Genomic DNA, 55,628 nt, shown 5'->3' with positions numbered 1-55,628 from the left:
TGCGTGACGGCCGGGTGACGGCGGTGGACGCGACGGTCAACTACCCGGAGGGCACGGTCTCCGGACTGGTCGAGACGGACGTGTGCGCGGAGCCCGGGGACAGCGGCGGTCCGATGTTCTCCGAGGGGATCGCGCTCGGCGTCACCTCGGGCGGCAGCGGTGACTGCGCGAAGGGCGGTACGACGTTCTTCCAGCCGGTGCGGGAGGCGCTGGCCGCGCTCGGCGTGCGGCTGATCGGGCCGGCGCCGGCGGAGGTCGGGCAGCGGGGCGGGCAGGACGGCGCCGCGTCCGCGGGGTCGGGGCAGGGTGCGGTGCCGTCGGGAGCCGCCGCCTCGCCGGGGGCGCCGGCACCGGTGCCGGGAGCGGACGCCTCGGCCCTCCTGGCCCGCCTCGCCGACCGCCGCAACCTCGGTCCCGGCCTGCTGGTCGTGGCCGGCAGTCTGGTCGCGCTGGCCGGCTCCCGCTGGATCCGCGCGGAGAGCGGGCGCAAGGCCTACCGGCGGCAGTACTCGGCCACCTGGAACTGACCCTCCCGCGGACGGGACGGGACGGGAAAGGTCGGGCGGGGCGCGGTGGCCCCGGGGTGCCCCGCCGGTACGGCGGGGTCACGCCCGGGACGACCCAGGGTGCCGGGGAGGAGAAGATCGTGCCGTGGGGGGAGCCGTGCCGCGCCGAGGAGGTTCAGGCGCTGGTCAGGCCGCCTGCACCGATTGCGGAGCCGCGGCGGCCCACTCCAGGACGAGCCGCTGGTACTCAGCGCGCTGCTCGCCGCTCAGTGTCCCGCCCGACCGGCGCCACAGGGCCCGGATCTCCTCGTTGACCTCGGCAGCCGATCGCTCGGAAGACGGTTCAACAGTGGTGGACATGCTGTGAAGCATACGGCGCGCAGGGTGAAGGCGCCGTGAGTAATCGCCCGCCAATCGGACATAACGGACCGTGTCTCTGGTCACGTCATATGCCGTTGGCTTTCGAAGAGTTACCGCGCCCCAGGTGAGACCGCCGTGGGGCGGCGCGCGCCGGTGGTCCGGACGGATACCGTGCCTCCATGTCCGGCTTCCTCCAGCAGCTCCCCGCGCTCCTGGGCGTCGTGATCGGCGCGCTCGGTTCGTATCTCGCGGTGGTCCGCAGCGACCAGGTGCGCTCCCGCAGGGAGACGGCCGCCCGCTGGGAGGAGCGGAAACTCGCGGTCTACGCCGACTGGGCGCGGGCGCTGAAGCGGACCGTCACGCTGACCTACCGGGTCGCCGCCCACCTCGGCAACGACCCGCACCCGCACCCCCTGACGCCCGCGGCCGCCGAACCGCTGCTGGCCGAGGCCGTGTCCGCCCGTGACCCGGCCGGCGAGGCGCTGCTCCTGCTGGGCAGCACCGAGGTGGTGGACAAGGCGCGGGCGTGGGTGGTGGCGGTGCTGGAGATGGAGCGGTTCCTGCGCGAGGAGCGGCGTGACCCGGCCGCCTGGCAGGAACTGCTGGAGCGGCAGCGGGCCGGTCGCGAGGGCTACTACGCGGCCGTACGCGCCGAGTTGTCGCTGCCGCCCGGTCACTCCGCCAGGTGGCCGCTGCCGCCGGTCAGCGGTACCCGGTGACGTCCGCGGGCCGGCCCGCGTCCTGCACCTCCACGAGGTAGCGCCAGGCGTCGGGGCGGCTGCCGTCGAGGTCGGTGAAGCCGTACTCGCGGGACAGCCCGCCGCTGGAGAGGGACCGGCCGTTGTGGCGGGCCACGTCCGGGTCGGCGGCGAGCGCGCGGACGGCGCGGCCGACGTAGCGGGGGGTCTCCGAGATGGCGAAGTGGGGAACGCTTTCCAGGGCGTCGCGCCAGTTCTCCTCGCGGACGCCGAAGTGGTCGAGCATGATCTCCGAGCGGAGCCAGCCCGGGGTCAGGGCGACGGCGGTGGCCCCGCGCGGCCCCAGCTCGTGCCCGAGGGCGAAGGCCATGCGCAGTACGGAGGTCTTGGCGAGGTCGTAGAAGAAGGAGACCCGGTAGTGGTCGCGGTTGTAGTCGGCGGTGCCGTCGGTGACCTCGACGACCAGGCCGCCGGGGCGGCGCAGCAGCAGGGGCAGCGCGTGGTGGCTGGTGACGGCGTGGGTCTCGACGGCGAGCCGGAGCAGCCGCAGCCCCTTGTCGAGGTCGTGCTCCCAGACGGGGGCCTCCCAGTCGAAGAGGTTCTCACCGCCCCAGATGTCGTTGACCAGGACGTCGAGGCGGCCTTGTGCGCGGGCGATCCGGTCGACCAGCGCGCGGACCTGCGCCGGGTCGAGGTGGTCGGCGGGTACCGCGATGCCGTGCCCGCCGGCCTCGGTGACCAGGTCGGCGGTGTCCTCGATGGTCTCGGGGCGGTCGTACTCCGAGCGCCGGGCGCGGGTGGTGCGGCCGGTGACGTAGACGGTGGCGCCGGCCGCGCCGAGTTCGACGGCGATACCCCGTCCCGCTCCCCGGGTCGCCCCGGCGACCAGTGCGACTCTGCCTTCCAGTGGGCCCGGCATGTCCGGCCTCCCGTTTCTCTCGTCCATCGGTGTCCATGAACGAGGATTCCCGGGAAACCGGACACCTTCTGTCGCCTTTACGGGCCCGCACGGACTGTCGCCGGAGCGCACGTCAGTGGCCGCGAATGACCCATTCGTCCAGATGCGGGGTCTCGGCGCCGACGGTGGTCGGGTCGCCGTGCCCGGTGAGGACCTTCGTCCCGGGCGGCAGGGTGAGCAGCCGGTCGCGGATCGATTCGATGATCGTCGGGAAGTGGGAGAAGGAGCGTCCGGTGGCGCCGGGGCCGCCCTGGAAGAGGGTGTCGCCGGTGAAGACCGCTCCGAGGCCCGCGTCGTACAGGCAGACGGCGCCCGGGGCGTGCCCGGGGGTGTGCAGAACGGTCAGGTCGGCGCCGGCCGCCTCGATCACCTGGCCGTCGGCCAGCCACGCGTCGGGGTCGCGGTCGGGGTGGGTGAGCCGCCACAGCGGCAGGTCGTCGGGGTGCAGCCAGATCACCGCGCCGGTGCGCTCGGCGAGCGCGGGGGCGGCGTTGACGTGGTCGTTGTGGGCATGGGTGCACACGATGCCGCCCAGCCGGCGGTCCCCGACCGCCGCCAGGATCGCGTCGGCGTCGTGGGCCGCGTCGATGACGACGACCTCGTGGTCGTCGCCGACCAGCCACACGTTGTTGTCCACGTCCCAGGTGCCGCCGTCCAGGGTGAACTGCCCCGAGGTGACCAGTCGTTCGATGCGGGCGGCCATCACAGCACCACCACCGAGCGCAGCACGTCGCCGCCGTGCATCCGCTCGAACGCCTGCTCCACCTGGTCCAGCGCGATCGTCTCGGTGACGAACTTCGACAGGTCCAGGCGGCCCTGCAGGTGGAGGTCGATCAGCATCGGGAAGTCGCGGGAGGGCAGGCAGTCGCCGTACCAGGAGGACTTCAGGGAGCCGCCGCGGCCGAAGACGTCCAGGAGGGGCAGTTCGAGCCGCATCTCCGGGGTGGGGACGCCGACCAGGACGACGGTGCCGGCCAGGTCGCGGGCGTAGAACGCCTGCCGGTAGGTCTCCGGGCGGCCCACCGCCTCGATGACGACGTCGGCGCCGAAGCCGCCGGTCAGCTCGCGGATCGCCTCGACGGGGTCGCTCTCGCGGGAGTTGACGGTGTGGGTGGCGCCCATGGAGCGGGCGGTCTCCAGTTTCCGGTCGTCGATGTCCACGGCGATGATCTTCGCGGCGCCCGCCAGCCGGGAGCCCGCGACGGCCGCGTCACCGACGCCGCCGCAGCCGATGACGGCGACCGAGTCGCCCCGGCCGACGTTCCCGGTGTTGATCGCGGCGCCGATGCCGGCCATCACACCGCACCCCAGCAGGCCCGCGACCTGCGGCGCGACGGCCGGGTCGACCTTGGTGCACTGTCCGGCGGCGACCAGGGTCTTCTCGGCGAAGGCGCCGATGCCGAGGGCCGGGGAGAGTTCCTGGCCGGTGGCGGCGAGGGTCATCCGCTGCTTGGCGTTGTGGGTGTCGAAGCAGTACCAGGGGCGGCCGCGCAGACAGGCGCGGCACGTGCCGCAGACCGCGCGCCAGTTCAGGATCACGAAGTCGCCGGGGGCGACGTCGTCGACGCCCTGGCCGACCGACTCCACCACGCCCGCGGCCTCGTGGCCGAGCAGGAACGGGTAGTCGTCGCTGATGCCGCCCTGCTTGTAGTGCAGGTCGGTGTGGCACACACCGCAGGCCTGGACGCGCACCACGGCCTCGCCCGGTCCCGGATCGGGCACCACGATCGTCTCGATGCGCACGGGCTCGTCCTTGCCCGGTGCGATCACGCCGCGTACTTCCTGCGCCATGGTGCAGACCCCTTCTTCGGCCACTGTCGTTCTCGGCGACCCTACGCGGAACCGGTCGCGGAACCGATCACGGGCCGTCGCGCGGCGGCACGCGGCGGCACGGGTGAGGGCCGCCCGGTCCCCCGGACGGCCCTCGACCCCCTCACCCCTCGGCACTCGGCACCCGGCGCCCGGCATTGAGCAGCCCGGCCCGGCCCGCTCAGGTCTGGACGGCGGGGATCGCGCCGAAGACCGGCGAGACCAGGCCGGTGAGCTGGCGGAGCTGGTTGAGGTCGTTGAGCTTCCCGAGCTGGGTGGAGGGGCGCAGGATCTGGTCTCGGTGCTCGGCCGGGATCTCCCCGGCGGCGAGGGAGTCGACCATCCGCAGGGGGCTGAGACCGGCGGCTTTCATGGCACCCACGTCGGCCGCGCTCGCCGGCAGGGCGGCGAGGCCGGTGACACCGGCGGCGAGACCGACGGCGGCGACGAAACGTCGTGTTGAGATCATGCTGTGGGCAACGCCACCGGGCGGCCGGCGGACACGGGCGGCCCGCCCGCCTCACCCGCAAGGCGCAGCGCCGGGCGCCCGCGCGCCGCCCCGCGAAGCCATCGCGCCAGTTCCGTCCCGACCCCTCGCCGCCCGCACGGACCGCACCTACAGTGACGCACATCACGTCCGGTGTTCCTGGGAGGGCAGATGACCCATGTCTCGGTGAAGGTGGACGGCGCGGCGTACGAGGACGAGGTGGAACCCCGTCTGCTGCTGGTCCACTACCTGCGCGACCGGCTGGGTCTGACCGGCACCCCGGTGGGCTGCGACACCTCCAACTGCGGTGCCTGCACGGTCGATCTGGACGGGCAGAGCGTCAAGAGCTGCTCGGTGCTGGCCGTGCAGGCCGACGGCTGCGCGGTCACCACCGTGCGGGGGCTCGCGGTGGACGGCGAGTGGACCGCGCTGCAGCGGGCGTTCCACGAGCGGCACGCCCTGCAGTGCGGCTACTGCACGCCCGGCATGCTCATGGCCGCGCGCGACCTGCTGCGGGAGAACCCGCGGCCGGCCCCCGACGAGGTGCGGCAGGCCCTGGAGGGCAACCTGTGCCGCTGCACCGGCTACCAGAACATCGTGCGCGCGGTGCTCGCCGCCGCCGGGACCACCCCGGCCCCCGGTGACTCCGCCGATCCCACCCGCTCCGCCGGCTCCGCCGGCTCCGCCGACCGCGCCGAGGAGGTCCCGGCATGACCCGCGAGGCCCTCGCGGGCGAGGTGGGCCGCGCCCGGCTCCGCAAGGAGGACGCCCGGCTGCTCACCGGCCAGACCACCTGGACGGACAACATCCAGGCCGCCGGCCTGCTGCATCTGGCGTTCGTGCGCAGCCCGATGGCGCACGCCCGGATCGACCGGATCGACCTCGCGCCCGCGCTCGAACGCCCGGGTGTGGTCGCCGCGTTCACCGGCGCCGATCTCGCGGCGAGCACCGGCTCGCTGCCCTGCGCCTGGCCGGTCACCGAGGACATCGTGCTCCCGGACCACCCCGCGATCGCCGTCGACGAGGTGCGGTACGCCGGTGACCCGGTGGCCGTCGTGGTGGCCCGCGACCGGTACGCGGCGGCCGACGCCCTGGAGGCCGTCGAGGTCGACTACACGCCCCTCGCGCCGGTACTGGACCTGGAGGCGGCGCTCACCGACGGCTCCCCGCTGGTCCACGCGGACCGGGGCACCAACCGCTCCTACGTGTGGCCGTTCAGGGCCGGCGAGGAGTTCGCGGCGGTGTGCGAGCGCGCGGAGGTGGTCCTCGAACGCCGCTACCACCAGCAGCGGCTGATCGCCAACGCCATGGAGCCGCGCGCGGTCGTCGTCACCCCGCCCGCCGCCTCCGGCGAGTACACCGTGTACTCCGCCACCCAGATCCCGCACATCCTGCGGGTCATGCTCGCGCTGGTCACCGGCGTCCCCGAGCAGGAACTGCGGGTCGTCGCGCCCGACGTGGGCGGCGGGTTCGGCTCCAAGCTCCAGGTGTACGGCGAGGAGGTGGTCGCCCTCGACCTCGCGCGCCGGCTCGGCCGCCCGGTGAAGTGGACCGAGTCCCGCTCCGAGGGCTACCTGGCCACCCACCACGGCCGGGGCATGATCCAGGACGTGCGGATCGCCGCCGACCGCGACGGCCGGCTGCGCGGCCTGAAGGTGGACCTGCTGGCCGACATGGGCGCGTACCTGATGCTGGTCACACCGGGCGTGCCGGTGCTGGGCGCCTTCATGTACCCGGGGATCTACAAGATGGACTCCTACGAGTTCACCTGCACGGGCGTCTTCACCACCCGCACCCCGACCGACGCCTACCGGGGCGCCGGACGCCCCGAGGCGACGTACGCCATCGAACGCGTCATGGACGACCTGGCCGCCGAACTCGGCCTGGACCCGGTGGAGTTGCGGCGGCGCAACTGGATCCGGCGCGAGGAGTTCCCGTACCGGACCATCGCCGGGCTGACCTACGACAGCGGCGACTACGAGGCGGCCACCGAGAAGGCGCTCGCCCTGTTCGGGTACGACGGGCTCCGTGCCGAGCAGCGCAAGCGGCAGGAGCGCGGGGACACCGTGCGGCTCGGCATCGGGGTGTCGACGTACACGGAGATGTGCGGTCTGGCGCCGAGCCGGGTGCTGCGCGATCTGCGGTACTCGGCGGGCGGCTGGGAGGCGGCGGACATCCGGGTGCTGCCCACCGGGAAGGTCGAGGTGGTCACCGGCACCAGTCCGCACGGGCAGGGGCATGTGACGTCCTGGAGCCAGATCGCCGCGGACGTGCTGGGGGTGCCGTTCGAGGATGTCGCCGTGGTGCACGGCGACACCCGGGTGGCGCCGCGGGGCATGGACACCTACGGGTCGCGGTCGCTGGTGGTCGGCGGGGCGGCGGTGCACCGGGCGGCCGAGAAGGTCGTGGCGAAGGCACGGAAGATGGCCGCGCACCTGCTGCGGGCGAGCGAGCGCGACCTGGAGTTCCGGGACGGCGTGTTCGCGGTGAAGGGCTCCCCGCAGGCCCGCCGCACGATCCAGGAGATCGCCTTCGAGTCGTTCACCGCGCACGACCTGCCCGACGGCATGGAGCCCGGCATCGACGCCGGTCACGTCCTGGACCCGGAGAACTTCTCCTACCCGCACGGCACCCACCTGTGCGCCGTCGAGGTCGACACCGAGACCGGGCTGACCCGGATCCGCTCCTACGTCTGCGTCGACGACGTCGGCCGGGTGGTCAACCCGATGATCGTGGAGGGGCAGGTGCACGGCGGCCTCGCCCAGGGCATCGCGCAGGCGCTGTACGAGGAGGCGGTCTACGACGACGACGGCAACCTGGTCTCCGGCACGATGGCCGACTACGTGGTGCCCGCCGCCGGCGACCTGCCCGACTTCGTCACCGACCGCACGGAGACACCGGCCGCCGGCCACCCGCTGGGGGTGAAGGGCGTCGGCGAGGCCGGGACGATCGCCTCCACCCCGGCCGTGGTGGGCGCGATCGTGGACGCGCTGCGCCCGCTGGGCGTGACGGACGTCCGGATGCCCTGCACACCCGAACGGGTCTGGCGCGCGATCGAGGAGGCCACGGCGTGATCCCGCCCGCGTTCGACTACGTCCGTCCGGCAGGCGTCGAGGAGGCGGTGCGCGTTCTCGCGGCGGCCGCGGACGCCGGGGACGAGGCGAAGGTGCTGGCCGGCGGCCAGAGCCTGGTGCCGCTGCTCAGGCTGCGGCTGGCCTTTCCCGATCTGGTCGTGGACATCGGCCGGCTGCCCGGGCTGCGCGGGGTGCGCGAGGAGGACGGCCGGCTCGTCGTCGGCGCCCTCACCACCCACCACGAGGTGATCCGGGACCCGCTGGTACGCCGCCACGCGGGCCTGCTGGCGGCGGCGACCGCACGGGTCGCGGACCCCGCCGTACGGCACCGGGGAACCCTCTGCGGCTCCCTCGCCCACGCCGACCCGGCCGGGGACCTGCCCGCGGTGCTGCTCGCGCTCGACGCCGAACTGGTCGCGGTGGGCCCGCGCGGGCGGCGTGCGATCCCCGCCGGGGAGTTCTTCACCGACTACCTGGAGACCGCGCTCGCCCCCGACGAACTGCTGGTGGAGGTGCGGGTGGCACGGACGGACGGCTGGGGCTTCCACTACGAGAAGTTCCAGCGGGCGGCGCAGTCCTGGGCGGTGGTCGGCGTGGCCGCGCTGGTGCGGCGCGAGAACGGGCACATCGCCGAGGCCCGGATCGGGCTGACCAACATGGGGCCGACCCCGCTGCGCGCCTCGGCGACCGAGCAGGCACTGCCCGGCGCCGACGGTCCGGGGGCCGTCGCGCGGGCCGCGCGGGCGGCGACGCTGGGCACCCGGCCGGGACGGGACGCCTCGGCCGCCCCGGACTACCGGGCGCACCTGGCACGGGTGCTGACCCGGCGCGCGGTGCTGGCCGCCGCGGGGATGGCCGGCGCGGGGACGGGGTGAGCGGACCGGGCCCGCGCGACCGGGGAGCCCGCCTGCCGCCGCCACCCGCCAGGAGGTAGTCATGGAGTTGCGTCACGAGTTCACCGTCCCGGTCCCGCCGGCGGTCGTCTGGCGGGCCCTGACCGACATCGAACGGGTCGCCCCGTGCATGCCGGGGGCGACCGTGGAGGAGTTCGACGGCAGGACGGTGACCGGTTCGGTGCGCGTCCGGATGGGCCCGGTGACGCTCACCTACCGGGGCACGGCCGTCTTCGAGGAGCGGGACGAGAGGGCGTACCGCATGGTGCTGGTCGCCGGCGGCCGGGAGACCCGCGGCCAGAGCACCGCGCGGGCCACCGTGACCGGCACGCTCACCGGGGGCGACGGCTCCACCACCGTCTCCGTGGACACCGACCTGACGGTGACCGGCCGCCCGGCGCAGCTCGGACGCGGGATGATCGCGGAGGTGGGCGACCGGCTCGTCGGCCGGTTCGCCGAGAGCCTGAGCGAACTGCTGGCCACCGCGACCGAAGCACCGCGCCCGGCGCGGGCCGAGCCCGCGCGGCCCGCCGAGACCCCGACGGACGAGCCCCTCGACCTGTTCCGCACCGCGGGAGCCCCGCTCGTCCGACGCGCGGGCACCGCGCTCGCCGCCGCGCTGGCCGCGGCCCTGGTGATCACGCGGGTACGGCGGTGGCGGCGGCGGTCGTGACGGCCGGGCCGGGCGGAGGCGGACGGGGCCGGTCACCTCACCGGGAGCCGCCGGCCGGCCTGCGCGGCAGGCGGTGCAGTGCCACGTCCGTCAGGCGGCCGTCGGCGGCCGTGGCGGTCAGGTACGTGCAGTACGGCTGACGGCGGCGGTCGGTCGGGGAGCCCGGGTTGAGCAGCCGCAGGCCGGTGCCGGCCGTGGTGTCCCACGGGATGTGGCTGTGGCCGAAGACCAGGACGTCCACTCCGGGGAAGCGGTCCGCGCAGCGGGCCTCACGCCCCTTGGCGGGGCCGGTCTCGTGGACGACGGCGAACCGCAGGCCGCCGAGGTCGGCGTGGGCCACCTCCGGCAGCCGGGCGCGCAGCGCGGGCCCGTCGTTGTTGCCGTACACCGCGACGAGCCGGCGGGACCGGCTCCGGAGCAGGTCGAGGGTGGCCGTGTCGACCCAGTCCCCCGCGTGCACGACGGCGTCGGCGCGGTCCAGCTCGGCCAGCAGCGGCGCGGGCAGTTCCCGCGCCCGCCGGGGCAGATGGGTGTCGGACATCAGCAGCAGGCGCACACGGCAAGCGTAAGCACGCCGCGCGGCTCGGCGAGACGGGCGGCACCGCCGGCCTCCTCCAACTGGCGTCCAGCACGCCCGGCTGACGCCTCCTCACGGATCGGTCTCGGGCACCGGGGTGCGGCGGGAGCCGTCCGCCGAACGGGTTAGCATCGGGCGAATCCCGCCCGCACCAGAGCGCGAACGGCAGAAGACCCAGGGGGGCCCAAGCCCGATGCCGGTCAAGGTCAGCGTCATCGTTCCCGTGTACAACCCCGGGACCTACATCGAGGACTGCATCGCCTCGTTGCAGCGGCAGTCGCTGCCGCCGGAAACGTACGAAGTGATCTTCGTGAACGACGGCTCCACCGACGCCACCCCGGCCCGGCTCGACGCGCTCGCCGCCGAGGACGGCCGGATGCGGGTGATCCACCAGGAGAACTCGGGCTGGTCCGGCAGGCCCCGCAACGTCGGCATCGAGGCGGCGCGGGGAGAGTACGTCATGTTCGTCGACAACGACGACCACCTCGGCGACGAGGCCCTGGAGCGGATGTACGACTACGGTGTCGCGCACGGCGCCGACGTCGTCGTCGGCAAGATGGCCGGCAAGGGCCGCCCGGTGCCGGTGGAGCTGTTCCGCCGCAACCACCCGCGCGCGACCCTGGCCGACACCGCGCTGATCGACAGCCTCACCCCGCACAAGATGGTGCGCCGGGAGTTCCTGGACCGGATCGGGCTGCGGTTCCCCGAGGGCCGGCGGCGCCTGGAGGACCACGTCTTCGTCACCGAGGCGTACTTGCGCGCGGCGAACGTCTCGGTGCTCGGCGACTACGTCTGCTACTACCACGTCAAGCGGGACGACGCCGGCAACGCCGGTTTCCAGCGGTTCGACCCGGTCGGCTACTTCGCCAACCTCCGCGAGGCCCTCGACGTGGTGGAGAAGTACACCGAGCCCGGCGCGCTCCGCGACCGGCTGTTCCGGCGCTGGCTGCGCAACGAGATGGTGGAACGGCTGCGCGGCAAGCGGCTGCTGGCCCTTCCGGACGACTACCGGCGGGAGCTGTTCGCGGAGATCCACAAGGTGGTCGTCGAACGCTTCGGCCCCGGTGTGGCCCAGGGCCTCCAGCCGACCCAGCAGGTCGTCGCCGCGCTGGCCGCCGCCGACCGGTACGACGACGTGGTCGCCTTCGCCGAGTGGGAGGCGGCCGTCGCGCTCAGTTCCTCCCCGGACGAGCCGAGTTGGCGGGACGGCACGCTGCGGCTCGGCTTCCTCGCCGAGTACACCTCGGCCGGTGAGCCGATGGTCTTCCCCGCCGGCGCCACGAGCACCCCGCTGGACGACCCGCCGAAGGACGTCGCCGAGGCCATCGCCTGGGTGGGCGCGCAGACCGCCGCCCGCTTCGGCGCGGCCACCGCCGACCTGCTGCTGCGGGAGCGCTCCAGCGCCGCCCAGCACTTCCAGCCGGTGCGGTTCACCCGCGAGACGCTCCCCGCCGGGGACGGCGACGGGACCCGGCTGACGCTGCGGGCGAGCGCCACCGTCGACCCGGGGACGCTGCCCGGCACCGGGGTGTGGGACGCCGTCGTCCGGGTCAGGCTGGGCGGCTGGACCAAGGAGACCCGGCTGGGCCCGGTGCCGCCCGGCGGACGCCCGGAGCCGATCGCCGGGGTGGTCGCCTCGCGCGCCGCCCTGCCGTACTGGACCACACCGCACCGCAACCTCTCGCTGGACCTCGGCGCCTCCCCGAAGCGGCTCGGCCTGCCCCGCGCCGACCTCTCCGCCGCCGGCGACCGCCTGCACGCGGGGCTCCCGCTGTACGTGGCCGGTGAGACCCCGGTACTGGTGCGGCTCGCCTCGCCGGGCCGGTCCGTGGACGTGCCCGCCACCCTGTCCCCCACCCCGGACCCGGCGCGGTCGCGGCTGACGGCCGTCCTGCCCGCGGTGGTGCTGGCCGGCGGGGTGTGGCGGGCCGCCGTCAGCCTGACCCCGGACGCCGACGGGCCGCGGTTCCATCCGCTGGCCGGGGCGCTGCGGGTGGCGGACGGGACGGTACGGGTGGGCCCGGGACCTCGTCCCGGACCGGGCCCGCGGCTGGTGCGCCGGGCCCGCCGGCTGCTCGGCGCCGTCGCGCGGCGGGCCACCGCCCGCCTCACGAGAGCGAGGGTGTGACCATGCGCGCACTGGACCTGGCCGGCGCCTGGGCGCTGGAACCGAAGGTGTTCCCGGACGACCGGGGCAGTTTCCACGAGTGGTACCGCGGCGAGGAGTTCCGCGAGGCCACCGGGTACGACCTGTCCCTGGCCCAGGCCAACTGCTCGGTCTCGCACCGGGGGGTGCTGCGCGGCGTGCACTTCGCCGACGTGCCGCCCGGCCAGGCGAAGTACGTCACCTGCGTGCGCGGCGCCATTCTCGACGTGGTCGTCGACGTGCGCACCGGCTCACCGACCTTCGGCCGGTGGGAGGCGGTACGGCTGGACGAGGTCAACCGGCACGCGCTGTTCCTCGCCGAGGGGCTCGGGCACGCCTTCATGGCGCTCACCGACGACACGACGGTGGTCTACCTGTGCTCGACGGGTTACGCGCCCGGACGGGAACACGGCATCGACCCGCTCGATCCCGCTCTCGGCATCGCCTGGCCGGAGGGGATCACGCCGGTGCTGTCCGACAAGGACGCCGCGGCACCCTCGCTGGCCGAGGCCGAGCGGACCGGCCTGCTGCCCGAGTACGCCGCCTGCGCCGCCCACTACGACCGGCTGCGCGGTAGCTAGGGCCTGTCTGACAAACCATAGGCCCGCGGCCGCCAGGCCGGCGGCCGTCGGGGGCCGGCCGGCGTGGCCGGTCCCCGACGGCTCGGCTCAGCGGCTGACGCCGACCTGCTCCACCGCGCGGCGCAGCGGCTCCCAGCCCCGGGCGCGGCCGACACCGAGGTTGCGGGCCTTGGCGAGCCGGCCCCAGAAGCCCGCGTCGAGCAGTTCCCGGGCCGGGACGGCCCCGGCCCGCTCCAGGATCGCCTCGGGTACCTTCTGCGGGTCCTCGACCAGGTACTCGGTCATGATCTCGTCGTAGTTGTCCTTCAGCACGGTGTTGTCCGGGTCGGCGCCGAACACCAGGAGCTGGCCGGTGGGCCGGGTGTCCACCAGGACGGTTGCCAGGTCGGGCCGGTAGCGGGCCAGCACCTCGGTGATCTTGTAGACGTCGCCGGTCCAGGCGTCGGTGTGCCGGTCCCGGGCGGCCTCGTCCACGCTGCGCGGCAGCATGTCGTCCAGGACGATCACGCTGGACCAGTCCGAGTGCTTCTCCACGTTGATGAAGTCGCGCAGCGCGTACTCGAAGAGGTGCATGCCGTCGATGAAGGACAGGTCGAGGGTGGTGCGCCGCCAGTAGCCGACCGGGGAGCGGCCCCGGCGCAGGTTGCGCAGCGGGTGCCGGCCGCCCTTGAGGTGGGCGAGGGGGTTGTCGCGGGCGAAGAAGTCGTCACTGGTGGCCTTCACCAGGTGGACGTCGCACCTCAGCTCCGAGACGACCTTGAACGCGGGGTCGACCGCGATGCTGGGGACCCTGGAGAGGGTCAGGCTGCGGCCGTCGTTGACGCCGATCTCCAGGTAGTTGCGGTTGGCGCTGACCTTGTGCAGTTCCCGCAGGAACTCGTGGCGTTTCAACTGGACTCCTTGGCGATACGGGGAAGTGCCTCGTGCAGGGCGGCACGCCAGTCGCGGGGCGCGGGCAGGCCGATCTCCTGCCAGCGGCCGTGCGCGAGGGCGCTGTATGCGGGGCGGGGCGCGGGCCGGGCGAAGGCCGCGCCACCGGTGGGACGGATGCGGTCCGGGTCGGCGCCCAGCAGCGAGAAGACCTCCCGGGCCAGCGAGTACCAGGTGGTCTCGCCGGAACTGGTGGCGTGGAAGACGCCGGTGGCGCCGCGTCCGACGAGCGGGCCGAGGTCGGCGGTGCGGGCGGCGACGTCCGCGCTCCAGGTGGGCTGTCCGCGCTGGTCGTCGACGACGTCGAGGGTGTCGCGGCGGCCCTCCAGCTCGATCATGGTGCGCACGAAGCTGCGGCCGTGGACGCCGTACAGCCAGGCGGTGCGCAGCACGGCGCTGTCGTCGGGGAGTTCCTCCAGCACCGCCCGCTCGCCGGCCAGTTTGGTGCGGCCGTAGGCGGTGCGCGGGGCGGGGGGATGGTCCTCGGGGTAGGGCTCGGCGCGGCCGGCGCCGTCGAAGACGTAGTCGGTGGAGAAGTGGATCAGGCGGGCGCCGTGCGCGGCGCAGGTCCGGGCGAGCAGCCGGGGTCCCTCGCCGTTGGTCTCCAGGGCGCGCGCCTCGTCGGTCTCGGCGTCGTCCACGGCCGTGTAGGCGGCGCAGTTGACGACGAGGTCGGGGCGGTGGGCGGCGAACGCCTCCTCCAGGGAGGCGGGTTCGGTGAGGTCCAGGTCGGCGCGGGCCGCGGCGACCACGTCCGCGCCGCGCCGGGTCAGCTCCGCGACGACGTCCCGGCCGAGCATGCCGCCCGCGCCGGTGACCAGCCACCTCATGCGTGTCCCCGTTCGACGCGCCGCTTGAGCGGCTCCCACCAGGCGCGGTTCTCGCGGTACCAGGCGACGGTCTCGGCGAGGCCGGTGGTGAAGTCGTGTGCGGGGCGGTAGCCCAGTTCGTCGCGGGCCTTGCTCCAGTCGACCGAGTAGCGCAGGTCGTGGCCCTTGCGGTCCTCGACCTGCCGCACCCGGTCCCAGTCGGCGCCGCAGGCGTCCAGGAGCAGGCCGGTCAGCTCCTTGTTGGTCAGTTCGGTGCCGCCGCCGATGTTGTAGACCTCGCCGGCCCGGCCCCGGGTGCGCACCAGTTCCACGCCCCGGCAGTGGTCGTCCACGTGCAGCCAGTCGCGGACGTTGAGTCCCTCGCCGTACAGCGGGACGTTCCCGCCGTCGAGGAGGTTCGTCACGAAGAGCGGGATCACCTTCTCCGGGAACTGGTGCGGGCCGTAGTTGTTCGAGCAGCGGGTGACCCGCACGTCGAGGCCGTGGGTGTGGTGGTAGGAGAGGGCGATCAGGTCGGAGGACGCCTTGGAGGCGGAGTAGGGGGAACTGGGCCGCAGGAGCCGTTCCTCGCCGGCCGAGCCCTCGGCGATCGAGCCGTAGACCTCGTCCGTGGAGACGTGGACGAAGGACTCCAGGCCGTGCCGGAGGGCGGCGTCGAGCAGGGTCTGGGTGCCGACGACGTTGGTGAGGACGAAGTCGTCGGCGCCGAGGATGGAGCGGTCGACGTGCGACTCGGCGGCGAAGTGCACCAGCTGGTCGGCGCCGGCCACCAGCTTGTCGACCAGTTCGGCGTCGCGGATGTCGCCCTGGACGAACTCCAGTGCCGGGTGGTCGAGTTCGAGGTTGTCGAGGGTGCCGGCGTAGGTGAGCTTGTCCAGCACCGTGATCTGCGGTGCGCCGGCGGCGAGCAGCATGCGGACGTAGCGGGAGCCGATGAACCCGGCGGCTCCGGTGACGAGGAGGTTCATATGTGGATCTGCACCTTGCTGTGGTCTGCGAGGACGAATCGGTGGGCGCTGGGCACACTGGGTGCCGGGGTGACCTCCACGTGCCGGCCGAGGAGCGAGGACCCGACCCGGCCGACGGTCACGGCGGCGGCGTCGGCCTCGCCGTCGACGCGGTGCCGGAGGGCGTGGGTGATCCCCGCCCCGGCGGGCGACTCCGGTCCGTGGAACAGGACAGCTTCGTCGGCGACCGGGACGAGCCGCTCGGCCGAGGTGTGGGTGAGGGGCCTCAGCCGGGTGCCCGCGCCGCCGGACAGCGCCAGTGCCTTCATCTGGGTCACCCTACTGTCGATTCGCGGGTGCGGAACGTCAGTTGAGTGACTTGACGGGTGGACCGGACATGGCGGCGGCGCGGCAACCAGGTTGCCGCGCCGTTGCGCCGGGTGGGGCCGGTCCGGTGGAGCCGGGTCCGGGTGGAGCCGGGTCCGGGTGGGGTCAGTCCTCACCCCTGACGATGTGCGACTCCGGTCCCGGGCCGCGGGTGCGCGCCGCGGCGGGGTCGTCCAGGGCCGGCACCCAGGTGCGGGGCGCGCCGCGGCCGCGCAGGCGGCGGGCCTGGGACCAGCCCGTCTCGGGCCGGACGGGTTTGTCGCTCAGATCCGTTGTCACGGAACATCATCTTCCTTCCGCGTCCCACCCGGCTCGTCCTCCGGGCGGCGTTACCGCGTCGCCGTGACAGAACGGGTCCCCCGCCCGGTCCGGGCCAAACGCGGGCGGGCGCGCTCAGCGGCCCAGCGCGATCTCGCTCCACACCTGTTTGCCGCCGCTGACCGGCAGCGTTCCCCAGAGCGCGGACATCGCCTCGACGAGCAGGACGCCCCGGCCGCCGGTGGCCTCCCAACTGACGCTGGTGGGCCGGGCGGGCGAGCGGGGCGAGGAGTCGGCGACCGCGACGCGCAGCCGGCCGTCCAGCAGGGTGAGGTCGAGGCGGACCGGGCCGTCGGTGTGCACCAGGGCGTTGGTGACCAGTTCGGAGACGACCAGGAGGACGGCGTCGATGTCGCCGTCCGGCACCCCCCAGGCGCGCAGGGTGCGGCGGGTGAAGCGCCGGGCGTGCCGGACGGCCTCGGGGACCCGCCACACCGTCCAGCTCTCGCGCCGCGGGCGCAGCGCCATCCCGTCGTAGCGCACCAGCAGCAGCGCCACGTCGTCGCTGCGCCGGGCGCTGCCCAGCAGGGCGTCGGCGACCGGCCCGAGGCGGGCGGGGTCGGCGGCGGCCAGCTCCCGGGCGAGCCGGCCCATTCCCTCGTCGATGTCGGTGTCGGCGCTCTCCACCAGCCCGTCGGTGGTCAGGGCGATCAGTGTGCCGCGCCGCAGCCGCAGCGGGCTCATCGGGAACGCGGCCTGCGCCACCACGCCGAGCGGCGGGCCGCCCTCCACCTCCGGGATCTGTGTGGTGCCGTCCGGGTGGCGCAGCACCGGCGGCAGGTGCCCGGCCCGTACGCACCAGGCGGTGCCCTCCTCCATGTCGAGGTCGACGTAGACGCAGGTGGCGAAGAGGTCGCTCTCCATGCCGACCAGCAGCCGGTTGGCGTGGGAGACCACCACGTCCGGGGGGTGGCCCTCGACGGCGTAGGCACGCAGGGCGGTGCGCATCTGTCCCATGAGGGTGGCGGCGCCGGCGTTGTGGCCCTGGACGTCGCCGATGACGAGGGCGACGTGGTGGTCGGGCAGCGGGATCACGTCGTACCAGTCGCCGCCCAGTTCCAGGCCCGCGGTGCTGGGCAGGTAGCGGGCGACTGCGACCGCGCCGGGCAGTTCGGGCAGGCGGCGGGGCAGGAGCTGGCGCTGGAGCATGCCGACGAGTTCGTGTTCGGCGTCGAAGGCGCGGGCGCGGGTGAGGGCCTGTCCGGCGAGGCCGGCGGAGGCGGTGAGCAGGGCGCGTTCGTCGGGGCCGAAGTCGTGCGGGCCGTCCCAGCCGATCAGGCAGACGCCGGCCACCCGGCCGCGGGCGGACAGCGGCAGGACGGCGAGGGCGCCGGGGCCGACGTCGGCGAGGGGCGGCTCCAGGGCGCCGCCGCCGGCCGGCCAGATCCGGGCGCGGCCCTCGCGCAGCGCGGCGGCCAGGGTGGGCATGGCGCGCACGGGCGCGTCGGGCCATTCGGTGCGCCACTCCGTCCGCCACACCTCGGGCCAGACCTCGGGTGCGGGCGGGTCAAGGACGGTGACGACGAGGCGGTCGTTCTCCAGCCCGGCCAGCGCTATCCGGGTGGCGCCCAGCGGCCGGCGCAGGGCGGCGACCAGGGCCCGGCTGACGTCGCGGACGGTGCCGGCGGCGGCCAGCGCGGCGGCCAGCCGCTGGATGCGGGCGACGTCGGTGACGTCGGAGCGGAACGTGGAGGTGTCGGCGACGGTGCCGACGAGACGGGCGGGGCGGCCCTCGCCGCCGGGCCGCAGCCGCCCGCACAGCCGGAGCCACCGGGGCGGGCCGCCCGGCCGCAGGACGCGGAACTCCAGTTCGCGCTCGCCGCCGCTCAGGTGGCCGGCCTCCACGACCGACATCAGCGAGGGGAGGTCCTCCGGTTCGGTCAGCGCGAGCAGTGTCTCGATCTTGCCGTCGAACTCCGTCGCGTCGAGTCCGAAGAGGTCCAGGATGCGGTCGCCGACCTCGACGCGGCCGGTGTCCATGGCGAGGCGGAACGCGTCCGGAGGCAGCCCGCCGCCCTCGGCCGCCCGCACCGGGGCGCCCGGGCGGGCGACGGCCTCCGCGATCAGCTCCAGGCAGGCGCGGGCGTCCGCGCCGAAGCCGTCCGGGTGCCCGGTGCCGGCGAGGAGGCAGCCGCCTCCGTCGCCGGGCACCGGCAGCGCGGTCAGCGAGAAGCCGCCCGGGAGCATCCGGCGGGAGGCGGCCTGCCCGGCCGGCTCATCCGGTCCGAGCCGCACCGGCCGCCGGGTCCGGTGGGCGACGGCGACCGGGGAGTCGCCGGACAGCGGGTACACGTCCCGGACGCCGTACATCCGGTGCGGCACCCCGGCCGCGTCCGCGAGACGGAGCAGCCGGGGGTCCTCGCCCGGGGTGTAGAGGGCGGCGAAGGCCGCGCCCGCGAAGACCAGCGCCTGTTCGAGGAGGCGGTGGAGCCGGTCGGCGGCCTCCTCGTCGGACCCGATCACCTTCAGGGCGTCCTCGGCCCTCGGCGTTCGTGTGCTGCCTTCCAGGGCGCCCTCGCTGCTCACCCCGCCCATTACAGCGCCTGTACGAGACCCGCGCAGCCCCTGTGCCACCTTCGGCCGCACCGAACGGGCCGGAACGGCCGGAACGGGGACGGGGCGGGGCGGACAGCTCAGTACGTGCCGCCCTGCCCCGCGTCGCCCGCGTCGTCCATGTCCCCGGAGCCGGTGCCCTCGCCGGTCCCCGCGCCCTCGCCCGCGCCCTCGCCCTCGCCCTCGCCCTCGCCCAGCGTCGCGCCCACCGCGTCCAGTGCGGTGGTCACCGGCTGGAAGAACGTCTCGCCGCCCACCGTGCAGTCGCCGCTGCCGCCGGAGGTGAGGCCGAGGGCGAGGCCGTCCTCGGTGAACAGGGAGCCGCCGCTGTCCCCCGGCTCGGCGCAGACGTCGGTCTGGATCAGCCCGGTGACCGTGCCCTCCGGGTAGTTGACGGTGGCGTCGAGGCCGAGGACCTGCCCGTCGGCGAGTCCGGTCGTGCTCCCCATCCTGAGGACCCGCTGACCGACGGTCGCCTCGGCGGCCGAGGAGACCGGCATGCTCTGTTCGCCGGCGTTCACCTCGCTGGGTGCCTCGGTCGCCGGGTCGTCGTAGCGGACCAGCGCGAAGTCGCCCGCACCGGGGAAGACCGCCTCCGCCACGGTGGCGACCGGCGCGCCGCCCTGCGCGTCGGACCACCGCTCGGCCGCGACCCCGCAGTGCCCGGCGGTCAGGAAGGCGGGCGCGCCGTCGGCGGCGGTCACGTTGAAACCCAGCGAGCAGCGCGCGCCGCCACCGAATATCGCGTCACCGCCGGAGGCGAAGGTCTTGAAGGTGCCGGCGGACTTGCGCAGGGTGGCCATCCCGGAGCCCAACTCCGTGACCGTCGACTCGACCTGGTCCCAGCGGGGGCCGGTGACGGTGCTGTCGGCGGTGACCAGGATCTTGTTGGTGCGCGGGTCGAGGGCCCAGGCGGTGCCCGGGACGGCCGCCTCGGAGCCGAGCGTCCGCGCGCCCGCCCGGAGTTCGGCGACGCTGTTGTCGACCTCGCGGACGACCGCACCGGCCCGCTCCGCCCGCGCGGCCACCTCGTCGTCGCCGCCGGCGACGACATTGACGACCAGCCGCCGCTCGCCGCTGTCGTAGTACGACCCGGCGAAGGCGTCGCCGGCCAGGCCGGAGAGCGTGGCGGCGAGCGCCGAGGCGTCGTCCGCGTTCAGTGTCCTGGCCGCCGAGGTGCCCGGCGTGGAGGAGCCGTCCCGCGAGGCTTCCGGTGCGGCGTCGGCGTGCGGGAGCAGGATCGCGGCCGCGCCGAGCGCCAGCACGCCGCCCGCCGCCGTCGCGGCCCTGCGCTTCGCGATTCGCTTGTGACTCAAGCTTCTCGACCTCCTGGGTCGGGGTCCGGGCCGCCGGCCGGCGGCCGTTCGGGACGCCTGGACGGCAGGGGGTACGCGCGGACCGCACGGGACGTTCAAAAGAACCGGATCGACATGCTCCGAGACGGGCCGGTGGCGCTCCGTGTCGATCGCCGCGCGGAGTTCCCGCTCCGGGGAATCCGCACATCGAATGCCCAACCCGGTCATGCGTGTTGGAGGATCCGCGAGCGCCGGCCGGTTCATTCGGACCGGGACGAACGTCGCCGCCGCCGAGAAGGTCGCGCACGCCGGCGACCCGCTCCACGCCACCGTGTACGGGTGAGCGGGCGCGGTGCCCGGTCGGCCCCGCCGGCCGCCCTTCCGGCCGCCCCGCCGTCCGGCCGGCGTTGCTCCGCTCCACGAGTAGGTACCGTCGCCGGTATGCGAATCAGTGTGATGGACGTGGGGTCGAAGACGGTCCGCCTCGTGGTGGCGGACGCGCAGGACGGGGTGCCGCTGCCGGTGCACACCGCCAAATGGCGACTGAGACTCTCGGAACAGGTCAGACCCGGGGATCCGGTTCCCGAGGAGGCCGTGGACCGGCTGGTCGAGGCGGTGGCGGAGGCGAGCCGGACCGCGGCCCGCTGGGGCGCCGCGGGCCCGCCGGCCTTCGCCACGGCGGTGGTACGGGCCGCGCCCAACCGGGCGGAGGTGCTGCGCGCCGTACGGGAGCGCACCGACGTCGCCCTGTGCACCCTGCCGGGTGAGGTGGAGGCCGAGCTGACCTTCCTGGGCGCCCGGCGCTGGATGGGCTGGCGGTCGGGACCGCTCGCGCTGCTCGACATCGGCGGCGGCACGATGGAGGTCGCCTTCGGCCGCGGCCGGCTGCCGGACTTCGTCGCCTGTCTGCCGCTCGGCGCCGCCCGGCTCACCCACGAGTTCTTCGAGGAGGCGGACCCGCCGACGCCGGAGCAGATACGGGCGCTGCGCCGCCGGGTGCGTCACCAACTGCGGGACGTGGCGGCCCGGATCCGCTGGGAGGGGCCGCGCACCGCGGTGGCCACCTCGCGCACGTTCCAGCAGCTCGGGCGGCTCTGCGGGGCCGCACCGGGGCGGCGCGGCCCGTTCGTGGAGCGGCAACTGCGCGCCGCGGACCTGCGGGCGGCCATCGACCGCCTGGCCGCCCTGCCCACCGCCGAACGCGCCGCGCTGCCCGGCATCTCCGCGCCGCGCGCCGCCCAGAGCCTGGCCGGCGCGGTGATCGGGCACACGGCGATGAAGCTGACCGGGCTGGGGTCGGTCACGGTCTGCCCCTGGGCGATCCGCGAGGGGGTGCTGCTGCGCCACATCGAGGACGGCCCGTCGTGGTGGGCGGAGATCGCCCGCCGCGACGACGAGGAGCCGCCCGGCCCGCTGCCCCTGCGCCTGGCCGACGCCGGCGTCTGACCGGCCCCGGCGCCCCCGCGGAAAGGTTTCCGCCGGGCCGGGGCCGGCCACCCGCGCCCGGCGGGCGGGCGCGGATGATCTCGCCAGCGCCGGGTACCCGGCGCTTCATGGAGTACGACCGTCAAGGACCACAGCTTCCGTCCGCCCGGGGCCCGCTCTCCGCGGGGGTCCGCACCCGTCTGCTGGGCGAGGGCGAGCTTCCCGGCGTCGAGTCCGTCGCCGGGGCGGACCCCTACGGCGACGACCTCCAGCTCGCCCTGTACCTCTGCTACGAACTGCACTACCGCGGCTTCGCGGGCGTCGACCCCGACCTGGAGTGGGACCCCGCCGTGCTGGGACTCCGGGGGGCGCTGGAGTCCTCCTTCCTGGCCGCGCTGCGGGCCGACGTCCCGGCCCGCGAGGTCGACGAGGCGATCGGCGATCTGCTGGTGGAGCCGGTGGACGGTACGGGTGTCTCCCACTTCCTGCGGGACAAGGGCGAGCTGTGGCACCTGCGCGAGTACGCCGCCCAGCGCTCGCTGTACCACCTGAAGGAGGCGGACCCGCACGCGTGGGTGCTGCCCCGGCTGTGGGGGCGGGCGAAGGCGGCGATGGCCGCGGTGGAGTTCGACGAGTGGGGCGGCGGACGCCCCGAGCGGGTGCACTCGCGCCTCTTCGCCGACCTGATGGCCGACCTGGGCCTGGAGACGGAGTACGGGCGCTACCTGGAGTCCGGGTCCGCGGAGATGCTGGCCACGGTGAACCTGATGTCCCTCTTCGGCCTGCACCGAAGCCTGCGGGGCGCTCTCGTGGGCCACTTCGCGGCGGTCGAGATCACCTCCTCGCCCGGCTCCCGGCGACTGGCCGAGGCGATGCGCCGCACCGGCGCGGGCCCCGCCGCCGAGCACTTCTACGACGAGCACGTCGAGGCGGACGCGGTCCACGAGCAGATCGTCCGCCACGAGGTGATCGCGGGCCTGCTGGCCGAGGAGCCGTGGCTCGCCACGGACGTCGCGTTCGGCGTCGACGCCACCGAGCACGTCGAGGGCCTGCTCGCCGCCCGGCTGCTCGCCGACTGGCGGGCGGGCCGCTCGTCCGTGCGCTCCCCGCTTTCCGCCGATACTTCTCATACTTACTGACCAAAGGGGTACCTGGGGCGCGTGAGCCCCTTGCTGCTGCCGGGTGTGTACGCCCCGCAAGAAGACACGGCCCTGTTGGCGGAAGCTCTCGCGGGCGAGCCGCTCCCGGTCGCCGCGACCGTCCTCGACGTGGGGACCGGCAGCGGTGCGCTGGCCCTGGCGGCGGCGCGGCGGGGCGCTCGGGTGACCGCGGTGGACGTCTCGTGGCGCGCGGTGTGCACCGCCCGGCTGAACGCCGCGCGGGCCGGCCTGCCGCTGCGGGTGCGGCACGGCAGCCTCTTCACTCCGGTGCGGGGCGAGACCTTCGACCTGGTGCTGACCAACCCGCCGTACGTGCCCGCCCCCGGGGGCGGGCGGCTGCCGCGCGGCGCGGCGCGGGCCTGGGACGCCGGTCATGACGGCCGGCTGTGGCTGGACCGGATCTGCCGGGAGGCGCCCGCGCTGCTGCGCCCCGGTGGTGTGCTGCTGCTGGTGCAGTCGGCGCTCAGTGATCCGGAGCGCACCGTGGGGCGGCTGCGCGAGGCCGGCCTCAAGGCCGCGGTGACCCGGCGGCAGCGGATCGCCTTCGGCCCGGTGGTGCGCGGCCGGCTGGACTGGCTGCGCCACCGGGGTCTGCTGTCCGCCGCCGAGAACGAGGAAGAACTGGTGGTCGTCCGTGCCGAACTCCCCGTCTGACACCCCCCGCCGGATCACGGTCCGGCGCAAGGGCCCGCTGCTGGTGGAAGGCCCGGTGGAGATCGAACTGGACGACGGGACGACGGTGTCCTCCGACCGGTTCCGGGTCGCCCTGTGCACCTGCCGCCGCAGCCGCCGCTACCCCTGGTGCGACACCAGCCACCGGGCCCGCTCGCATCCCGGCGGCGACTCGGACGCCGGCTCCCGCGGCCGGGAGGCGGCCGGGGAGTGATGCCGGGGGGCGGCGGACAGCCCCACACCGTCCGCCGTCCCCCGGTGCGGGACCGCTCGCGCGCCGCGGCGGCGTGCTCGCACTCCCCAGCAACGAGCCGCCGGTCGGCCGCGGGCGCGCGGTCCCGGTCGGGTGCCGCGGTGGCCCGGTGAGCGCCCCGGCGGCGAGCGCGAGTCTGCCGAGTCCGCCGCCGGAACACATCTCGACCCCATGCGTTTCGGTAACCTTGCGTATTGAATCAGTGGCGTGAAGTCACGGATTTCGACCGTTCCGATGGCGTGTCACGGCGTTTCGTGATCACCTCGTCGGCCGGATGGCGCGATCTTCGCGATCGGCGATCGACCGGAAACCATCGCCGTCTCCCCGCCGGAAGCGGCCCGTTGCCGCCTCGCACGCCCGGTCCCCGCTGGACGGACCCGCCCTACCGGCGAGTATCGTCGGGCGCCGCTGACTCGACGAGGAGAGGGCGGGACGAAACGGATGGCGAAGCACTGGGCGGACCTCCAGTACGAGATCTACCTGAACGGGATGACGGGGACGGTGCCCCGGCTGCCCACCGACCTGACCCGGCTGGAGGCGCTCACCGAGCAGCGGCTCGGCCCCGGCCCGGTCGGTTACGTGGCCGGCGGCGCCGGTGACGGCAGCACCGCCCGCGCCAACCGCGCGGCACTGCGGCGGCGCCGGATCGTGCCGCGGCTGCTGCGCGACGTCCACGAGCGGGACCTGTCCGTGGAGGTGCTGGGCCGGAGCCTGCCCGCCCCGCTGGCGCTGGCGCCGGTCGGGGTGCTGTCGATCATGCACCCGGAGGCCGAGCCGGCCGCCGCCCGCGCGGCCGCCGCGCAGGGCGTGCCGTTCACCCTCTCCTCGGCGTCCAGCACGCCCATGGAGCAGGTCGCCGAGGCGATGGGCGACGCGGAGCGCTGGTTCCAGCTCTACTGGCCGAAGGACCGCGAGGTGGCCCGCAGCTTCCTGCGGCGGGCGAAGGCGGCCGGGTACTCGGCGCTCTTCGTCACCCTGGACACCCCGCTGCTGGCCTGGCGCCCGCGCGACCTCGACCAGGCGTACCTGCCGTTCCTGCACGGGGTGGGGACCGCCAACTACTTCTCCGACCCGGCGTTCCTGGCCGGCCTCGCCAAGCCGGTGCACGAGGACCCGAACGCGGCGGTGTCGCACTTCGTCGGCATGTTCTCCGACCCCGCCAAGACCTGGCCGGACCTGGCCTTCCTGCGCGAGCACTGGGACGGCCCGATCGTGCTCAAGGGCGTTCTGCACCCCGACGACGCCCGGCTCGCCGCCGATGCCGGGATGGACGGTGTGGTGGTCTCCAACCACGGCGGGCGGCAGGTGGCCGGCTCGGTCGCGGCGGCCGACGCGCTGCCCCGGGTGGCGGACGCGGTCGGCGACCGGCTCGACGTCCTCTTCGACAGCGGGGTCCGCACCGGTGACGACGTCTTCAAGGCGCTCGCCCTCGGCGCCCGCGCCGTGCTCCTCGGCCGGCCCTACGTCTACGGCCTCGGTCTGGACGGCCGGGCGGGCGTCGAGCACGTGATCCGGTGCCTGCTCGCCGAACTGGACCTCACCCTCGCCCTGTCCGGACACGCCGGCCCGGCCACGCCCGGCCGCGCCGACCTCGTCGAGGAGACCTCGTGATCGCCCCGCGCAACGTGCTCGTCGTCATCCCGCCGCACGTCGGCGGGCGGGCCTCCGGTGCCGGTCTCGCCGCGCTGCTCCCGGACGGCGCCCGGGTCACCGTGGTCGAGGCGGCGGACGAGGACCCGGCCGCGCTGCGCGCCGCGCACGTCGTCGTCACCGCCCTGGCCCCGGTGACCGCCGCCCATCTCGCCGCCGCGCCGGGACTGCGGCTCGTGCAGTGCGCGAGCCACGGCTTCGACTACGTGGACTCGGCCGCCGCCCGGGACCGGGGGGTGCCGGTGTGCACGATCGGGTCCAGCGGCGCCGAGGCGCACAACGTGGCCGAGCAGACCTTCGCCCTCATGCTCGCCCTCGCCAAGCAGTTGGTCCCCGCCCACACCGCGCTCACCCGGGCCGACTGGGCACTCCCCCGCCTCCAGCGCTCGCTGACCGAACTGTCCGGCAAGACGCTCGGCATCGTCGGTCTCGGCCACATCGGACAGCAGGTCGCCCGCCGCGCCGCCGCGTTCGACATGACCGTCCTCTACACCGCCCGCCGACGGGTGTCCGAGGAGACGGAGGGCCGCCTCGGCGGCGCCCGCCGGCTCCCCCTGGACGACCTGCTGCGCGCCTCGGACTACGTCACGCTGCACGTGCCGCTCACCGGGGAGACCCGGCATCTCCTGGACGCGCGGCGGCTGGCGCTGCTCAAACCGACCGCGTTCGTCGTCAACACGGCGCGGGGTGCCCTGATCGACCAGGACGCCCTCGCCGACGCGCTGGAGAAGGGGACCCTGGCCGGGGCGGGCATCGACGTCTTCGACCCCGAACCGCCCACCCCGGCACTGCGTCTGCTGCGCGCGCCGAACGTGGTCCTCTCCCCGCACACCGCCGGGGTCACCCGCGAGACGCTGGTCCGGATCGCGCTGGCCGCGGTCCGTAACGTGAGCGCCTTCCTCGGCGGCGAACCGCCCGAGGACGTGGTCAACGCCCCCGGTTAGGGCCGGTCGAGGAGATCGACGGCGCGGGCGCCGGGAGCGCCCGTCCCGGCGATCGACAGGGAGCCCATGGACTCCGGCCGGGTGGGCCCCTGGTCGGTGCGCCAGCGCTGCCCGGCGGAGCCGTCCCGCACCTTGACCACGACCTCGGACCCGGCGGCGGGAGCGGTGGCGGCGAGGGCGAGCTGCGGGTCCCGGCGGGGCACCAGTTCGTCCTGCCCGGTCAGGGCGTAGCGGACGTCGGCGCCCCGCGGGGCGCCCTCGTCGGCGCAGGTGCCGAGCACCACGACACCGGCGTCCGCCCGCGAGTCCAGGCAGAGCCCCGGGTCGGCGACGGACCGCAGCAGTCCGTCGTCCTCGTACGTCCACTGCTGGGTGAGGCCCGCGGCGCACGCGGCCAGCTTCGCGCCGGTCCCGGCCCTGGGCTCGCCGCGGACGTCGAGGCACAGGCCGGTGGCCAGGTGGCGCAGCCGTGTCGCGGCCGGTGCGGCGGGCGGTCCCGCGGCTCCGGTGGGTGCCGGGGCGGCGGTCCGCGTGGTGGTGGCGCGGTCGGCGGCGCCGGTGGAGGCGGTGGGGCCGGCGCCGCCGCCGTCGTAGGACCACACGCTCACCACCAGCACGGTCACCAGGACGCCCGCCGAGGCGGCGCCGACGCTCCTGAGCATCGACCGGACCGAACGGGCCCCGCCCGGCCGGCGGCCCGCCCGTACCGGCAGCCGGGCCAGCAGGCCGGGACGCCCCCGGTGCCGGGCGGCGTCCCCCGCGCGAGTGCCGGGCGCGGCGCGGCCCGGCCGGGAGTCGAGGTAGCGGCGGGCGCCCCAGCCCAGCACCGCCTCGGCGATCAGGGTTCCCAGACCCCCGTCGAAGTGGGCGAGCTGGTCGGCGGCGTTGCGGCAGTGGCGGCAGTCCGCGAGGTGTTCCTCGACGTCCGGGAGGAGGGTGCCGCCCCGGCGGATGGGCACGTCGAAGAGCCGGTTGTAGTAACGGCAGTCCTGGCCCGGCGCGAGGTACTGGTGGACCTGGAGGCAGCCCTCGCGGAACTTCTCCCGCGCCTGGGCGAGGGTCGCCTCGGCCGTCTCCACGTCCATGCCCAGCAGGCCGGCGGGGACGGCGACCGGCTCGGCCTCGACCTCGGTGTGCCACAGCAGGCAGCGGGTGGTACCGGGCAGGGCGGAGAAGGCCCGCGCCGCCAGCGTCCGGTTGTCCGGTGTCAGGGACTTCGCCGCGCGCATGCCGCGGCCGCCCGCGGGTTTGAGCAACTGCGGCAGAACCCCGGATATCTCCTCGTCGCCGGACCACTGGCGGACGGTGTCGCGGACGGCCACCAGGAGCCAGGGCCGCAGGGCCGCGGCGGGTTCGCCCTGCGCGAGCCGGTTGAGGGCCTTGCGGAAGGCGGCGGCGGTGACCATGGCGGCGGTCTCCGCGGAGGTGGCGAGGCAGATCGCGGCGTAGTCGTGGGCGGGCCGCCAGTGGCGGGCGGTGAGCAGCGCGACGGCCCGGCCGGCCTCGCTCTCGGGTCCGTCCCGCAGTCGGGCGGCGAGCAGTTCGTCGGAGTCCCCTGGATCGCCGCCGGGCGGCGGGTGCAGCGGACGAGGGGGGTGGGGGGTGGGCACTGAGACGGTTCCTTTCCCACGCGCGGGTGGCTCGGATGTTCCGGACGCCCGGAGAGCGGCCGCTCGGACGCGGCCTCGGGGCGCGGCACGGGGAGTGCGCGTCCGTCCATGGCCGATCCGGCGCAGGGCGGACAGAACCCGTCGTTGTGGTGGGTGCGTGCGACACCCGGTGATGACCCCCCGCACGGAGGGCTCACTCTGGCACGAACCGTGATGGTCAACAAGGCGATCGAACCAACATCCGACCACGGAGGGAAAGTCGGCCCCGGGGGCCGGATTCCGGGGCCGGGGCGCCCCCGCGCGGCCGGTGTCCGGGTCGGCCGACGGCAGCGGCCTGAGCACGGCGAGGGTGTGCGGCGGTGCGGCGGCGCGCCAGGCCGGGTCGGGTCGGGGTCGGCACCCGGGCGGGGCGGGTCGACGCGGTGCCGGGCGACGGCGGCGGCCAGCGCGGAGAAGTCGTTGACCGCGGGCTGGTCGGGGAGGACCTCTTCATGGCGCTGGAGCAGCCGGGGGACGTCGATGTGGCGGACCGCTGTCATGCCTCAGGCGGCCCGCCCCTCGCCCCGAGTGGGCGGTTCGCGCGGTCTGCCGCCTCCCCGGTACCGGTACCGGGGAGGCGGGGGCGGAGGTCAGCCCTGGTCCGCCACGTAGGCGGCCATGCGGACGAGGGCCGCGTTCCAGTTGATGGTGGTCTCGTTGGTCGACCAGGACTGGATGTCGTCCAGGTAGCAGAACTGGCCGACGCAGCCCCGCAGCTTCGACTGGGCGAGGGGGTCCTGGATGCTGGAGTTCGGACCGCCGGAGAGGGTGCCGGCCGGCGGGGCGGGAAGCGCCGGGTCGAGCTGGGCGGCGTACCAGCGGCTGTGCTGGCGGTGCGCGTTGACCTCCCCGTAGCCGGTGACGTAGGAGATGTTCAGCGCGTTGCGGCCGAGGATGTAGTCCATGCTCTGCACGGCCCCGTCGCGGTACTCCGGGGCGCCGGTGAGGTCGTGGGCGGTGGCGAGCACCACCGCGTTGTTGAGGACCTGGTGGCTGGAGCCCCAGTCGTAGACGTTGCCCTCGGGGGCGTACGGCATGCCGTACGGGTGGGCGTCGAGGGTGGCCAGGTAGCGGTCGGCGCCCTCGACGACGGAGCGGCGTACGGCGTCCCGGCCGGGGAGCCGGTTCGGCACGGTCGCGAGGTCCAGGCGGGCCGCCGCGGCGGTGCGGGCCCAGTCGAAGCCGACCGGTCCGAAGATGTCGGCGGTGTGCACCGGCGAGCCCAGCACGTACGCGCGGAACTCCCGCTCACCGGTGGTGAGGTACAGCTCGGCGGCCGCCCAGTAGAACTCGTCCTCCACCGTCCGGTCCGGATACGCGCCGCCCCCGGTGCCGTCGCTCTCGGCGGCCAGGATGTCGGGGTGGGCGAGGGCGGCGGCCCACGCCGTGCGCGCGGCCCGGAGCGCCCGGTCGGCGAAGGCGCGGTCGTGGGGCCGGTAGAGGCGGGCCGCCTGGGCCGCGGCGGCGGCGAGGTTCAGGGTGGCCGCGGTGGTCGGCGGGTGCAGTTCGCGTTTCTGGGGGTCGTCGCTCGGGAGCAGCGGCAGCCCGGTCCACTGCTCGTCGTGGACCTTGTGGTGGGCCATTCCGGCCAGCGGCCGGCCCTCGGGCACCTGCATCTTCAGCAGGAAGTCCAGCTCCCAGCGGACCTCGTCGAGGAGGTCGGGCACCTTGTTGCCGCTCTCCGGTATCGCGAGCGTGCCGTCGCGGTAGGCGGCGGGCGTGCCCGTCCGGGCGTGCAGCGCGCGCTCGTAGGTGCTCAGCAGCTCCCAGACCGAGATGCCGCCGTTGACGACGTACTTGCCGTGGTCGCCGGCGTCGTACCAGCCGCCGGAGACGTCCGACCGGTGGTCGCAGACGCCGGGCTGGCACGGTACGTCGGTGTCGCCCTGGTTGGGTGCGACGCCGATGTGCCCGGCCGGGCGGGCGTAGCCGGGACGCAGGTCGCCGCGGATCTCCTGGCCGCTGCGCTGGGTGTAGTAGTACTTCGCGGCGTCGGTGCGCAGTCGTTCGTAGGCGCCCGTGCCGATGTCGAAGGGGCGGCTGGTCTCGCCGTCGGCGGTCAGGGTGAGCCCCTCGCCGCGCCCCCGGTACCGGCCGAAGTCGATCGAGTGGACGTTCTGGCCCGAGGAGGCGTCCGTGCCGCGCGGCACGCTCCGGCCGCGCGCGACCACCGTGCCGGCCGCGTCCTTCAACTGCCAGGGCAGGGCGCCGGCGGCGTCGGTGACGAGGGTGGCGTTCTTCGGCCCGGACGGCAGGTAGGCGACCTGGTTGACGCGGACCCGGGGCCCGGTGTCGGGCTCGTACGGCTCCGGCGCCACCCCGCCCAGCAGGGAGACGTCGTCCACGCAGAACCGCCAGGGTTCGGCGCTGCCGCCGACCTGGAAGGCGACCTGGCCCTGGGCGGTGCCGACGGGCGCGGTGAAGGTGTACGCGTAGGTGTCGCCGGACGCGCTGAGCTGCGGACTGGCCTCGTAGTAGGCGTCGTACGGCGCGACCGAGAGCCCGACCACGGCCCGGACGACGTGGCCGGCGGGGGCCGCGTCGGCGCTGAAGGAGATCCGGTAGGTCTCCCCCGCGACGAGGGCGATGTCGTTCTGTCCGACGGTCGCGTCCCACCGCTCGGTGGTCCCGCCGGGCACGTCGGCACAGAGCCGGCCGTCGTCGGCGCCCGCGGTGACGTTGCTCGTCGTCCACCAGGACGCGGTGCCGTCGTCGAAGGTGCCGTTCCTGACCTGTTCCGTCTCCTCGGCGCCCGCCGGTCCGGCGGGCAGCGCGGTGAGCGCGGCCGCCAGCAGGGCGGTCAGGGAGACGAGAGCGGTTCTGCGTCTTTTCACGCCTGGGCTCCTCGGGGTGAGGGGCGGGCGACGCTCCCGTTCCATGGGAGCGCTCCCATATGCGGACCCGGGCCATGTTTGTTGCAGCCATGACACCCCGTCAACGGTCCGGACGGGATTGGTTTCCGTCCGGCCGGTCCGGACCGTCCGGACCGCCCGGACCGCCGGGAGCGGGCGGGGTTCAGGCCGCCGGTGCCTCCAGCCGGCTGACGCGTATCGCTCCCCGCGCCTCGCCCGGGTGGCGGCTGGTCAGGGTGAGGCGGACGCGGGAGCCGGTGAGGGGGGTGAAGGTGACGACCGTCGGCTCGTCGGAGGCGGTCGCCCACTCGGTGCGGGCGTCCGCGGCCGGTCGCCAGGCGCGGCCGTTCCAGACCTCGACCGTGAGGGCGGCGGGGAGGGTGTGGTCGGCGTCCGCGGTGAAGGAGACCTCCAGCCGGTCGTAGCGGCGGGTGCGGCCGTGGTCGACCGAGACCCAGTCCTCGGCGCGGGCGCCGTCGAAGGCGGGCAGCAGGGCGGTGGCGGCCTTGCGGAAGCCGTTGGACCAGCCGGTGGCGGGGTCGCCGTCGAGCATGGCGGCGGGGAGCGTGTCGGGGCGGCCCGAGTAACCGGCGTCCGCGCGGGGGTGACCGACGGGCGCCGGGGGGTCCGGGCGGAACCGCGGGGCGGGGGTGGTGGCGCGGGAGGCGGCGCGCTCGGCGCGTACCGTCGCCGTGTCGGGGCGCAGGCCCTCGGCGCGGGCGGTCACGCGCAGGGCGGTGGCCCGGGTGCCGGAGCGGACGATCGCGAGGGCCTTGCCGTGGAAGACGGTGCGGGTGCTCGCCTGGTAGCGCTCGGCGCTCTCCTGGCGGCCGTTGTCGAGCCCGGCGAGGGAGCCGCCGCTCACGTCGAAGGTGATCAGGTGCTCGGCGCCGGGCACCACCGTGCCGTGCCGGTCGACCACGTCGGCGGTGACGAAGACCAGGGAACGGCCGTCGGCCGCCACCGTCTCCCGGTCGGGCGTCAGCCGGAGCGCGTGCGGTGTCCCGGCGGTGCGGACCACGTCGGTGGCGACCGGCCGCCCGCCGCGCCGGGCGACCGCCTTCAGCTCGCCCGGCTCGAACGGCACCCGCCAGCTCAGGTGGAGCTTGCCCGCGCTGCCGTTGGGGCTGGTGTAACTGCCGGGGTGGGGGCCGCCGGTGAAGGTCTTGTCGTCGCCGGTGGCCTCGGTGGTCTCCAGGTAGGGGCGGCCGTCCAGGGTCTCCTTGGTGTCGAAGCGGCGGGTGCCGAGCGACCGGCCGTTGAGGAACAGCTCCACGGTGTCGACGTTGGCGTAGGCCCAGACCTCGACCGTGTCGCCCGCCTCGTGATTCCAGGTCGTCGGCAGCAGGTGGACCATCGGATCGTCCGTCCACTGGCTGCGGAAGAGGTGGTACATGTCCTTGGGGAAGCCGGCGGTGTCCACCGCGCCGAAGAAGGACGCCTTCACCGGGAAAACGTCGTACGGCGTGGGCTCGCCGAGGTAGTCGATGCCCGACCAGAGGAACTGCCCGGCGAACCACCGGCGGTCGCGGTCCTTCTTGTGGCCGTACTCGCCGCTCATCGTCCAGGAGGCGAGGTTGTTGTCGTACGACGAGGTGGCCCGTCTGCCCGGGGTGTGGTTCTCGCCGGTGTTGAGGTGCTCGGGCTCCTGGTAGGTGCCGCGCGAGGAGGTCTCCGAGGACGACTCGGACTCGAACAGGAAGAGGTGGGGGTAGGCGGCGTGCAGCGCGTCGACCGACTTCGCCGTGTTGTAGTTCAGCCCCAGTCCGTCCAGCTTGGCGAGCATCAGGTCGGCGGCGGAACCCCTCGCCGGCAGGGAGCGGTACTTGTCGGAGCCGATGACCAGCGGCCGGGTGTCGTCCGCGGCCCTGATCGCGGCGATGACCCGGTCGGCCATGGCGAGGCCCGCGGTGGAGGTGGAGTCGGGGATCTCGTTGCCGATGGACCACATCACCACGGCGGGCGAGTTGCGGGCCGCGCGCACCATCTCGGTGGCGTCCCGCTCGCACCACTCGTCGAAGAACCGGCCGTAGTCCCAGCGGTTCTTGCCGGTCCGCCAGCAGTCGAACGCCTCGACCAGCAGAATGATCCCGAGTTCCGCGCAGACCTCGGTCACCGTCCGGTCGGGCGGGTTGTGCGCGGTGCGCAGGGCGTTGACACCCATCGACTTCATGATCTCCAGTTGGCGGCGGACCGCGTCGGCGCTGACGGCGGCACCGAGCGCGCCGAGGTCGTGGTGGAGGTCGACGCCCCTGATCTTGGCGTGGGCGCCGTTGAGGTGGAAGCCCTCGTCCGGGTCGACGCGGAAGGTGCGGATGCCGAAGACGGTGTCGTAGGTGTCCACCGTCCGGCCGCCGACCCGCACCTCGGTGCGGAGCGTGTAGCGGTGCGGGTCGGCGAAGTCCCACCGCCGGGGCCGCGGCACCGTCAGTTCGTGGGGCTCGGTCCGCTCGCCCGGGGCGAGGGCCACCGCGGACGAGGCGCGGGCCACCGTCCGCCCCTCGGCGTCCTCGATCCGCGACCGGATCTCGGCCTGCCGCGCCGCGCCCGACTCGTTCACCAGCGTCGTCGCCACCCGCACCAGGGCCCGCCCGGCGGTGACCTCCGGCGTCGTGACGCGGGTGCCCCAGCGCCCGACGTGCACGGGCTCGGTGGCGACCAGGCGGGCCTCACGGTAGATGCCGCTGCCCGAGTACCAGCGGCTGCTGGGCAGCCTGTTGCGGACGCGGACCGCGAGGACGTTCCCGGTGCTGCCGTCGGTGTGCACCAGGCCGGTCAGGTCGAGGGCGAACCCGGTGTAGCCGTAGGGGTGACGGCCCACCTCCGTGCCGTTGCAGTAGACGTGGGCGTCCATGTAGACGCCGTCGAACTCCACCGAGATCCGCTTGCCCGCGAGGGCCGGCGGCAGGGTGAAGACCAGCCGGTACCAGCCGAGGCCGCCCGGGAGGAAGCCGGTGCCGCTGGTGGTGCCCGCTTCCGTGGTGGGCGCCTGCTCGATGCTCCAGTCGTGCGGCACGGCCACCTCGCGCCAGCCGGAGTCGTCGTGGCCGGGGTCGGCGGCCTCCGCACCGGGGTCGTCGGCGCCGACCGGGTCGGCCAGGGTGAAGCGCCAGCCGTCGCGCAGCGGCACGGCACGGCGGCCCGGGACGTCCCCCGCCGCGTCCGCCGCCCACGCCGCCGGGGTGCCCAGCAGCACCCCGGCGGCCGGCGCGGCCGCGGCGGCGGCCAGGACCGATCTGCGTGTCACCGTCATGACTCTCCCTCATCAAAGATCAGAAGTACTCACAACTCATCGTGAACAAACAGATTCTGTCGTCCTGGGACAGGCGACCGTCAAGGGTGCGGGGCGCACTTCCGCCGCCCGTCACGCGCCTGTCACGCCCGGCCCGAGCGCCATGCGCCCGTCCGGTGCCGCACACCCGGGGTTCGGGTCCGCCCGGCCCCCTCGACGCACTAGGATGTGCCCCCAAGTGACACACCGTTCACTGTGAGTGTGCGCGATGGAGTGGCGACAATGAGTCCGGTCAACCCGTTCGACGATGCCGCCACGGCCCGGGTCGTCATCGACGACACCGGCACGGTCCGGGAATGGAACGAGGGGGCGCGCCGGCTGCTGGGTCACCGCGCGGCCGGCATCGTGGGCCGCCCGGCCGCCCTGCTGCTGGCCGACGGCGGCGACGGGCTGGGTCCCGCGCCCGGCGAGGGACGCTGGAGCGGCACCCTGGCGCTGCGGCACCTCGACGGCGGCACCGTGTCCGTGTGGGTGCTGGCCCACCGCCGGCCGCCGCGGGACGGGGCCGCGGCCACCTGGCTGGCGGTCACGCCGCTGGAGACCGGCGTCCCGGCGTACCAGGACGACCCCCTCGTCACGGCCGCGCTGACCCAGTCCCCCTGCGCCATGATGATCTTCGACGACCAACTGCGCCTGCACGGGGTCAACGACGCCATGGCCCGGCTGATGGAGCTGCCGCCTCCCCGGATCCGGGGGCTGCGGCCCAGCGACCTCGACGCCCAGCCGCAGAACGCGGAACTGGAGGAGTACCTGCGCCGCGTCCTGGTCACCGGCCGCCAGTACGACATGCACGCGCACCTCAGGGCCGCCGGGGAGTCCAGCGCCCACGCCTGGCTGGCCCGTATCGCGCCGCTCACCGCGCCCGACGGCCGGGTCATCGGCGTCTGCGTGAGCGCCCACGACTTCACCGAGCAGCACCTCGCCCGCGAACGGCTCCTGCTCGTCAACGAGGCCAGCGTGCGCATCGGCACCACCCTCGACGTCACCCGGACCGCGCAGGAACTGGCCCAGGTCTGCGTCCCGGTGCTCGCCGACTTCGTCAGCGTCGATCTCCTCGACCCCCGCGAGCACGGCGAGCCCCCCGGCCCGCCCGTGCCCCCGGCCCCGCCGGTGACGCTGCGGCGGGCCGCCCACCAGTCGGTCACCCCCGGCTGCCCGGAGGCGGTGGCCGAACCGGGACGGCTGGACGACTACCCGGCCGGCTCCCCGCAGGCCGAGTCGCTGGCCACCGGCCGGGCGATCGTGGCCGCCGTGCCCTCCGGGGACACCGAGCGGTGGCGGACCTGGGACGAGGTCCGCTTCCGGCGGGTGGCGGAGCACGGCATCCACTCCACGATGTCCGTCCCGCTCCAGGCCCGCGGCACCACCCTCGGCGTCGCGGTCTTCACCCGCTACCGGCGGCCGGAGCCGTTCACCCACGACGACGTGCTGCTGGCCGAGGAGGTCACCGCGCGCGCCGCCGTCTGCATCGACAACGCCCGCCGCTACTCCCGCGAGCGGGAGACCACCCTGACCCTCCAGCGCAGCCTGCTCCCCCGCCACCTGCCGCCCACCGCCGCGGTGGAGGCCGCCTCCCGCTATCTGCCGGCGGCCCGCGCCGGGGTGGGCGGCGACTGGTTCGACGTCATCCCGCTCTCCGGGATGCGGGTCGCGATGGTCGTCGGGGACGTCGTCGGCCACGGCATCCAGGCGTCGGCCACGATGGGCCGGCTCCGGACCGCCGTACGCACCCTCGCCGACATCGACCTGGCCCCCGACGAACTGCTGACCCACCTGGACGATCTGGTCCTCAGACTGTCGGACGAGTCCGGCGGCGACGGCACCGGCGAGGTCGGCGCCACCTGTCTGTACGCGGTGTACGACCCGGTCTCCCGGCGCTGCACGCTGGCCCGGGCCGGTCATCCGCCGCCCGTGCTGGTCCCGCCGGACGGGGCGCCCCGGCCGGTCGAGCTGCCCTCGGGCCCGCCGCTCGGCCTGGGCGGGCTGCCCTTCGAGTCGGCCGAGTTCGAGCTGTGCGAGGGCTCGCTGCTGGCGTTCTACACCGACGGGCTGGTCGAACGCCGGGAACGGGACACCGAGACCGGCGGCGAGGTGCTGTGCGAGGTCCTCAAGGACCCGTCCCCCGACCTGGACGAGACCTGCGACCGGGTGCTGCGCGCCCTGCTCCCGGCGGGCGGCGCCCCCGACGACGTGGCACTGCTGCTCGCCCGCACCCGCGGCCTGTCCGCCTCCCGGGTCGCGACCTGGGACATCCCCGCCGACCCCGCGCTGGTCGCGCCGGTCCGCAAGCAAGTGCTCGAACAGCTCGCCGCGTGGACCCTGTGGGAGGCGTCCTTCACGGTCGAACTGGTCGTGAGCGAACTGGTCACCAACGCCATCCGGTACGGCGCCCCGCCGATCCGGCTGCGGCTGATCCACGACGCGACCACGCTGATCTGCGAGGTCTCCGACACCAACCACACCGCGCCGCACCTGCGCCGCGCCAAGACCTGGGACGAGGGCGGGCGCGGACTGCTGCTGGTCGCCCAGCTCACCCAGCGCTGGGGCAGCCGGCACACCACCGAGGGCAAGACGATCTGGGCCGAACTGGCCCTGCTGGACGAGAAGTGAACCCCGCCCCGGCGACCGCGGCGGCGGGCAGTGCCGGTGACGGCGGTGAGTGCCGGTTTCCGCGGCCGTGCGGCGGGACACTCGCGGGAGCAGAGCGTGCACGGGCGCGCGCGGGGTCCCGCGCGACGAACCTCCGGAAGGTGAGGCAGCGATGGCGAACACGCACCCGCCCGCGACGGCGGACACGCACCGGCCCGGGCGCCGGGCCGCCCTGCTCGCGGGCGCGGTCCTGGCGCTCGGCGCCCTGACCGCCTGCGGCGGGGACGGCGGCGGCGGTACGGCGTCCGCCTCCGCGGCGCCGGCGACCGCTCCCCCGGCCGCGTCCCCCACGTCCTCGCCGCCGCCGACGACGGGCCGGGACGGCACCGGCGGCACCGACAGCCCCGGTGCGAGCGCGTCCGCGACCGGTGGCGTACCGAGCGACACGGCCGGTTCCGCCTCGGCGTCCGCGCGCACCGACGGCCGCTGCCGCACCGGCGAGCTGCGGGCGGCCGTGGGCCGCGTCGACGCGGGGGCCGGCCAGCGCAACTTCCCCGTCGTCCTGACCAACGCCTCGCGGCGCACCTGCACGCTGTACGGCTATCCGGGCGCCGCCTTCACGGACGCCTCCGGCCGGCAGCTCGGCCCGGACCCGGAACGGGACGCCGCCTCGCCCGAGACCGTCACGCTGGCGCCGGGCCGAAGCGCCTGGGCGGCGCTGTCGTTCACCAGCCCGGAGATCAGCGGGGCGGATACCGCCACCCCGGCCTTCCTGCTCGTCACCCCGCCGGACGAGCGGGAGCCTCTGCGGGTGGCGTGGCAGGCGGGTGCGGTGCCGGTGGGCGGCACCGAGTCGGAGGTCTCGCTCACCGTCCTGTCCCCCGGCACCGGCCCCTGACGGCCCACCGCCCGCCCCGAAGGTCAGTGGCCGGAGACCGGGTGCGGCGCGTAGGGCCGCTGGAGTTCCTCGGTCTCCTTGTCGCTCAGCTCCAGAGCGACCGCCGCGACCGCGTCGTCGAGGTGCCCGGCCCGGCTCGCGCCGACGATGGGGGCGGTCACCGTGTCCTGGCGCAGCAGCCAGGCCAGCGCCACCTGGGCGCGCGGGACGCCGCGCTCCTCGGCGATACGGGTGACGGCCTCGACCACCGCGCGGTCGCCGTCCTGGTAGAGGGTGCCGCCGAAGGCGTCGTGGGAGCTGCGTTCGGTGGTGGTGTCCCAGTCGCGGGTGAGCCGGCCGCGGGCGAGCGGGCTCCAGGGCAGCACGCCGACGCCCTGGTCCGCGCAGAGCGGCAGCATCTCGCGCTCCTCCTCGCGGTAGAGGAGGTTGTAGTGGTTCTGCATGGACACGAACTTGGTCCAGCCGTGCCGCTCCGCGGTGTACTGGGCCTTGGAGAACTGCCAGGCGTACATCGAACTGGCGCCCAGGTAGCGGACCTTGCCCGCCCTGACCAGGTCGTGCAGGGCCTCCATCGTCTCCTCGACCGGCGTGTACGGGTCCCAGCGGTGGATCTGGTAGAGGTCCACGTAGTCGGTGCCCAGGCGCCGCAGGCTGTGGTCGATACCGGTCATGATCGCCTTGCGGGACAGGCCGCCGCCGTTGGGGCCGGGCCGCATCCGGCCGTGCACCTTGGTGGCGAGGACGATCTCGTCCCGGCGCCCGAAATCGGCCAGCGCCCGGCCGACGATCTCCTCGCTGGTGCCGTCGGAGTAGACGTCGGCGGTGTCGAAGAAGTTGACGCCGGCCTCCAGCGCCCGCTGGATCAGCGGGCGCGAGGCGTCCTCGTCGAGGGTCCACTCGTGGGTGCCGCGGTCCGGGACGCCGTACGTCATGCAGCCCAGACAGATCCGTGACACGTCCAGGCCCGTCGATCCGAGCTTCACGTACTGCATCGATGCTGCTCCTGTCTTCAGGGCGGACAACTCGTGGGGAGCGTACGTGGTGGGGAGAGCCGGGGGACGGACCGGGGCCGGGGCGCGGCGTTGCTGCCCCCAGGTGACCGTCCGGCGTGGGAGCGGTCCGCGCGCCTGGCGGCTGCCGCATCCTCGGGCGCAGGCGACCGGTGTCCGGCCGGTCCACTGGCTCAAGCGGAGGAACGTGTGCGGATCCGTCCGAGAGGTGTCCCGGTCCTGGCCGGGGCGGCCCTGCTCTGCCTGGCTCTCGCCCCGCTCGCCGAGGGGCGGCCGGGGCCCGCGCCGGAACCGGCCGCCGAGGCGTCGTCGACGCTCTGCGCCCCGGCCGGCACCCTGCGCGGCGAGCGCGGGCAGCGGGTGTCGGTCAGCCTGTGCGCGGGCGGCGGCCCGCGCGGCCTGTCCGTGTCGGCGCCCGCGACCTGCCGGGTGTCCGGGAGCAGCACCCGGTACGCCTGTCTGACCTCCGGGTCCTGGACCGCGCGGCGCGACGGCGCGACGGTCGCCTCCGGCGCGCTGCCGGGCGCGGACGCCGCCTACCCCGGGCCGGGGACGTACGAGATCTCGGCCCGGGTGCGGGCCCGGTCCGCACCGGGCGGGGTGGAACTGAGCGGCACCGCGCGGGCGACGCTCACCCTGACCACACCCGCGGCCACACCCACCCACCGCGTGGAGGTCGACCGGCGCACGCTGCGGCCCGGCGCCACCACCACCCTCACCTACACCGTCCACCGGGACAGCGACGCGGGTGACGGCAGCGCCCGGTTCGGGCTGATCGGCGAGGAGCGCTCCGGGGTGGAACTGGCCACGGACGACACCCGGTGCGTCAACCCGCTGATCGGCAGCCACCCCGCCACCGACCGGCTGGAACACTCCCTGGACTGCGCCCTCACCGACCTCCAGCCAGGCCACCCCGCCACCGTCCGGGTCGAGGCCACCCTGGCCTCGGCCTGCTCGACGGTGGTCTCGAAACTGGGGTACTGGATGCCGCGCGGCCAGGAGGTCTTCACCGGCGGAATGCTGGTGGGGCCGGCGGTCGGCTGCGACCAGGGCCTGTCGGCGGTCAGCCGGCCGGCTCGGTGACGGTGATGGCACTCACCGGGCAGGCTCGCGCGGCCTCCCGGGCCAGTGGGCTGCCGGCGCCGTCCTCGCGGCCGGGCAGGACCACGCCGTAGCCGTCGTCGTCCTGGGTGAACACGTCGGGGGCGGTCAGGGCGCACTGGCCCGCGCCGATGCAGACGTCCTTGTCGATGTCGATACGCATGACCGGAAGCCTCCTACCAGGCCACGGGGAGTTCCAGCATCCCCTGGACCGTGTCGCCGGGTTTGAAGGGAATCTCCTCCGCCGGGGCGGCCAGCCGCAGCCCGGGCAGCCTCGCGAAGAGGGTGTGCAGGGCGATCTCCAGTTCGGCGCGGGCCAGGTTCTGACCGAGGCACTGGTGGATGCCGAAGCCGAAGGCGACGTGGTGGCGGGCCGGGCGGCCGAAGTCGAGGGCGTCCGGCTCGGGGTAGACGGCCGTGTCCCGGTTGATGACGGAGGTGGCGAAGACCACGCCGTCACCGGCCCGGATGGTCTCGCCGTCCGTCTCGATGTCCTCGGTGGCCAGCCGCAGCAGCCCGTCGGCGATCGACAGCATCCGCAGGAGTTCCTCGACGGCCGCGGGCAGCAGCGCCGGGTCGGCGCGGAGTTCGGCCGTCCGCTCGGGGTGCCGGAGCAGGGTGAAGGTGCCCAGGGAGATCATGTTCGCGGTGGTCTCGTGTCCCGCGACCAGCAGGATCACCGCCAGGGCGATGAGTTCGGCCCGGTCCGCCGGGTCCGCCGTCCCCTCGGCGGCGGAGCGCCGGACCAGGTCGTCCAGGAGCCCGGTACCGGGGTGCTCGCGCTTGTGGTCGATCAGCTCGCCGAGGTAGGTCTCCAGCCGGTCGCGGGCCTCCCGGGTGTCGGCGCCCGTCGGGCCGCGCAGCAGCCGGCGGGACTGCTCCTCGAAGAACTCGTGGTCGGCGTAGGGGACGCCGAGCAGGGCGCAGATCACCATCGAGGGCACGGGCAGCGCGAAGGCGGTCACCAGGTCGGCCGGCCCGCCCCGGGCGATCATCGCGTCGAGGCGTTCGTCCACGATCTCCTGGATCCGCGGGCGCAGCGCGGCGGCCCGTTTGAGGGTGAACTCGGGGAGCACCCGGCGGCGCTGGGTGTGGTGCTCGGGGTCGTCGACGCCCAGCAGCGCGGCCGTGCGGCCGCGCATCGCGGCGATGCGCGCGTTGGTGACGGGGAAGCCGTCGCGGGTGCGGTCGGTCGACAGCCGCCGGTCGACCAGGAGCCGGCGGGCGGTGTCGTGTCCGGTGACCAGCCAGGCGGTGCGGCCGTCGTAGAGGGTGACCCGGGTCAGCGGGCGGCCGTCGCGCAGCGGTTCGTAGGCGGCGGGCGGGTGGTAGGGACAGGTGCGGTCCTGGGGGTAGGCGACGTATTCGGTCGTGTCCGTCATGGAAGACCTCACAGACGAGGGGTTGCGTCGTGCCGATCTTCAATTAGATGCCCGAGGCACCGAAGTGACGACGCGAAGTTCGGCCAGATCGGTGGTGCCGGGGAAACGGCCGGGGATCGCTCCCGGCCGGCCCGCCGGAGCCGGTAGGGATGGATCCGGCACCGGATGATGTTGGACGACGGTGTCAGAGCCGTACGACCGGACGATGGGACGGATGCCATGCCTCTTGAGGGCGAGTACGAACCCAGCCCTACGCAGTGGGTGCGCGAGCAGGTGGAGCTGTATGAAAGCTCCGGCGGGACGCGGGGGACGACTTTGCAGGACACCGGCATGCCGGTGATCGTGCTGACGACCCTGGGCGCGAAGAGCGGGAAGCTGCGCAAGACGCCGTTGATGCGGGTCGAGCACGAGGGCCGGTACGCGGCGGTCGCCTCGCTGGGCGGCGCGCCCGAACACCCGGTCTGGTACCACAACGTCAAGGCCGATCCCCTGGTGGAACTGCAGGACGGCCCGGTGCGGCGGGACATGACGGCCCGTGAGGTGACCGGCACCGAGAAGGCCGAGTGGTGGGAGCGGGCGGTGGCCGCGTTCCCGCCCTACGCCGAATACCAGAAGAAGACGGACCGGGAGATTCCGGTGTTCGTCCTGGAGCCGGCCGACGGTTCCTGAGCGGGGCCGGGAACGGCCGCCGCGCAAAAGACCGGGAAAATCTTCGGCGGCCGGCGCATGAAGCGCCGGCCGCCGGGCACCCAAGGGTCAGGCCCCGCCGCGTTCCCCCGTCGCGGCGGGGCTTCGCGCTGCCTCCCGCGCGTGCCGGTCGGTCACGTCCAGGAAGATCCGGTGCGCCTCCGGCACGGTGTTCGAGATGGACCGCTTGATGCGGACGGCGACCTCTTCGACCCGCTCGCTGTCCATGCCGGGCATCAGGTCCACGCTCGCGGCCACCAGCGCGGAGTTCAGACCGGTCTTCATGGTGAACAGCGCCTCGACGCTGTCGATCTCCGGCTGCGCGTCGAGCAGCGCCCGGATCCGGTTGGTCGACTCCGGGTCGGCCGCCTCCCCGATCAACTGCTCGCGGGCGTCGCTGCCCAGCTTGAAGGCGACGAAGACGAGCAGGAGACCGATCGCCAGTGAGGCGCTCGCCTCCCACACGACCTGGCCGGTGATCATGTGCAGCGCCATGCCGATCATGGCGAGGGTCACGCCGAGCACCGCCGTGCCGTCCTCGGCGACGACCGTGCGCAGCGCCGGGTCGCTCAGGCCGCCGCCCTGCTGCCGCACCTGGTGCAGGGCGCGCAGCAGCGAGCCGCCCTCGGCGAGCAGCGCGACACCCAGGACGACGAGGCCGACGACGTAGCCGGTCAGTTCCTCCTCGGCACCGCTGCGCAGCGCCTCGACGCCCTGGTAGAAGGAGAAGCAGCCGCCCATGACGAAGATGCCCACGGCCGCGAGGAGCGACCAGAAGAAGCGCTCCTTGCCGTAGCCGAAGGGGTGCTGCCGGTCGGCGGGGCGGCGGCTGCGGCGCAGGGCGGCGAGGAGGAAGACCTCGTTCAGGCTGTCGGCGACGGAGTGCGCCGCCTCCGACAGCAGGGCCGGTGACCCGGCGATCACGCCGCCGATCGCCTTGGCGACCGCGATGACGAGATTCGCCGCGAGCGCCACCAGGACGGTGACGCGGGTGCGCCGGTCCGCCTTGCTCTCCGTCCGGTGTTCCTCCTGGTCGGCCGGGGCGGGGGCGCCGGTGGTGGTGTCCGGGTGCGTGTCCGTGCCGTCGGTCTCTCGGTCCGTACGGTCGGTCGTGGAGTCCGTGATGTCGTCCCTCCCCTGGTCCGTACGGCTGGTTCCGGTGTGGGCGGTGTGATCCGTACGTTCTGGCGTGTACCGCGAGGGTGTGCCCCCCGCCTTTCGCCGACTGCCCCCGGCCGGCCCGGATCACACCCGCCTTGTGGGTGTCCCACCAGTGCCGACCGCCGAAAACGGGGAACGCGTCCCTGGGAGGGCCCGCACGACGGACAGGAGAGGACATGAGCGGCGACAAGGAGGCCGGCGGCAACACCGCGTACGGCAGGAAGGCGTTCCGGCGGTCGCCGAGTCACTTCGCGGACCGGATCACCGCCGACGGCCGGGACAACTGGCCGGTGGCGGCGGGCCGCTACCGGCTGGTGGTCAGCCGCGCCTGCCCGTGGGCGAGCCGCGCGCTCGTCTCGCGCCGGCTGCTCGGTCTGGAGGACGCCCTGTCCCTGGCCGTGGTCGACCCGATCCAGGACGACCGTAGCTGGCGGTTCACCCTCGACCCGGACGGCCGCGACCCGGTGCTCGGCATCCGCCACCTCGCCGAGGCGTACGACCGGCGGGAGACCGGCTACCCGGGCGGGGTCAGCGTGCCCGCGCTGGTGGACGTGGCGAGCGGACGGCTGGTCACCAACGACTACCAGCGGATCACCCTGGACCTGGCCACCGAGTGGACGGCCCTGCACCGGCCGGGCGCCCCGGACCTGTATCCCGAGGCACACCGGGACGAGATCGACGAGGTGATGGCCGGCGTCTACGAGGACGTCAACAACGGCGTGTACCGAACGGGTTTCGCCACCGGCCAGGCGGAGTACGAGAAGGCGTGCACAGGTGTGTTCCGGCGGCTGGAGCTGCTGACGGCCCGTCTGGAGCGGCAGCGCTATCTCGTCGGCGACACGATCACGGAGGCGGACATCCGGTTGTTCACCACTCTGGTGCGCTTCGACGCGGTCTACCACGGCCACTTCAAGTGCAACCGCTGGAAGCTGGCGGAGTCACCCGTGCTGTGGGGTTACGTGCGCGACCTCTTCCAGACGCCGGGTTTCGGCGACACGGTCGACTTCGACCACATCAAGCGCCACTACTACCAGGTGCACACCGGCATCAACCCGACCGGCATCGTGCCCCTGGGGCCCGACCTGTCCGGGTGGCTGACGCCCCATCACCGCGAGGAGCTGGGCGGCCGGCCGTTCGGCGACGGCACCCCGCCGGGTCCGGTGCCGGCCGGTGAGGAGGTCCCGGCGCGGGGCAGACCCTGACCGCGCGCCACCCGGCCACCACCCCGTTCACCCGTTTCACCCGTTCACTCACTCACCCATCGACCTGTTCACCCATCGCGATTGAGGAGACCCCCGTGGGCAAGAAGAAGAAGCAGAAGCTCCCGATGGCCTACAAGCCGGTCGGCTTCGTGCTGGGCTGGGCGGGCGGCACCCTGGCCGGGCTGGCCTTCCAGAAGACGTGGAAGGTCCTCCGGCACGAGGACGACGCGCCCGACGCCCTGGACCCGGACCGCGGCTGGGGCGAGGTCCTGCTGGCCGCCGCGGTCCAGGGCGCCATCTTCGCCGTGGTCCGCAGCGCCGTGGACCGCTCGGGCGCCAAGGCCATCGAGCGCTCCACCGGCGTCTGGCCGACCCAGGGAACGGGCGGTCGGGACTGACCCCGCCCGTCCCCGCCGCGTCGCCGGCCCCCCAGGGCGTCAGCCCTGCTTGGGGGCCGGCGACGTGTTGCGGCGCAGGGTGAAGGAGTGGCCGGACGGGTCGGAGTAGCCGCGCTCCTCGAAGGGACCGGACGGGTCCTTCGCCTCCATCGGGCGTCCCCCCAGTCCCACCACCCCGCGCTCGGTCTCGTCCAGGTCGTCGACCACGAAGTCGAGGTGGGCCTGGAGGGAGTTCTCGGGGCGGGGCCAGCTCGGCGGGGTGGCGTTGACATCGCGGCGGAACGCCATGCGGAAGCCGTCGGCGCTCCTGATCTCGATCCGGTTGGCGGACACGTCCGTCTCCTCGGCGCCCAGCAGTTCCTTGTAGAACTCCGCGAGCGCCTCGGGCTCGGCACAGTCGAGCACCACGATGCCCGCTTTCACCAGTGCCATCTTCTTCCTCCGAAGGTCCGGTGGGCGCGGGGCGGTAGTGCTCCGCCGCCCACGGTCTTGCGGATATCCCCGCCGGGCGGATTCAGGCGCGCGAGTGTACGCGGCGCGGCAGGCGGCGGCAGTAACGAAGATCACGAAGAGTCGGCCGTGTAGATCATTTGGCGTCTGGGCAGCCTCGTACCGCTTCATTTCTCGGTACAACTATCGAGTCGTGAAGCCCAGTTCGATTCGACGGGCGGTCAGCGCGACCGCCCGTCCGCGGGGCCGGGGGACTCTGCGTCACGCACGGCGAAAGGAAACCACACACATGCCGCAGGACGTCCGCTTCGACCTGCCCTTCGACAGCCCGGTCAGCGCGCACCTGGAGTCCGCCCGCGCCCGCCATCTGCGGTGGGTCGAGGAGCGCGGGCTGGTGCGCAGCCGGGCGGGGTTCGAGGAGTACGAGTCGTGGGACCTGGCGCAGGCGGCGGCCCGGACCTATCCGTACGCCTCGGCCGAGGACATGGTCGTGCTGATGAACTGGTTCTCCCTGGCCTTCCTCTTCGACGACCAGTTCGACGCCGCCCGGCCGGACCGCGCGGAGCGGATAGCGGAGGTGGCGCGGGAGCTGATCGTCACGCCGCTGCGACCGCCGGGAACCGCGCCCCGGGTGGTCTGCCCCATCACGCTGGCCTGGGCCGAGGTCTGGGAGCACCTCTCGGATGGCATGTCCCTGACTTGGCAGACGCGGTTCGCGGCCTCCTGGGGACGGTTCCTGACGGCGCACGTCGAGGAGGTCGACCTGGCGGCCTCGGGACGGGCCGGCACGCTCGGGCTCGCGGAGTACGCCGCCTTCCGGCGCCGTACGGTCGGCATCCACCACAGCATCGACGCGGGCGAGCGCAGCCGCCGGTTCGAGGTGCCGGAACGGGCGATGGCGCACCCGGTGATGGAGCGGATGCGGGATCTGGCCGCGGACACCATCGGCTTCATGAACGACATCCACTCCTTCGAGCGGGAGCGGCGCCGCGGCGACGGCCACAACCTCATCGCCGTACTGCACCGGGAGCGGGACTGCTCGTGGGAGGAGGCCGCCGCGGAGGCGTACCGGATGACGACCGCCTGCCTCGACGAGTACCTGGCGCTCCAGGCGCGGGTCCCGGCGATGTGTGCCGCGCTGGGCCTGGACGCGGCCGAGCGGGACCGGGTGCGGATGGGTGTGGAGGCCGTCCAGCACTGGATCAGGGGCAACTACGAGTGGGCACTGACCAGCGGCCGGTACGCGGCGGCGAAGGAGGGCCCGGTGGCCACCGCGGAACTCGCGGGGCGGGGCTCGGTGGACGACCTGCTGGCCGTGTGAGACGGCCCGCGTCGCCCGGCGGCACCGGCCGGGCGACGCGGCCCCTCAGACGGTGAACTCCACCGGCAGGCTGTCCAGCCGTGACTCCCAGGTGGAGGCGGTGGAGGTCAGGCTCCGGGCGGGCACGGCGAGGCGCAGGCCCGGCAGCCGGTGCAGCAGGACGTCGACGGCCGTCTCGATGATGGCCTGGCCGAGGTTCTGCGCGGGACACTCGTGCGGGCCCGCGCTGAAGGCCAGATGGGACTGGTTGCCCTGGACGGAGACCTCGGTGTCGGGGCGGACCTCCGGGTCGTGGTTGCCGGCCGCGAGGCCGAGGACGAGCAGGTCGCCCTCCTTGACGGGGCAGCCGCCCAGCTCCTGGTCGGCGGTGGCGAACCGGCCCGGCAGCACGGCCAGCGGCGGGGTGTTCCACATGACCTCCTCCACCACGGCGGAGAGGTTCACCTGACCGCCCACCAGGCCGGTGAGCCAGGCGTCGTCGGTGAGGATCATCTGCAGCGCGCGGGCGAGCAGGTTGCTGGTCATGGTGTAGCCGGTGATCAGCACCAGGCGCAGGTGGTTGACGATCTCGTCGTCGTCGAGGCCCGCGGGGTGCTCGATGAGGCCGGTGGTGAAGTCGGAGCCCGGTTCCTTGCGCTTGCGGGCGGTGAGTTCGCCGAGGATGCCCATGATGCGCTCGTTGTGCTCCAGGGCGTCCGCGCCGCCCTTGAGCACCAGGTTGCTGGACTCGGCGAGGCTCAGTCCCTCCGCCTCGGCGAGACCGAAGACGCGGGTGAGCACGAGCATCGGCAGGTACTCGGCGAAGTCGGCGACCAGGTCGGCGCGGCCGGCGTCGGCGAACGCGTCGATCTGCCGGTGGGCGAAGTGCGTGGCGTGGCGGCGGATGCCCCGCCCGGCCACGGCGTACAGGTTGTCGGTGACGGCGCCGCGCAGCCGGCGGTGCGGCTCGCCGTCCTGGGAGACGCAGTCGGGGCGCCAACCCAGCATCTGGATCAGCGGCGAGGTGGGCTCCACCCGGCCGTCCGCGAAGTCCCGCCAGATCCGCGAGTCGCGGCTGAACTGCAGGGGGTGGTCCAGCACCCGCCGGTTCTCGCGGTAGCCGAGGACCAGCCAGGCCGGGACGTCGCCCTCCAGCAGCACCGGGGCGACCGCGCCGTGCTCCTGGCGCAGCCGCGCGTAGATGCGGTGCGGGTCCCGGGCCGCCTCCTGCCCGTAGAGCCGGGTGGCGTCCGCGCCGTGGGCGACGGGGCAGCGGCCGGTGGTGGGCTCGGTGTCGTTCATCGGGGCTCCAGGGCGACGGCCGAGCGTTCCCGCAGGTGACGTATGAGGGTGACGAGCACGTCACGGCTGGAGGCGCGGTCGCGGGCGTCGAAGGTGACGACCGGGGTGCGCTCGGGGATGTCCAGGGCGTCGCGGATCTCCTCGGCGGGGAAGTTCTGCGAGTCGGGGAAGACGTTGAGCGCGATGACGAACGGGACCTGCTGCCGCTCCATCTCCTCGATGGCCCGGAAGCTGGAGGCCAGGCGCCGGGTGTCCACCAGGACGATCGCGCCGAGGGCGCCCTTGAACAGGCCGTTCCACAGGAACCAGAACCGCTCCTGGCCGGGCGTGCCGAACAGGTACAGCATCAGCGTGTCGTTGAGGCTGATCTTGCCGAAGTCCAGGCTGACGGTGGTCTGCGTCTTGTCGGCGACACCGATCAGGTGGTCGACGTCGGCGCTCGCCTGGGTGAGGGTCTCCTCGGTGGTGAGCGGCTTGATGTCGCTGACCGAGCGGACCATGGTGGTCTTCCCGGTGCCGAACCCACCGGCGATCATCACCTTCACGGAACGGGTGTCACCGGTGGCGGCGGAGGCCGGCCCGCCTGGTCGGTCAAAGCCTTTGAAGTCCACTGAGTACCTCCTCAAGGAGCGCGAGGTCGGGCCCGCGGCCGGCGCCGTGCGCCGGGATGGGATCGCGGGCCTCCACGCGGCCTGCGTCCAGCAGGTCCGAGAGCAGCACCGCGAGAATGTTGAAGGGCAGGTGGAGGTGGGCGCCCAGCTCTGCCACGGACAGCGGATCGCGGCAGCGCCGGAGAATCTCCTCGTGTTCGTGCTGCATGCCCGGTAAGGGGGTGACACGGGCGACGACCAGCGTCGCCACGTCGAGGGTGGACGCCGAGCCGCCCGGTCCGCTGCGTCCTCCGGTGAGGACGTAGTAGCGCTCGAGACCGGACGGGTCGGTCGGTCGGCGGGGAGCACTCATCCAGAGTGGTCCTCCAGGCGCGGGGTGGTCCCGAGCAACTCGCCCATGCGGCGGGCCAGGTCCCTCATCTGGTGTCCGAGCAGCCCCTGGTCGAGACCCTCGCGGGCGAGGACGCCGAGGTAGGTCTCCACACCGGCCCGGACGACGAAGAGGTGGCCGCCGTCGACCTCGATCATGGCGAGGCGGAGCTGTCCCGCGTGCTGCGGGAACTGCTCGGCGACCGGCTGGGCGAGGGCCTGGAGGCCGGCCACCACGGCCGCGAAGCGGTCCACGTCGTCGGGGTCTTCGGCGCCGTACGAGGTGATGGCCTTGCCGTCGCTGGAGGCCACGAGGGCGAAACGGATCTCCTGGATGCTCTCCACAAGGTCGCGGAGCGCCCAGCTCACGTCGGTTCCCTGGTGCGTCATGTGGACTAGTCGCTCTCTTCAGTGCGGTGCTCGGTGGCGGGACCACCGGTGGTCGTGTCGCGGTCGGCGGGCCGCTCGGGCCCGGACGCCGTGCCGGGGTCGCGTCCGGCGGTGGCGAAGGCGGCGAGACCGGCGAAGGAGGCGTCCGGGGGGACGGCGGCCATGACGGGGCGCTCGGCCCGGCTCTCCGACGCCGGGCGGGCGGGTTCGCTGCGTCTGCTGCGGCGCCGGGGCAGGCCGCCGGGGGTGGTGGTCCCCGCCGACGGCTCGGCGGACTCCTCCCGCACCAGGGTGACGACGGGCGCGAGGGCCGGCGGTACGGCCTCGGGCGCGGCGGGCTCGGCGGCCGCCTGCGCGGCGGCGGTGGAGGCGGCGGCCGACGGCAGCGGGCCGAAGTACTTGTGCGGTACGACCACGACGACGGAGGTCCCGAGCCAGGGCGAGTCGGCGAAGGTGACGCGGATGCCGTAGCGGCGGGCGAGGATGCCGACGACCCGCAGGCCGATGTTGGCGTCCTCCGAGATGCCGCCGATGCCCGCGCCGGAGCCGGTGCCCGCGAGGGCGTGCTCGGCCTCGCGCTTCTTCTCCTCGTTCAGGCCCTTGCCGGAGTCCTGGATCTCGATGCCGACGCCGTTGGGCACCTCCTTGCCGGAGACGACCACCGGCTCGGTGGGCGGCGAGTAGCGGGCGGCGTTGTCCAGCAGGTGGGCGAAGATCAGCGTCAGATGATCGACCAGACCGCCGTCGACCCCGAGTTCGGGCAGGTGGTGCAGTTGGATCCGGTGGAAGTCCTTGATCCGGCCGATGCCGCCGCGCACCACGCTGAGCAGGCGCTGGGGCTCCTGCCACTGGCGTCCCGGCCGGTCGGAACCGCCGAGCACGCCGATGCTGGCGGCCAGGCAGTCGGCGGGGCCGATCGCCTGGTCCAGCTCCATCAGGCCCCGGGCGACGGCCGGCAGCCGGCCGTGCTCGCCCTGCATCTCGTGGAGCCGCCCGCGCAACTTGCTGGTCAGCACGTGGATGCGGTTGCCGATGCTGATGACGGCCTGCTCGGCGGAGGTGGAGCGGTCGAACTCGGCCTCGACGCCCATCAGGGAGGTGCGCAGCACCTTGCGCAGTTCGGCCTGGAGGTCGGCGTTCACCTGGGCGAACTGGGAGAGGGCCGGCAGGATGTCGTCGATGGCGTCGCCCGCGCGCAGCCGGCGTACCGCCTCGGGCAGTTGCTCGTCGGCGAGCCGGCGCACCGCGGCCAGCCCGTGCGCGAGCTGTTCCTGCCACTCGGCCGCCTGGTCGGCGAGCCGGTCCTCGTACGTCCTGGTCTGCTCGGCGAGCCGCGCCTCGTAGGTCTCGGCCTGCTCGGCGACACGGTCCTCACCGGAGCCGATCCGCTCCGCGAGCAGGTCCTCGTAGGAGGCGGTCTGCGCGGCGATCCGCTCGTCGTAGGACTTCGTCCGCTCGGCCAGTGCCTCGTCGTAGGCGCGGGCGCGCTCCGCGAGCTGCGCCTCGTACGCGGCGGCACTGTCGGCCAGTCGCGCCTCCAGGGCGGCCCGCTCGGCGGTGGTCTTGCTCTCCAGGCCCGCCATGTGGCGCTGCCACTGCCGGCTGTGCTCGGCCTGGGCGGCGCGGTGGGTCTCCTCGGTCCGCCGCAGCCGTGCCCGGGTGCGGAGCAGGAGGCGTACGCACACGGCGCTCGCCCCCGTGGCCGCGACTCCGGCGACGGCCGCGGTGAGGCGCTCCGAGCTCATGAACGTGGCGGCAACCGTCCCGCCTCCCAGGCCCAGCGGCATGAGCCACCAGCTGTACCAGGCGACAGGGGCCCGCGCCGCCGGTGGCGGAGTGGCGAGTTCCATCTGCATCCTTCGAAACGACACGATCGAACGGTGGGGTGTGCAAGGGGACCGCACTCATGAGTACGCACCGCGAGGCGCGACCGGATCACGGTCACGTCAACTCGCAGCGCCTTTCGGGAGCTTATCGGTTCTCAGTACTAAAAGATCAATCTCACCGGCTCGCGGAAGTGAGGGTTCCGTCACGCCCCGCCATCGCTCGGTGAAGTCGACTTGTCTCCTCGTCGACCCCGAGGGGTTACCTTCGGTACATCCAGGCCAGGTCAGTGCGCCGACTGGAACGTCCGGCGGTACGTCTGCGGTGAGACGCCGATGGAGGCGTGCAGGTGCCGGCGGAGCGAGGCGCCGGTCGCGAACCCGACCCGGCCGGCCACCTGGTCGACCGGCAGGTCGCTGGATTCCAGCAGGTGCCGGGCGCGGGCGACCCGCTGCTGGGTCAGCCAGCGCCCCGGGCTGACGCCCACCTCGTGCCGGAACCGGCGGGCGAAGGTGCGCAGGCTCATCCGGGCGTGCGCGGCGAGGCCGGCCAGGGTCAGCGGTTCGTCCAGGTGCTCCAGGGCCCAGGCACGGGTGGCGGCGGTGCTCGCGGCCCCCGGCTCGGGCACCGGCTGGTCGATGTACTGCGCCTGGCCGCCCTCCCGGAACGGCGGGACGACGCAGCGGCGGGCGACGGTGTTGGCCAGTTCGCTGCCGTGGTCCTCGCGGACGAGGTGGAGACAGACGTCGACGCCCGAGGCGGCTCCGGCCGAGGTCAGGACGGAGCCGTCGTCGACGAAGAGCACGTCCGGGTCCAGGTCGACCTGCGGGAACATGCGGCCGAAGAGCCCGGCGAGCCGCCAGTGGGTGGTCGCCCGCCGCCCGTCCAGCAGGCCGGCCGCGGCCAGGACGAAGGCGCCGGTGCAGATGGAGACGAGGCGCGCGCCGGGGCGTACCTGCGCCAGGGCGGCCAGGACCGGCGCGGACGGCGGGGCGGTGACCCGGTCCGGGGCGACGGCGGCGACGACCACCGTGTCGGCCGTGGCCAGGATGCCGGGACCGTGGTCGGGGGTGAGGGTGAACCCCCCGTCGGTGCGCACCGGACGGCCGTCGGCCGTGCAGACCAGCACCTCGTACCGGCCGTCGGCGGCGCCGAGGATCCGGCTGGGGATGCCCAGGTCGAAGGTGTAGACGCCGTCGAGGGCGAGGACCACGACCCGTTCCGGACGCTCGGGGAGGTGCGGGGCACGAGGCATGGCACGATCCTATCGGAGGGTGACCTTCATGCCATTTCCCGGGCGGGCGGAAGCCGCCAGGCTGGGTGACCATGAACGATGTGAAGACGATGCGAGCCATCCGCCAGGACGTCCTCGGCGGCCCCGAGGTCCTTGCCCAGGTACAGGTCGACCGCCCCGTTCCGCGTGCCAACGAGGTGCTGGTGCGGGTGCGCGCCGCCGGGGTCAACCCCACCGACTGGAAGCACCGCGCGAACGGCGGCTTCCTCGGCGACCCCCCGTTCGTCCTGGGCTGGGACGTCTCCGGTGAGGTCGAGGCGGCCGGGACCGGGGTCGCGGAGTTCCGGCCGGGCGACGAGGTCTTCGGCATGCTGACGTACCCGTTCGGGCACGGCTCCCACGCCGAGTACGTCACCGCGCCGGCCCGCGGCTTCTGGCACAAGCCGACCGGGATCGGCCATGTGCAGGCCGGTGCGCTGCCGCTGGTCTCGCTGACCGCCTGGCAGGCGCTGGTGGAGCGGGCGGACGTACGGCCGGGGCAGCGGGTGCTGGTCCACGCGGCGGCCGGCGGCGTGGGCCACGTCGCCGTGCAGATCGCCAAGGCCCGGGGCGCCCACGTGATCGGCACCGCCAGCGCGGGCAAGCACGACTTCCTGCGCTCGCTCGGCGTGGACGAACCGCTGGACTACCGGAAGACCGACTTCGCCGAGGCCGTCAGGGACGTCGACGTGGTCCTGGACACCCTCGGCGGCGAGACCTCGGTGAAGTCGCTCGGCGTGCTGCGCCCGGGCGGGATCGTGGTCTCGATCCTGCCGGTCGGGTCGGACGACCTCTACGCGGAGGCGGCGCGGCTCGGGGTGCGGGCGGCGCGGATGCTCGTGGACGCCGACCGGGGCGGGATGCGCGAGATCGCCGCCCTGGTGGAGGCGGGGAAGCTGCGCGCCTCGGTCGAGCGGACCTTCCCGTTGGCCGCCGCGGCCGAGGCGCACGCGCTCGGCGAAACGGGCCGTACCTCCGGCAAGCTGGTCCTGACCATGGACTGACCGGACGCGGCGGGACGGAGTTTTCGTCCTGCCGTTCGCCTCGTAGCCCTCCTGCCCACCCGGTGCGCCCCCCTGTCCCTTCCGTGACCCAACTGGCCTGTCTGGCACGAGAAGTGGGGGGCATGCGGTCAGTAGGAAGGAGGGCTGTCGCCATGACGACTCCCATCAGGCGTGACCGCGGGCGCATGCCGCGCTGGGCGAAGGCGGTGAGCGCCGTCGTCCTGGTGCTCGCCGTGTTCTTCGCGGGCATCTGGCTGAGCGTGCTGCCGGGCCTCAAGGACCTGTTCGGCACGGAGACGCACGACCGCTCGGGGCCGGCGCTGCTGCAGTCCATCCAGGACATGAGCCGCTACGACGCCGCCTCCGGCAACTTCCAGATCGTCGTCGATCTGGAGAAGGACACCAAGTACCTGCCCGACGCGGTCCGCGGCTCGCGCACGCTCTACGTGGGGGCCGGCACCGTCGACGCCTATGTGGACCTGGGCAAGGTCGGCGAGGACGACGTGCGGGTGAACGAGGAGCGCACCTCGGCCACGCTGAAGCTGCCGCACGCCCGGCTGGGCAAGCCCGCGCTCGACCCCGACCGCTCCTACGCGGTCTCCAAGCAGCGCGGCCTCCTGGACCGGCTCGGCGACCTGTTCTCGGACAACCCCAACAGCGAACAGGCCGTGCAGAAGCTCGCGGTACGGCACATCGGCGAGGCGGCGAAGGACACCGAGCTGACCCGGCGCGCCGAGACCAACACCACGCGCATGCTCAAAGGCCTCCTGGGCTCCCTGGGCTTCGAGAAGGTGAAGGTGAGCTACGGAAACTGAGCGGCATCGTCGGCAGACCGGCGGGTAACCGCTCGCCCTGATGAGCAAGTTGACGACTGGAGGACCGAATGGCTCGTGCCGCCGCCCCACGGCCGCGATCCCTGTTGCGCCCGCGTACGACCAAGACCGAGGCACCCGTCACGACCAAGGACGAGAGGCCCGTCACGACCACTGACGAGGGACCCGGCCCGACCGGAGGGAAGGACTCCGCCGGCACCGGCGGCAAAGGCCTCCGCGGCCGGAGCAAGGGCAAGGGCTCCGCGCAGCCCGAACGGCGCCCGCTGCCCCTCCCGCTGCGGCTGCTGGCCATGGCCTGCGCCTTCCTCTTCATGGTGGCGTTCGCGGTGGTGCTGGCGCGGCTCACCCTGAACCCCTCGCCCGCCTCGGAGGCGCTGACCCACACCAACCTGCACCCCGGAGACTCCCTGAAGTCGTACCTGGACCAGCCCGCGCTGCGCGACGCGTTCAAGCAGGTCGGCGGCAACATCCTGCTCGGGGTGCCGTTCGGCGTCCTGGTGCCGGTCGTCGCCCCGCGCACCCGCGGCCTGCTGAAGGTGCTGCTGCTGACGGCCGTCGTGATGCTCATGGTGGAGTTCGCGCAGGGCGCGATGATCACCGGGCGGGCCTTCGACATCGACGACGTCATCCTGAACACCTCCGGCGCGCTGGTGGGTTATCTGCTCCTGGGGCGGCGGATGAGCCGCGCGGTGCACGCCCGCCGGGTCAAGACCACCTGAGGGGCGGGGACGTGGCCGGCGGCGCGGCGGAGTGGTCCGTACCAACGTCTTGACGACCCCCTTATCTCACTCCTTAAATCAAGAGGCGTCACCCTTGCCCCCCACCACGGTCGGCGCTCCCGTCCCGGGACGCCGCACGGAAGGGAGAGCACGTGGTCCGTCCACGCCTGCTCCGCAGATGCCTCCTCGCCGCACTGTCCGCCGCGCTGCTGACCGGTTCCTTCGGGACCGGCGCCGCGCGGGCGGACACCGCGGACGTCACGCCCGCCGCCGTGACGTTCTCCGACACCTTCGACGGCGCCGCCGGGGCCGCCGTCGACTCCTCGAAGTGGCAGATCGAGACCGGCGACAACGTCAATAACCACGAGCGGCAGTACTACACGGCGGGCAACCGCAACGCCGCCCTGGACGGCCAGGGCCATCTGGTGATCACGGCCCGCCGGGAGAACCCGTCCAACTACCAGTGCTGGTACGGCACCTGCCAGTACACCTCGGCCCGGCTGAACACCTCCGGGAAGTTCACCGCGCAGTACGGGCACGTCGAGGCGCGGATGAAGGTGCCGCGCGGCCAGGGCATGTGGCCGGCCTTCTGGATGCTCGGCGCCGACCTCGGCCAGGTCGGCTGGCCGAACTCCGGCGAGATCGACGTGATGGAGAACGTGGGCTTCGAGCCCGCCACCGTCCACGGCACGCTGCACGGCCCCGGCTACTCCGGTTCCGGCGGCATCGGCGCCGGGTACACCCTGCCGGGCGGCCAGGCGTTCGCGGACGCCTTCCACACCTTCGCCGTGGACTGGGCGCCCGACTCCGTCACCTGGTCGGTGGACGGCACCGTCTACCAGCGGCGCACCCCCGCCGACCTGGCGGGCAAGCAGTGGGTGTTCAACAAGCCGTTCTTCCTCATCCTCAACCTGGCGGTCGGCGGTTACTGGCCCGGCGACCCCGACGGCTCCACCGTCTTCCCGCAGGCGCTCGTCGTCGACCACGTCTCGGTGACGACCAGCGGCTCGGGAGCCGGCGGCGCGATCCGGGGTCTGGGCGGCAAGTGCGCGGACGTCGCGGCGGCGAACTCGGCCGACGGGACCGCCGTACAGCTCTACGACTGCAACGGCACCGCCGCCCAGCAGTGGTCCGTCGGCTCCGACGGCACGATCCGGGCGCTCGGCAAGTGCCTGGACGCCGCGAGCGGTGGCACCGCGGACGGCA

General features: G+C 74.1%; 51 protein-coding genes and 2 pseudogenes (2 of these 53 only partly in view). 25 read left to right on the top strand and 28 right to left on the bottom strand.

Annotated elements, in window-relative coordinates; translation table 11 throughout:
• Positions 1-527: the final stretch of a S1 family peptidase gene (locus tag ABEB00_RS06340; RefSeq protein WP_345617911.1), read on the top strand. The gene continues 853 nt to the left of window position 1, outside the view; the window shows 527 of its 1,380 coding nt (coding positions 854-1,380); its start codon lies off the left edge, out of view; it ends in the stop codon at positions 525-527.
• 165 nt (positions 528-692) lie between these two features.
• On the opposite strand, the gene ABEB00_RS06335 is transcribed toward ABEB00_RS06340, so the two are convergent.
• A complete protein-coding gene (locus tag ABEB00_RS06335; RefSeq protein WP_345617910.1) occupies positions 693-878 on the bottom strand; it encodes a hypothetical protein in 186 nt (61 codons plus the stop codon).
• Positions 879-1,045: 167 nt separating this feature from the next.
• Here ABEB00_RS06335 and ABEB00_RS06330 point away from each other — a divergent pair, with 167 nt between their 5' ends.
• Positions 1,046-1,585, top strand: a complete 540-nt coding sequence (locus tag ABEB00_RS06330) for a hypothetical protein (RefSeq protein WP_345617909.1) — start codon at positions 1,046-1,048, stop codon at positions 1,583-1,585.
• Here the strand turns inward: ABEB00_RS06330 and ABEB00_RS06325 are convergent.
• The 4 genes from ABEB00_RS06325 to ABEB00_RS06310 all read right to left on the bottom strand — a co-directional run bounded on the left by ABEB00_RS06325 (position 1,569) and on the right by ABEB00_RS06310 (position 4,800).
• A complete protein-coding gene (locus ABEB00_RS06325; protein ID WP_345617908.1) occupies positions 1,569-2,483 on the bottom strand; it encodes an SDR family oxidoreductase in 915 nt (304 codons plus the stop codon). The genes ABEB00_RS06330 and ABEB00_RS06325 overlap by 17 nt on opposite strands.
• A 112-nt stretch (positions 2,484-2,595) precedes the next feature.
• The gene (locus ABEB00_RS06320; protein ID WP_345617907.1) at positions 2,596-3,225 is read right to left on the bottom strand and encodes an MBL fold metallo-hydrolase; all 630 of its coding nucleotides are present in this window, start codon (positions 3,223-3,225) and stop codon (positions 2,596-2,598) included.
• A complete protein-coding gene (locus ABEB00_RS06315) occupies positions 3,225-4,313 on the bottom strand; it encodes an S-(hydroxymethyl)mycothiol dehydrogenase (RefSeq protein WP_345617906.1) in 1,089 nt (362 codons plus the stop codon). The genes ABEB00_RS06320 and ABEB00_RS06315 overlap by 1 nt, the downstream gene beginning before the upstream one ends.
• 199 nt (positions 4,314-4,512) lie before the next feature.
• Positions 4,513-4,800: a hypothetical protein gene (locus ABEB00_RS06310; RefSeq protein WP_345617905.1), complete on the bottom strand. Its 288-nt coding sequence runs from the start codon at positions 4,798-4,800 to the stop codon at positions 4,513-4,515.
• Between the two features lie 189 nt (positions 4,801-4,989).
• On the opposite strand from ABEB00_RS06310, the gene ABEB00_RS06305 reads away from it, so the two are divergent.
• From ABEB00_RS06305 to ABEB00_RS06290, 4 genes are all read left to right on the top strand, one after another.
• Positions 4,990-5,532 carry a (2Fe-2S)-binding protein gene (locus ABEB00_RS06305; RefSeq protein WP_345617904.1) on the top strand — a complete coding sequence of 181 codons (543 nt, stop codon included), beginning with the start codon at positions 4,990-4,992 and terminating at the stop codon, positions 5,530-5,532.
• Entirely contained in the window at positions 5,529-7,892 is a 2,364-nt protein-coding gene (locus tag ABEB00_RS06300; RefSeq protein WP_345617903.1) for a xanthine dehydrogenase family protein molybdopterin-binding subunit, read from the top strand. The genes ABEB00_RS06305 and ABEB00_RS06300 overlap by 4 nt, the downstream gene beginning before the upstream one ends.
• Positions 7,889-8,767: an FAD binding domain-containing protein gene (locus ABEB00_RS06295; RefSeq protein ID WP_345617902.1), complete on the top strand. Its 879-nt coding sequence runs from the start codon at positions 7,889-7,891 to the stop codon at positions 8,765-8,767. Before ABEB00_RS06300 ends, ABEB00_RS06295 begins: the two co-directional genes overlap by 4 nt.
• A gap of 61 nt (positions 8,768-8,828) precedes the next feature.
• Positions 8,829-9,458, top strand: coding sequence for an SRPBCC family protein (locus ABEB00_RS06290; protein ID WP_345617901.1), 630 nt, complete (start codon positions 8,829-8,831; stop codon positions 9,456-9,458).
• A 37-nt stretch (positions 9,459-9,495) separates the two neighbouring features.
• Here the strand turns inward: ABEB00_RS06290 and ABEB00_RS06285 are convergent, their stop codons facing one another.
• The gene (locus ABEB00_RS06285; RefSeq protein ID WP_345617900.1) at positions 9,496-10,014 is read right to left on the bottom strand and encodes a metallophosphoesterase family protein; all 519 of its coding nucleotides are present in this window, start codon (positions 10,012-10,014) and stop codon (positions 9,496-9,498) included.
• 214 nt (positions 10,015-10,228) lie between these two features.
• Here ABEB00_RS06285 and ABEB00_RS06280 point away from each other — a divergent pair, with 214 nt between their 5' ends.
• Positions 10,229-12,163 carry a glycosyltransferase family 2 protein gene (locus tag ABEB00_RS06280; protein WP_345617899.1) on the top strand — a complete coding sequence of 645 codons (1,935 nt, stop codon included), beginning with the start codon at positions 10,229-10,231 and terminating at the stop codon, positions 12,161-12,163.
• A gap of 2 nt (positions 12,164-12,165) precedes the next feature.
• Positions 12,166-12,762, top strand: a complete 597-nt coding sequence (rfbC, locus tag ABEB00_RS06275; protein ID WP_345617898.1) for a dTDP-4-dehydrorhamnose 3,5-epimerase — start codon at positions 12,166-12,168, stop codon at positions 12,760-12,762.
• Positions 12,763-12,849: 87 nt separating this feature from the next.
• Here the strand turns inward: rfbC and ABEB00_RS06270 are convergent, their stop codons facing one another.
• From ABEB00_RS06270 to ABEB00_RS06240, 7 genes and pseudogenes are all read right to left on the bottom strand, one after another.
• On the bottom strand, positions 12,850-13,653 hold the full coding sequence (locus tag ABEB00_RS06270; RefSeq protein ID WP_345617897.1) for a class I SAM-dependent methyltransferase: 804 nt from the start codon (positions 13,651-13,653) through the stop codon (positions 12,850-12,852).
• Complete coding sequence (gene rfbD, locus ABEB00_RS06265; RefSeq protein ID WP_345617896.1) at positions 13,650-14,522, bottom strand: dTDP-4-dehydrorhamnose reductase; 873 nt, start codon at positions 14,520-14,522, stop codon at positions 13,650-13,652. Before rfbD ends, ABEB00_RS06270 begins: the two co-directional genes overlap by 4 nt.
• On the bottom strand, positions 14,519-15,490 hold the full coding sequence (gene rfbB, locus ABEB00_RS06260; protein WP_345617895.1) for a dTDP-glucose 4,6-dehydratase: 972 nt from the start codon (positions 15,488-15,490) through the stop codon (positions 14,519-14,521). Before rfbB ends, rfbD begins: the two co-directional genes overlap by 4 nt.
• Positions 15,491-15,657: 167 nt before the next feature.
• A pseudogene (locus ABEB00_RS06255) lies at positions 15,658-15,798 on the bottom strand (sugar phosphate nucleotidyltransferase); the annotation flags it as partial.
• Positions 15,799-15,961: 163 nt separating this feature from the next.
• Positions 15,962-16,135: a hypothetical protein gene (locus ABEB00_RS06250; protein ID WP_345617894.1), complete on the bottom strand. Its 174-nt coding sequence runs from the start codon at positions 16,133-16,135 to the stop codon at positions 15,962-15,964.
• A gap of 114 nt (positions 16,136-16,249) precedes the next feature.
• Positions 16,250-18,709, bottom strand: coding sequence for a SpoIIE family protein phosphatase (locus ABEB00_RS06245; protein ID WP_345617893.1), 2,460 nt, complete (start codon positions 18,707-18,709; stop codon positions 16,250-16,252).
• A gap of 98 nt (positions 18,710-18,807) precedes the next feature.
• On the bottom strand, positions 18,808-20,043 hold the full coding sequence (locus ABEB00_RS06240; protein ID WP_345617892.1) for a S1 family peptidase: 1,236 nt from the start codon (positions 20,041-20,043) through the stop codon (positions 18,808-18,810).
• A 420-nt stretch (positions 20,044-20,463) separates the two neighbouring features.
• Between ABEB00_RS06240 and ABEB00_RS06235 the strand changes: the two genes are divergently transcribed.
• The 6 genes from ABEB00_RS06235 (at position 20,464) to ABEB00_RS06210 (ending at position 26,126) form a co-directional block, all read left to right on the top strand.
• Entirely contained in the window at positions 20,464-21,468 is a 1,005-nt protein-coding gene (locus tag ABEB00_RS06235; RefSeq protein WP_345617891.1) for a Ppx/GppA family phosphatase, read from the top strand.
• 107 nt (positions 21,469-21,575) lie between these two features.
• Positions 21,576-22,586 (top strand): iron-containing redox enzyme family protein, encoded by a 1,011-nt coding sequence (locus ABEB00_RS06230; RefSeq protein WP_345617890.1) that lies wholly within the window; start codon positions 21,576-21,578, stop codon positions 22,584-22,586.
• 21 nt (positions 22,587-22,607) lie between these two features.
• Positions 22,608-23,261, top strand: coding sequence for a HemK2/MTQ2 family protein methyltransferase (locus ABEB00_RS06225; RefSeq protein ID WP_425586444.1), 654 nt, complete (start codon positions 22,608-22,610; stop codon positions 23,259-23,261).
• The gene (locus ABEB00_RS06220; protein ID WP_345617889.1) at positions 23,242-23,493 is read left to right on the top strand and encodes a CDGSH iron-sulfur domain-containing protein; all 252 of its coding nucleotides are present in this window, start codon (positions 23,242-23,244) and stop codon (positions 23,491-23,493) included. The genes ABEB00_RS06225 and ABEB00_RS06220 overlap by 20 nt, the downstream gene beginning before the upstream one ends.
• 480 nt (positions 23,494-23,973) lie before the next feature.
• On the top strand, positions 23,974-25,143 hold the full coding sequence (locus ABEB00_RS06215) for a lactate 2-monooxygenase (protein WP_345617888.1): 1,170 nt from the start codon (positions 23,974-23,976) through the stop codon (positions 25,141-25,143).
• Entirely contained in the window at positions 25,143-26,126 is a 984-nt protein-coding gene (locus ABEB00_RS06210; RefSeq protein WP_425586448.1) for a 2-hydroxyacid dehydrogenase, read from the top strand. The genes ABEB00_RS06215 and ABEB00_RS06210 overlap by 1 nt, the downstream gene beginning before the upstream one ends.
• Here ABEB00_RS06210 and ABEB00_RS06205 read toward each other — a convergent pair.
• From ABEB00_RS06205 to ABEB00_RS06190, 4 genes and pseudogenes are all read right to left on the bottom strand, one after another.
• On the bottom strand, positions 26,123-27,736 hold the full coding sequence (locus ABEB00_RS06205; RefSeq protein WP_345618058.1) for a ricin-type beta-trefoil lectin domain protein: 1,614 nt from the start codon (positions 27,734-27,736) through the stop codon (positions 26,123-26,125). The two genes, ABEB00_RS06210 and ABEB00_RS06205, sit on opposite strands and share 4 nt — an antisense overlap.
• Before the next feature lie 315 nt (positions 27,737-28,051).
• Positions 28,052-28,275 (bottom strand): annotated as a pseudogene (locus ABEB00_RS06200) (toxin Doc); the annotation flags it as partial.
• A gap of 90 nt (positions 28,276-28,365) precedes the next feature.
• Complete coding sequence (locus ABEB00_RS06195; protein WP_345617886.1) at positions 28,366-30,609, bottom strand: glycoside hydrolase family 9 protein; 2,244 nt, start codon at positions 30,607-30,609, stop codon at positions 28,366-28,368.
• Positions 30,610-30,790: 181 nt separating this feature from the next.
• Positions 30,791-33,880: a glycoside hydrolase family 2 TIM barrel-domain containing protein gene (locus ABEB00_RS06190; protein WP_345617885.1), complete on the bottom strand. Its 3,090-nt coding sequence runs from the start codon at positions 33,878-33,880 to the stop codon at positions 30,791-30,793.
• A 261-nt stretch (positions 33,881-34,141) separates the two neighbouring features.
• On the opposite strand from ABEB00_RS06190, the gene ABEB00_RS06185 reads away from it, so the two are divergent.
• Both ABEB00_RS06185 and ABEB00_RS06180 read left to right on the top strand, forming a co-directional pair.
• The gene (locus tag ABEB00_RS06185; protein ID WP_345617884.1) at positions 34,142-36,529 is read left to right on the top strand and encodes a SpoIIE family protein phosphatase; all 2,388 of its coding nucleotides are present in this window, start codon (positions 34,142-34,144) and stop codon (positions 36,527-36,529) included.
• A gap of 151 nt (positions 36,530-36,680) precedes the next feature.
• Positions 36,681-37,406, top strand: a complete 726-nt coding sequence (locus tag ABEB00_RS06180) for a DUF4232 domain-containing protein (protein WP_345617883.1) — start codon at positions 36,681-36,683, stop codon at positions 37,404-37,406.
• Between the two features lie 23 nt (positions 37,407-37,429).
• Here the strand turns inward: ABEB00_RS06180 and ABEB00_RS06175 are convergent, their stop codons facing one another.
• Positions 37,430-38,398: an aldo/keto reductase gene (locus tag ABEB00_RS06175; RefSeq protein WP_345617882.1), complete on the bottom strand. Its 969-nt coding sequence runs from the start codon at positions 38,396-38,398 to the stop codon at positions 37,430-37,432.
• A gap of 207 nt (positions 38,399-38,605) precedes the next feature.
• On the opposite strand from ABEB00_RS06175, the gene ABEB00_RS06170 reads away from it, so the two are divergent.
• A complete protein-coding gene (locus tag ABEB00_RS06170; RefSeq protein ID WP_345617881.1) occupies positions 38,606-39,499 on the top strand; it encodes a hypothetical protein in 894 nt (297 codons plus the stop codon).
• Here the strand turns inward: ABEB00_RS06170 and ABEB00_RS06165 are convergent.
• Positions 39,480-39,680 carry a ferredoxin gene (locus ABEB00_RS06165; RefSeq protein ID WP_345617880.1) on the bottom strand — a complete coding sequence of 67 codons (201 nt, stop codon included), beginning with the start codon at positions 39,678-39,680 and terminating at the stop codon, positions 39,480-39,482. The genes ABEB00_RS06170 and ABEB00_RS06165 overlap by 20 nt on opposite strands.
• Positions 39,681-39,693: 13 nt before the next feature.
• Positions 39,694-40,899 (bottom strand): cytochrome P450, encoded by a 1,206-nt coding sequence (locus tag ABEB00_RS06160; protein ID WP_345617879.1) that lies wholly within the window; start codon positions 40,897-40,899, stop codon positions 39,694-39,696.
• A gap of 219 nt (positions 40,900-41,118) precedes the next feature.
• On the opposite strand from ABEB00_RS06160, the gene ABEB00_RS06155 reads away from it, so the two are divergent.
• Positions 41,119-41,568 carry a nitroreductase family deazaflavin-dependent oxidoreductase gene (locus ABEB00_RS06155; RefSeq protein ID WP_345617878.1) on the top strand — a complete coding sequence of 150 codons (450 nt, stop codon included), beginning with the start codon at positions 41,119-41,121 and terminating at the stop codon, positions 41,566-41,568.
• An 87-nt stretch (positions 41,569-41,655) separates the two neighbouring features.
• On the opposite strand, the gene ABEB00_RS06150 is transcribed toward ABEB00_RS06155, so the two are convergent.
• Positions 41,656-42,564 (bottom strand): cation diffusion facilitator family transporter, encoded by a 909-nt coding sequence (locus ABEB00_RS06150; protein WP_345618057.1) that lies wholly within the window; start codon positions 42,562-42,564, stop codon positions 41,656-41,658.
• A 359-nt stretch (positions 42,565-42,923) separates the two neighbouring features.
• Between ABEB00_RS06150 and ABEB00_RS06145 the strand changes: the two genes are divergently transcribed.
• Positions 42,924-43,949 carry a glutathione S-transferase family protein gene (locus tag ABEB00_RS06145; RefSeq protein ID WP_345617877.1) on the top strand — a complete coding sequence of 342 codons (1,026 nt, stop codon included), beginning with the start codon at positions 42,924-42,926 and terminating at the stop codon, positions 43,947-43,949.
• Positions 43,950-44,074: 125 nt separating this feature from the next.
• The gene (locus ABEB00_RS06140; protein WP_345618056.1) at positions 44,075-44,347 is read left to right on the top strand and encodes a DUF4235 domain-containing protein; all 273 of its coding nucleotides are present in this window, start codon (positions 44,075-44,077) and stop codon (positions 44,345-44,347) included.
• Positions 44,348-44,386: 39 nt separating this feature from the next.
• Here the strand turns inward: ABEB00_RS06140 and ABEB00_RS06135 are convergent, their stop codons facing one another.
• The gene (locus tag ABEB00_RS06135) at positions 44,387-44,779 is read right to left on the bottom strand and encodes a VOC family protein (protein ID WP_345617876.1); all 393 of its coding nucleotides are present in this window, start codon (positions 44,777-44,779) and stop codon (positions 44,387-44,389) included.
• A 307-nt stretch (positions 44,780-45,086) separates the two neighbouring features.
• Here ABEB00_RS06135 and ABEB00_RS06130 point away from each other — a divergent pair, with 307 nt between their 5' ends.
• Positions 45,087-46,118: a 7-epi-alpha-eudesmol synthase gene (locus tag ABEB00_RS06130; protein ID WP_345617875.1), complete on the top strand. Its 1,032-nt coding sequence runs from the start codon at positions 45,087-45,089 to the stop codon at positions 46,116-46,118.
• 45 nt (positions 46,119-46,163) lie between these two features.
• Here ABEB00_RS06130 and ABEB00_RS06125 read toward each other — a convergent pair whose 3' ends face one another.
• The 6 genes from ABEB00_RS06125 to ABEB00_RS06100 all read right to left on the bottom strand — a co-directional run bounded on the left by ABEB00_RS06125 (position 46,164) and on the right by ABEB00_RS06100 (position 51,848).
• Positions 46,164-47,399: a cytochrome P450 gene (locus ABEB00_RS06125; RefSeq protein ID WP_345617874.1), complete on the bottom strand. Its 1,236-nt coding sequence runs from the start codon at positions 47,397-47,399 to the stop codon at positions 46,164-46,166.
• Positions 47,396-48,010 carry a GTP-binding protein gene (locus ABEB00_RS06120; RefSeq protein WP_345617873.1) on the bottom strand — a complete coding sequence of 205 codons (615 nt, stop codon included), beginning with the start codon at positions 48,008-48,010 and terminating at the stop codon, positions 47,396-47,398. Before ABEB00_RS06120 ends, ABEB00_RS06125 begins: the two co-directional genes overlap by 4 nt.
• On the bottom strand, positions 47,991-48,362 hold the full coding sequence (locus ABEB00_RS06115; RefSeq protein WP_345617872.1) for a DUF742 domain-containing protein: 372 nt from the start codon (positions 48,360-48,362) through the stop codon (positions 47,991-47,993). The genes ABEB00_RS06120 and ABEB00_RS06115 overlap by 20 nt, the downstream gene beginning before the upstream one ends.
• Positions 48,359-48,769, bottom strand: coding sequence for a roadblock/LC7 domain-containing protein (locus tag ABEB00_RS06110; protein WP_345617871.1), 411 nt, complete (start codon positions 48,767-48,769; stop codon positions 48,359-48,361). Before ABEB00_RS06110 ends, ABEB00_RS06115 begins: the two co-directional genes overlap by 4 nt.
• Before the next feature lie 5 nt (positions 48,770-48,774).
• Complete coding sequence (locus ABEB00_RS06105) at positions 48,775-50,619, bottom strand: ATP-binding protein (RefSeq protein ID WP_345618055.1); 1,845 nt, start codon at positions 50,617-50,619, stop codon at positions 48,775-48,777.
• Between the two features lie 260 nt (positions 50,620-50,879).
• Complete coding sequence (locus tag ABEB00_RS06100) at positions 50,880-51,848, bottom strand: GlxA family transcriptional regulator (RefSeq protein WP_345617870.1); 969 nt, start codon at positions 51,846-51,848, stop codon at positions 50,880-50,882.
• Between the two features lie 71 nt (positions 51,849-51,919).
• Here ABEB00_RS06100 and ABEB00_RS06095 point away from each other — a divergent pair, with 71 nt between their 5' ends.
• From ABEB00_RS06095 to ABEB00_RS06080, 4 genes are all read left to right on the top strand, one after another.
• Positions 51,920-52,870, top strand: a complete 951-nt coding sequence (locus tag ABEB00_RS06095; RefSeq protein WP_345617869.1) for an NADP-dependent oxidoreductase — start codon at positions 51,920-51,922, stop codon at positions 52,868-52,870.
• Positions 52,871-53,022: 152 nt separating this feature from the next.
• Positions 53,023-53,685 carry a DUF4230 domain-containing protein gene (locus ABEB00_RS06090; RefSeq protein WP_345617868.1) on the top strand — a complete coding sequence of 221 codons (663 nt, stop codon included), beginning with the start codon at positions 53,023-53,025 and terminating at the stop codon, positions 53,683-53,685.
• A 56-nt stretch (positions 53,686-53,741) separates the two neighbouring features.
• Entirely contained in the window at positions 53,742-54,422 is a 681-nt protein-coding gene (locus ABEB00_RS06085; protein WP_425586447.1) for a VanZ family protein, read from the top strand.
• 152 nt (positions 54,423-54,574) lie between these two features.
• Positions 54,575-55,628, top strand: partial view of a ricin-type beta-trefoil lectin domain protein gene (locus tag ABEB00_RS06080; RefSeq protein ID WP_345617867.1) — the 5' portion only. It continues 188 nt past the right edge of the window; the window shows 1,054 of its 1,242 coding nt (coding positions 1-1,054); its start codon is at positions 54,575-54,577; the stop codon falls past the right edge of the window.

Origin of the sequence: Streptomyces ziwulingensis, from assembly GCF_039542605.1 — a bacterium.
Taxonomy (GTDB): domain Bacteria; phylum Actinomycetota; class Actinomycetes; order Streptomycetales; family Streptomycetaceae; genus Streptomyces; species Streptomyces ziwulingensis.
Note: the sequence above shows the minus strand (reverse complement) of the source record. Positions and strands in the feature narration are given on the sequence as shown.

What these genes read in the sequence shown, in the direction of transcription:
- ABEB00_RS06155 (WP_345617878.1), top strand. Translation starts at nt 41,119, where the DNA reads ATGCCTCTTGAGGGCGAGTACGAACCCAGCCCTACGCAGTGGGTGCGC.
- rfbD (WP_345617896.1), bottom strand. Translation starts at nt 14,522, where the DNA reads ATGAGGTGGCTGGTCACCGGCGCGGGCGGCATGCTCGGCCGGGACGTC.
- ABEB00_RS06145 (WP_345617877.1), top strand. Translation starts at nt 42,924, where the DNA reads ATGAGCGGCGACAAGGAGGCCGGCGGCAACACCGCGTACGGCAGGAAG.
- ABEB00_RS06095 (WP_345617869.1), top strand. Translation starts at nt 51,920, where the DNA reads ATGAACGATGTGAAGACGATGCGAGCCATCCGCCAGGACGTCCTCGGC.
- ABEB00_RS06135 (WP_345617876.1), bottom strand. Translation starts at nt 44,779, where the DNA reads ATGGCACTGGTGAAAGCGGGCATCGTGGTGCTCGACTGTGCCGAGCCC.
- ABEB00_RS06190 (WP_345617885.1), bottom strand. Translation starts at nt 33,880, where the DNA reads ATGACGGTGACACGCAGATCGGTCCTGGCCGCCGCCGCGGCCGCGCCG.
- ABEB00_RS06320 (WP_345617907.1), bottom strand. Translation starts at nt 3,225, where the DNA reads ATGGCCGCCCGCATCGAACGACTGGTCACCTCGGGGCAGTTCACCCTG.
- ABEB00_RS06245 (WP_345617893.1), bottom strand. Translation starts at nt 18,709, where the DNA reads ATGGGCGGGGTGAGCAGCGAGGGCGCCCTGGAAGGCAGCACACGAACG.
- ABEB00_RS06140 (WP_345618056.1), top strand. Translation starts at nt 44,075, where the DNA reads ATGGCCTACAAGCCGGTCGGCTTCGTGCTGGGCTGGGCGGGCGGCACC.
- ABEB00_RS06125 (WP_345617874.1), bottom strand. Translation starts at nt 47,399, where the DNA reads ATGAACGACACCGAGCCCACCACCGGCCGCTGCCCCGTCGCCCACGGC.
- ABEB00_RS06105 (WP_345618055.1), bottom strand. Translation starts at nt 50,619, where the DNA reads ATGGAACTCGCCACTCCGCCACCGGCGGCGCGGGCCCCTGTCGCCTGG.
- ABEB00_RS06180 (WP_345617883.1), top strand. Translation starts at nt 36,681, where the DNA reads ATGGCGAACACGCACCCGCCCGCGACGGCGGACACGCACCGGCCCGGG.
- ABEB00_RS06280 (WP_345617899.1), top strand. Translation starts at nt 10,229, where the DNA reads ATGCCGGTCAAGGTCAGCGTCATCGTTCCCGTGTACAACCCCGGGACC.
- ABEB00_RS06330 (WP_345617909.1), top strand. Translation starts at nt 1,046, where the DNA reads ATGTCCGGCTTCCTCCAGCAGCTCCCCGCGCTCCTGGGCGTCGTGATC.
- ABEB00_RS06230 (WP_345617890.1), top strand. Translation starts at nt 21,576, where the DNA reads ATGGAGTACGACCGTCAAGGACCACAGCTTCCGTCCGCCCGGGGCCCG.
- rfbB (WP_345617895.1), bottom strand. Translation starts at nt 15,490, where the DNA reads ATGAACCTCCTCGTCACCGGAGCCGCCGGGTTCATCGGCTCCCGCTAC.
- ABEB00_RS06290 (WP_345617901.1), top strand. Translation starts at nt 8,829, where the DNA reads ATGGAGTTGCGTCACGAGTTCACCGTCCCGGTCCCGCCGGCGGTCGTC.
- ABEB00_RS06110 (WP_345617871.1), bottom strand. Translation starts at nt 48,769, where the DNA reads ATGACGCACCAGGGAACCGACGTGAGCTGGGCGCTCCGCGACCTTGTG.
- ABEB00_RS06185 (WP_345617884.1), top strand. Translation starts at nt 34,142, where the DNA reads ATGAGTCCGGTCAACCCGTTCGACGATGCCGCCACGGCCCGGGTCGTC.
- ABEB00_RS06325 (WP_345617908.1), bottom strand. Translation starts at nt 2,483, where the DNA reads ATGCCGGGCCCACTGGAAGGCAGAGTCGCACTGGTCGCCGGGGCGACC.
- rfbC (WP_345617898.1), top strand. Translation starts at nt 12,166, where the DNA reads ATGCGCGCACTGGACCTGGCCGGCGCCTGGGCGCTGGAACCGAAGGTG.
- ABEB00_RS06130 (WP_345617875.1), top strand. Translation starts at nt 45,087, where the DNA reads ATGCCGCAGGACGTCCGCTTCGACCTGCCCTTCGACAGCCCGGTCAGC.
- ABEB00_RS06165 (WP_345617880.1), bottom strand. Translation starts at nt 39,680, where the DNA reads ATGCGTATCGACATCGACAAGGACGTCTGCATCGGCGCGGGCCAGTGC.
- ABEB00_RS06115 (WP_345617872.1), bottom strand. Translation starts at nt 48,362, where the DNA reads ATGAGTGCTCCCCGCCGACCGACCGACCCGTCCGGTCTCGAGCGCTAC.
- ABEB00_RS06215 (WP_345617888.1), top strand. Translation starts at nt 23,974, where the DNA reads ATGGCGAAGCACTGGGCGGACCTCCAGTACGAGATCTACCTGAACGGG.
- ABEB00_RS06315 (WP_345617906.1), bottom strand. Translation starts at nt 4,313, where the DNA reads ATGGCGCAGGAAGTACGCGGCGTGATCGCACCGGGCAAGGACGAGCCC.
- ABEB00_RS06335 (WP_345617910.1), bottom strand. Translation starts at nt 878, where the DNA reads ATGCTTCACAGCATGTCCACCACTGTTGAACCGTCTTCCGAGCGATCG.
- ABEB00_RS06100 (WP_345617870.1), bottom strand. Translation starts at nt 51,848, where the DNA reads ATGCCTCGTGCCCCGCACCTCCCCGAGCGTCCGGAACGGGTCGTGGTC.
- ABEB00_RS06090 (WP_345617868.1), top strand. Translation starts at nt 53,023, where the DNA reads ATGACGACTCCCATCAGGCGTGACCGCGGGCGCATGCCGCGCTGGGCG.
- ABEB00_RS06300 (WP_345617903.1), top strand. Translation starts at nt 5,529, where the DNA reads ATGACCCGCGAGGCCCTCGCGGGCGAGGTGGGCCGCGCCCGGCTCCGC.
- ABEB00_RS06305 (WP_345617904.1), top strand. Translation starts at nt 4,990, where the DNA reads ATGACCCATGTCTCGGTGAAGGTGGACGGCGCGGCGTACGAGGACGAG.
- ABEB00_RS06310 (WP_345617905.1), bottom strand. Translation starts at nt 4,800, where the DNA reads ATGATCTCAACACGACGTTTCGTCGCCGCCGTCGGTCTCGCCGCCGGT.
- ABEB00_RS06235 (WP_345617891.1), top strand. Translation starts at nt 20,464, where the DNA reads ATGCGAATCAGTGTGATGGACGTGGGGTCGAAGACGGTCCGCCTCGTG.
- ABEB00_RS06160 (WP_345617879.1), bottom strand. Translation starts at nt 40,899, where the DNA reads ATGACGGACACGACCGAATACGTCGCCTACCCCCAGGACCGCACCTGT.
- ABEB00_RS06175 (WP_345617882.1), bottom strand. Translation starts at nt 38,398, where the DNA reads ATGCAGTACGTGAAGCTCGGATCGACGGGCCTGGACGTGTCACGGATC.